The organism is Sungkyunkwania multivorans (assembly GCF_042675645.1).
In the GTDB taxonomy this organism is placed as follows: Bacteria; Bacteroidota; Bacteroidia; order Flavobacteriales; family Flavobacteriaceae; genus Sungkyunkwania; species Sungkyunkwania multivorans.
This window is the reverse complement of the sequence record NZ_JBHTJH010000017.1, coordinates 1,038,174-1,095,844: the sequence shown is the minus strand read 5'-3', so window position 1 is coordinate 1,095,844 and position 57,671 is coordinate 1,038,174. Positions and strand designations below refer to the sequence as shown.

General features: G+C 41.5%; 50 protein-coding genes (1 of these 50 only partly in view). 21 read left to right on the top strand and 29 right to left on the bottom strand.

Features of this window, described 5'->3' with window-relative positions; all coding sequences use genetic code 11:
* Positions 1–895, bottom strand: the 5' end (the start) of a protein-coding gene (abc-f, locus tag ACFQ1M_RS16230; RefSeq protein WP_386410106.1) for a ribosomal protection-like ABC-F family protein. The gene continues 1,007 nt to the left of window position 1, outside the view; 895 of the gene's 1,902 nt are visible here — the first part of the coding sequence; the start codon lies at positions 893–895; its stop codon lies off the left edge, out of view.
* A gap of 76 nt (positions 896–971) precedes the next feature.
* On the opposite strand from abc-f, the gene ACFQ1M_RS16225 reads away from it, so the two are divergent.
* Positions 972–1,355, top strand: a complete 384-nt coding sequence (locus ACFQ1M_RS16225) for a DUF983 domain-containing protein (protein WP_386410103.1) — start codon at positions 972–974, stop codon at positions 1,353–1,355.
* A gap of 16 nt (positions 1,356–1,371) precedes the next feature.
* On the opposite strand, the gene ACFQ1M_RS16220 is transcribed toward ACFQ1M_RS16225, so the two are convergent.
* From ACFQ1M_RS16220 to ACFQ1M_RS16180, 9 genes are all read right to left on the bottom strand, one after another.
* The gene (locus ACFQ1M_RS16220) at positions 1,372–2,427 is read right to left on the bottom strand and encodes an NAD(P)/FAD-dependent oxidoreductase (protein ID WP_386410101.1); all 1,056 of its coding nucleotides are present in this window, start codon (positions 2,425–2,427) and stop codon (positions 1,372–1,374) included.
* A gap of 97 nt (positions 2,428–2,524) precedes the next feature.
* Positions 2,525–3,418 carry a type IX secretion system ring subunit PorN/GldN gene (gene porN / locus ACFQ1M_RS16215; RefSeq protein ID WP_386410098.1) on the bottom strand — a complete coding sequence of 298 codons (894 nt, stop codon included), beginning with the start codon at positions 3,416–3,418 and terminating at the stop codon, positions 2,525–2,527.
* Positions 3,419–3,437: 19 nt separating this feature from the next.
* Positions 3,438–5,009, bottom strand: coding sequence for a type IX secretion system motor protein PorM/GldM (gene porM, locus ACFQ1M_RS16210; protein WP_386410095.1), 1,572 nt, complete (start codon positions 5,007–5,009; stop codon positions 3,438–3,440).
* Between the two features lie 46 nt (positions 5,010–5,055).
* Positions 5,056–5,712, bottom strand: a complete 657-nt coding sequence (porL, locus tag ACFQ1M_RS16205; RefSeq protein ID WP_386410092.1) for a type IX secretion system motor protein PorL/GldL — start codon at positions 5,710–5,712, stop codon at positions 5,056–5,058.
* A 55-nt stretch (positions 5,713–5,767) separates the two neighbouring features.
* A complete protein-coding gene (porK, locus tag ACFQ1M_RS16200; RefSeq protein ID WP_386410089.1) occupies positions 5,768–7,123 on the bottom strand; it encodes a T9SS ring complex lipoprotein PorK/GldK in 1,356 nt (451 codons plus the stop codon).
* Positions 7,124–7,284: 161 nt separating this feature from the next.
* The gene (locus tag ACFQ1M_RS16195) at positions 7,285–8,442 is read right to left on the bottom strand and encodes a formimidoylglutamase (protein ID WP_386410086.1); all 1,158 of its coding nucleotides are present in this window, start codon (positions 8,440–8,442) and stop codon (positions 7,285–7,287) included.
* Between the two features lie 8 nt (positions 8,443–8,450).
* Complete coding sequence (gene topA / locus ACFQ1M_RS16190) at positions 8,451–10,943, bottom strand: type I DNA topoisomerase (RefSeq protein WP_386410083.1); 2,493 nt, start codon at positions 10,941–10,943, stop codon at positions 8,451–8,453.
* A 123-nt stretch (positions 10,944–11,066) separates the two neighbouring features.
* A complete protein-coding gene (locus ACFQ1M_RS16185) occupies positions 11,067–11,840 on the bottom strand; it encodes a hypothetical protein (protein WP_386410079.1) in 774 nt (257 codons plus the stop codon).
* A 111-nt stretch (positions 11,841–11,951) separates the two neighbouring features.
* Positions 11,952–13,178, bottom strand: coding sequence for an LVIVD repeat-containing protein (locus ACFQ1M_RS16180; RefSeq protein ID WP_386410076.1), 1,227 nt, complete (start codon positions 13,176–13,178; stop codon positions 11,952–11,954).
* 148 nt (positions 13,179–13,326) lie between these two features.
* Between ACFQ1M_RS16180 and miaB the strand changes: the two genes are divergently transcribed.
* The 8 genes from miaB (at position 13,327) to groL (ending at position 20,600) form a co-directional block, all read left to right on the top strand.
* On the top strand, positions 13,327–14,772 hold the full coding sequence (miaB, locus tag ACFQ1M_RS16175) for a tRNA (N6-isopentenyl adenosine(37)-C2)-methylthiotransferase MiaB (protein WP_386410074.1): 1,446 nt from the start codon (positions 13,327–13,329) through the stop codon (positions 14,770–14,772).
* Positions 14,773–14,883: 111 nt separating this feature from the next.
* Positions 14,884–16,158 (top strand): sigma-54 interaction domain-containing protein, encoded by a 1,275-nt coding sequence (locus ACFQ1M_RS16170; protein ID WP_386410072.1) that lies wholly within the window; start codon positions 14,884–14,886, stop codon positions 16,156–16,158.
* A 95-nt stretch (positions 16,159–16,253) separates the two neighbouring features.
* Positions 16,254–16,775: an LptE family protein gene (locus tag ACFQ1M_RS16165; protein WP_386410070.1), complete on the top strand. Its 522-nt coding sequence runs from the start codon at positions 16,254–16,256 to the stop codon at positions 16,773–16,775.
* Positions 16,776–17,759 carry a hypothetical protein gene (locus ACFQ1M_RS16160; RefSeq protein WP_386410068.1) on the top strand — a complete coding sequence of 328 codons (984 nt, stop codon included), beginning with the start codon at positions 16,776–16,778 and terminating at the stop codon, positions 17,757–17,759.
* A 6-nt stretch (positions 17,760–17,765) separates the two neighbouring features.
* A complete protein-coding gene (gene secG, locus ACFQ1M_RS16155; RefSeq protein ID WP_386410066.1) occupies positions 17,766–18,107 on the top strand; it encodes a preprotein translocase subunit SecG in 342 nt (113 codons plus the stop codon).
* Positions 18,108–18,252: 145 nt separating this feature from the next.
* Positions 18,253–18,531 carry a co-chaperone GroES gene (locus ACFQ1M_RS16150; RefSeq protein WP_386410064.1) on the top strand — a complete coding sequence of 93 codons (279 nt, stop codon included), beginning with the start codon at positions 18,253–18,255 and terminating at the stop codon, positions 18,529–18,531.
* A gap of 33 nt (positions 18,532–18,564) precedes the next feature.
* On the top strand, positions 18,565–18,915 hold the full coding sequence (locus ACFQ1M_RS16145) for a four helix bundle protein (protein WP_386410062.1): 351 nt from the start codon (positions 18,565–18,567) through the stop codon (positions 18,913–18,915).
* A gap of 56 nt (positions 18,916–18,971) precedes the next feature.
* Positions 18,972–20,600 carry a chaperonin GroEL gene (groL, locus tag ACFQ1M_RS16140; protein WP_386410060.1) on the top strand — a complete coding sequence of 543 codons (1,629 nt, stop codon included), beginning with the start codon at positions 18,972–18,974 and terminating at the stop codon, positions 20,598–20,600.
* Positions 20,601–20,704: 104 nt separating this feature from the next.
* Here the strand turns inward: groL and ACFQ1M_RS16135 are convergent, their stop codons facing one another.
* Genes ACFQ1M_RS16135 through ACFQ1M_RS16110 form a run of 6 tightly spaced genes read right to left on the bottom strand, consistent with a single transcriptional unit; the run spans position 20,705 to position 27,052 of the window.
* Entirely contained in the window at positions 20,705–21,253 is a 549-nt protein-coding gene (locus ACFQ1M_RS16135; RefSeq protein ID WP_386410058.1) for a hypothetical protein, read from the bottom strand.
* Positions 21,254–21,262: 9 nt separating this feature from the next.
* Positions 21,263–21,808: a DUF6630 family protein gene (locus ACFQ1M_RS16130; protein WP_386410056.1), complete on the bottom strand. Its 546-nt coding sequence runs from the start codon at positions 21,806–21,808 to the stop codon at positions 21,263–21,265.
* A 24-nt stretch (positions 21,809–21,832) separates the two neighbouring features.
* Positions 21,833–22,573, bottom strand: coding sequence for a PoNe immunity protein domain-containing protein (locus ACFQ1M_RS16125; protein WP_386410054.1), 741 nt, complete (start codon positions 22,571–22,573; stop codon positions 21,833–21,835).
* Between the two features lie 21 nt (positions 22,574–22,594).
* Positions 22,595–24,334, bottom strand: a complete 1,740-nt coding sequence (locus ACFQ1M_RS16120; RefSeq protein ID WP_386410052.1) for a PAAR-like protein — start codon at positions 24,332–24,334, stop codon at positions 22,595–22,597.
* The gene (locus ACFQ1M_RS16115; RefSeq protein ID WP_386410050.1) at positions 24,331–25,206 is read right to left on the bottom strand and encodes a hypothetical protein; all 876 of its coding nucleotides are present in this window, start codon (positions 25,204–25,206) and stop codon (positions 24,331–24,333) included. Before ACFQ1M_RS16115 ends, ACFQ1M_RS16120 begins: the two co-directional genes overlap by 4 nt.
* The gene (locus ACFQ1M_RS16110) at positions 25,190–27,052 is read right to left on the bottom strand and encodes a type VI secretion system Vgr family protein (RefSeq protein WP_386410048.1); all 1,863 of its coding nucleotides are present in this window, start codon (positions 27,050–27,052) and stop codon (positions 25,190–25,192) included. Before ACFQ1M_RS16110 ends, ACFQ1M_RS16115 begins: the two co-directional genes overlap by 17 nt.
* A gap of 234 nt (positions 27,053–27,286) precedes the next feature.
* Here ACFQ1M_RS16110 and ACFQ1M_RS16105 point away from each other — a divergent pair, with 234 nt between their 5' ends.
* The 3 genes from ACFQ1M_RS16105 to ACFQ1M_RS16095 all read left to right on the top strand — a co-directional run bounded on the left by ACFQ1M_RS16105 (position 27,287) and on the right by ACFQ1M_RS16095 (position 29,936).
* Complete coding sequence (locus ACFQ1M_RS16105) at positions 27,287–27,949, top strand: DUF6090 family protein (RefSeq protein ID WP_386410046.1); 663 nt, start codon at positions 27,287–27,289, stop codon at positions 27,947–27,949.
* A 64-nt stretch (positions 27,950–28,013) separates the two neighbouring features.
* Positions 28,014–28,976 (top strand): hypothetical protein, encoded by a 963-nt coding sequence (locus ACFQ1M_RS16100; RefSeq protein WP_386410044.1) that lies wholly within the window; start codon positions 28,014–28,016, stop codon positions 28,974–28,976.
* 6 nt (positions 28,977–28,982) lie between these two features.
* Complete coding sequence (locus ACFQ1M_RS16095) at positions 28,983–29,936, top strand: hypothetical protein (protein WP_386410042.1); 954 nt, start codon at positions 28,983–28,985, stop codon at positions 29,934–29,936.
* A gap of 151 nt (positions 29,937–30,087) precedes the next feature.
* Here ACFQ1M_RS16095 and ACFQ1M_RS16090 read toward each other — a convergent pair whose 3' ends face one another.
* The 7 genes from ACFQ1M_RS16090 to xrtF form a co-directional block, all read right to left on the bottom strand.
* A complete protein-coding gene (locus ACFQ1M_RS16090; protein ID WP_386410040.1) occupies positions 30,088–30,459 on the bottom strand; it encodes a heavy-metal-associated domain-containing protein in 372 nt (123 codons plus the stop codon).
* A gap of 19 nt (positions 30,460–30,478) precedes the next feature.
* A complete protein-coding gene (locus ACFQ1M_RS16085) occupies positions 30,479–32,722 on the bottom strand; it encodes a TonB-dependent receptor (protein WP_386410038.1) in 2,244 nt (747 codons plus the stop codon).
* Between the two features lie 93 nt (positions 32,723–32,815).
* A complete protein-coding gene (locus ACFQ1M_RS16080) occupies positions 32,816–33,241 on the bottom strand; it encodes an HYC_CC_PP family protein (RefSeq protein WP_386410036.1) in 426 nt (141 codons plus the stop codon).
* A 59-nt stretch (positions 33,242–33,300) separates the two neighbouring features.
* The gene (locus ACFQ1M_RS16075) at positions 33,301–34,566 is read right to left on the bottom strand and encodes an OmpA family protein (RefSeq protein ID WP_386410034.1); all 1,266 of its coding nucleotides are present in this window, start codon (positions 34,564–34,566) and stop codon (positions 33,301–33,303) included.
* Between the two features lie 103 nt (positions 34,567–34,669).
* Positions 34,670–35,401, bottom strand: coding sequence for a heavy metal translocating P-type ATPase (locus ACFQ1M_RS16070; protein WP_386410909.1), 732 nt, complete (start codon positions 35,399–35,401; stop codon positions 34,670–34,672).
* A gap of 12 nt (positions 35,402–35,413) precedes the next feature.
* A complete protein-coding gene (locus ACFQ1M_RS16065) occupies positions 35,414–35,854 on the bottom strand; it encodes an exosortase F system-associated membrane protein (protein WP_386410032.1) in 441 nt (146 codons plus the stop codon).
* Positions 35,851–36,378 carry an exosortase family protein XrtF gene (xrtF, locus tag ACFQ1M_RS16060; RefSeq protein ID WP_386410030.1) on the bottom strand — a complete coding sequence of 176 codons (528 nt, stop codon included), beginning with the start codon at positions 36,376–36,378 and terminating at the stop codon, positions 35,851–35,853. Before xrtF ends, ACFQ1M_RS16065 begins: the two co-directional genes overlap by 4 nt.
* A 97-nt stretch (positions 36,379–36,475) precedes the next feature.
* Here xrtF and ACFQ1M_RS16055 point away from each other — a divergent pair, with 97 nt between their 5' ends.
* From ACFQ1M_RS16055 to rodA, 7 genes are all read left to right on the top strand, one after another.
* Positions 36,476–36,934, top strand: coding sequence for a GAF domain-containing protein (locus tag ACFQ1M_RS16055; RefSeq protein ID WP_386410028.1), 459 nt, complete (start codon positions 36,476–36,478; stop codon positions 36,932–36,934).
* 140 nt (positions 36,935–37,074) lie between these two features.
* Entirely contained in the window at positions 37,075–38,607 is a 1,533-nt protein-coding gene (gene purH / locus ACFQ1M_RS16050; RefSeq protein ID WP_386410026.1) for a bifunctional phosphoribosylaminoimidazolecarboxamide formyltransferase/IMP cyclohydrolase, read from the top strand.
* A gap of 218 nt (positions 38,608–38,825) precedes the next feature.
* On the top strand, positions 38,826–39,854 hold the full coding sequence (locus tag ACFQ1M_RS16045) for a rod shape-determining protein (protein ID WP_386410024.1): 1,029 nt from the start codon (positions 38,826–38,828) through the stop codon (positions 39,852–39,854).
* Positions 39,855–39,869: 15 nt separating this feature from the next.
* A complete protein-coding gene (gene mreC, locus ACFQ1M_RS16040; RefSeq protein WP_386410022.1) occupies positions 39,870–40,694 on the top strand; it encodes a rod shape-determining protein MreC in 825 nt (274 codons plus the stop codon).
* Entirely contained in the window at positions 40,687–41,193 is a 507-nt protein-coding gene (locus ACFQ1M_RS16035) for a rod shape-determining protein MreD (RefSeq protein ID WP_386410020.1), read from the top strand. Before mreC ends, ACFQ1M_RS16035 begins: the two co-directional genes overlap by 8 nt.
* On the top strand, positions 41,190–43,052 hold the full coding sequence (mrdA, locus tag ACFQ1M_RS16030) for a penicillin-binding protein 2 (RefSeq protein WP_386410018.1): 1,863 nt from the start codon (positions 41,190–41,192) through the stop codon (positions 43,050–43,052). Before ACFQ1M_RS16035 ends, mrdA begins: the two co-directional genes overlap by 4 nt.
* Positions 43,045–44,310 carry a rod shape-determining protein RodA gene (rodA, locus tag ACFQ1M_RS16025; RefSeq protein ID WP_386410017.1) on the top strand — a complete coding sequence of 422 codons (1,266 nt, stop codon included), beginning with the start codon at positions 43,045–43,047 and terminating at the stop codon, positions 44,308–44,310. The genes mrdA and rodA overlap by 8 nt, the downstream gene beginning before the upstream one ends.
* A gap of 124 nt (positions 44,311–44,434) precedes the next feature.
* Here rodA and ACFQ1M_RS16020 read toward each other — a convergent pair whose 3' ends face one another.
* The 6 genes from ACFQ1M_RS16020 to ACFQ1M_RS15995 form a co-directional block, all read right to left on the bottom strand.
* Positions 44,435–45,016, bottom strand: a complete 582-nt coding sequence (locus tag ACFQ1M_RS16020; protein WP_386410015.1) for a hypothetical protein — start codon at positions 45,014–45,016, stop codon at positions 44,435–44,437.
* Positions 45,017–45,280: 264 nt separating this feature from the next.
* The gene (locus ACFQ1M_RS16015) at positions 45,281–45,754 is read right to left on the bottom strand and encodes a hypothetical protein (protein ID WP_386410013.1); all 474 of its coding nucleotides are present in this window, start codon (positions 45,752–45,754) and stop codon (positions 45,281–45,283) included.
* Between the two features lie 246 nt (positions 45,755–46,000).
* Positions 46,001–46,588 (bottom strand): hypothetical protein, encoded by a 588-nt coding sequence (locus tag ACFQ1M_RS16010; RefSeq protein WP_386410011.1) that lies wholly within the window; start codon positions 46,586–46,588, stop codon positions 46,001–46,003.
* Complete coding sequence (locus ACFQ1M_RS16005) at positions 46,585–53,061, bottom strand: RHS repeat-associated core domain-containing protein (protein ID WP_386410009.1); 6,477 nt, start codon at positions 53,059–53,061, stop codon at positions 46,585–46,587. The genes ACFQ1M_RS16010 and ACFQ1M_RS16005 overlap by 4 nt, the downstream gene beginning before the upstream one ends.
* 9 nt (positions 53,062–53,070) lie before the next feature.
* Positions 53,071–54,192: a T9SS type A sorting domain-containing protein gene (locus ACFQ1M_RS16000; protein ID WP_386410007.1), complete on the bottom strand. Its 1,122-nt coding sequence runs from the start codon at positions 54,190–54,192 to the stop codon at positions 53,071–53,073.
* A gap of 496 nt (positions 54,193–54,688) precedes the next feature.
* A complete protein-coding gene (locus tag ACFQ1M_RS15995) occupies positions 54,689–55,333 on the bottom strand; it encodes a hypothetical protein (protein ID WP_386410005.1) in 645 nt (214 codons plus the stop codon).
* 554 nt (positions 55,334–55,887) lie between these two features.
* On the opposite strand from ACFQ1M_RS15995, the gene ACFQ1M_RS15990 reads away from it, so the two are divergent.
* Positions 55,888–57,354: a helix-turn-helix domain-containing protein gene (locus ACFQ1M_RS15990; RefSeq protein WP_386410003.1), complete on the top strand. Its 1,467-nt coding sequence runs from the start codon at positions 55,888–55,890 to the stop codon at positions 57,352–57,354.
* Between the two features lie 117 nt (positions 57,355–57,471).
* Positions 57,472–57,633, top strand: coding sequence for a hypothetical protein (locus tag ACFQ1M_RS15985; RefSeq protein WP_386410001.1), 162 nt, complete (start codon positions 57,472–57,474; stop codon positions 57,631–57,633).
* Positions 57,634–57,671: the final 38 nt, after the last annotated feature.

The following is a 57,671-nucleotide window of genomic DNA, read 5'->3' as shown; positions in this document are numbered from 1 at the left end:
GGTCTAACTTTTTTATCAGCGATTGTGCCATGGTCGCTTTGCTCGCTTTGGCACGAAATTTTTCTATCAGTTTTTCGGTTTGTTGAATATGCTTTTCTTGATTTTTTTGAGCTGCGAGTTGTTGTTCTCTGATCTCTTGACGGAGCACTAAATATTTTGAATACGGCTTGTTATAATCGTAAATTCTACCCAAAGAGATCTCGATAGTTCTATTGGTCACGTTATCCAAGAACATTTTATCGTGAGAAACGATCACCACAACTCCTGAGAAATTCTTTAAAAATTGCTCTAACCAGATGATCGATTCTATGTCCAAATGGTTGGTAGGCTCATCGAGCAGCAGAATATCATTCTTTTGAAGCAGTAACTTTGCCAGTTCGATCCGCATGCGCCAACCTCCCGAAAAGGTGTCCGTTAATTTATCGAATTCCTCTCGTTTAAATCCCAGGCCTTGCAAAACACGCTCTGCTTCCCCTTGGTAATTATAGCCTCCCAAGATCTCATAACGATGGGTAATATCATTGAGATCGACCATCAATTGGTGATAAGATTCGCTTTCGTAATCGGAACGTTCGGAAAGTTTTTGATTGATGTCTTCCATTTGTAGCTCTAGCGATTTTATCTCTTCAAACGCCTCATAGGCCTCCTCTAGCACAGTTCTTCCATGGACAAAATCGATGTCTTGCTTTAGAAAACCGATATCCACTCCTTTCTCAAAGGCGATGTCTCCTGTATCTGCCTCCATTTCTTTGGCCAATATCTTCAACATGGTCGATTTGCCTGCACCATTTTTGCCAACCAGGCCCACGCGATCTCCAGCTCCCAATCGAAAAGAGATTTCTTCAAACAGATATTCGCCTCCGAAGGAGACCGAAAGATTATGGATATTCAACATAAAGTGTGACTAATGTTACTAGATGATCCTTGTCTAAGACATATCTTTGCAAGGTCGTACTTCAAATTCATTGCAAATGTTAAAAAAAGGAACGAAACTGTATAGTATTTTAACTGGAAGTTGTCCAAAGTGTCATCAAGAATCGATGTATCAAACTAAAAATCCTTACATCTTTTCCGAAACGCTAAAGATGAACGAAACTTGCAGTCACTGTGGTACTCGATATAAGATAGAGCCCTCCTTCTTCTACGGTGCCATGTATGTTAGTTATGCTGTAGGAATCGCTTTTGGGGTAGCTGCCTTTGTGATCTCCTATTTGTTATTTAAAACCTCTTTGAAAGTTGCCTTTTTAGCCATTATTGGCACTTTGGTCGTATTTCTACCGGTGATCGTAAGGCTTTCCAGAAATATTTGGATCAATCTATTTATGCATTTCGATAAATCACTTGTGGATGAATGAGAATTGTGTTTAACGACTAATCCACGAAATATTTTTCTTCAAATCGCGTAATGGCCACCTCCTTCTCTAGAGGCTTTCCATTTTCTAAATGTTGGAATAGCTGCGCAGCAATAGTGGGAGCGATCATCACCCCTCGACTACCCATCCCATTAAGTACTGCCAACTGATCGTATTTGGGATGCTTACCTACCAACGGCCGCCGATCCACCACCGTTGGACGTACGCCCGCTACCTGTTCCACCACTTCAAAATCACACTTGAGAAATGTCTTTAGCTTTGCCAGCAATTCTTCTCGTGCCTCTTTGGTAGGCGTATTGGTCTTGTCTTTCCATTTATAGGTGGCTCCGACCCTAAAAAGATCATCTCCGATTGGGATGATGAATACCGAGGACTTGATCACGCTATCCAGCTTCAATTGTGGTGCGCGTATCGTAAGCAACTCTCCTTTGGTGCCGTTTAAGGGCAAATAGTTGAAGAATGGATTTCTCTTGAGACCATATCCTTCACAAAAAACAATTCGTCTTGCCTTGATATCACCATAGAAAACTCCATTCTCTTGAAGCCTCAGTTTGGAATGATTGAAAGAATCTGTTTTTAAGATACCCTTATCTCGCAAATAGGAGCGGTAGGCCATCAATAGTTTTTTTGTGTCCACTCTTCCTGTATGTAGCACTTCACCAAAGCCGTTTTCGGCCGCGATAGTCGTATGTGAATTAGGAACGATCTTAGAGGAAAGAAAAGGTGCCAACGCAGCTTTATCGGTAGCTTCAAACCACATATTCTGTTCTGCCAACGACGCAAATCTGCGGTGTATAGGCACTTTATGGTCTAATTTTTCTGATAGATCTTTTTCAAGCCTCTTGTAAAAAGGCATCGCTTGTTGCAGTTGTTCTTCGGCATTCCAAACAGCTGTGAAGCGCTTTAAAATAACTGGATTGTACATTCCTCCAGCGACCGTTGACGAACTTTGGGATCCGTCCTCATAGACGAGGAATTCCTTTCTATGCTTTATCAATTGCTCGCAAAAGGCGATACCTGCCAGACCGAGGCCAACAACTACATAATCTTTCATACGGCACAAAGGTACTAAGGAATTCTGTAGATAAGGGCATAAATAAAAAGCGCCTGTCTTAATTGACAGGCGCTTTCAGATCATTGTGACACTTTTATTAATACGTCCACATATCTTGCTCAAAGTCATGAATACGAGTACGAATACGATCGGATTCTAAGAGTTGCATCAAAGCATTCTCTTGTATGTATTCTACGATATCGCGGTCTCCATAAACGTTGTCCTCTTTGTATATCAATCCGTTGAATCGTCGTGAATTCAACAGGTGATCATACGTAAGCGGCATTGAGGTATTGCGGTTGTTGAATACTTTAGACTCGTGCAATATGTCTCTAACGCTTGGGAACCATACCCAGAACAATTCGACCAGGTCGTAGTTGCTCTCATCATCGATAAAGTTGACATCGGGTGCCACTGGCGCAATACCCAAAAGTCTATACTTCATCTCTCCTTGTTTCTTATCGAAGTACCACACTCCTTTGATACGAATCTCTTCGATATCGGCTGCGGTAAGGTCGCGAATATTGATATATTCGGGAGAAATGGTCTCTCCGGCATTCAATTGTTCGTAACCAAGATCTAAAGTATCCACTTTACGCAAGGTTGCTTTGATATCATCGTACGTTCTCTTCTCAGTAAAATAAGAATCGACATAGACGTTTTCTATACGTCCGTTTTTGATATTCTTGAGCAACACGTCGTAGAGCGACCGTCGATCTGCGGCGATATCTACTGTATCTGTTGGATAATAATATGGAAAGTTGATTCGCTCATCTAGATCGATCTTTTCCCATACAGTTTTAGACCACAATACATCTCGGTCATTTACATAACCATATTCTAGCGGATAATCGTTGTCTTCAGCGATCTGCTCAGCGGTACGTACCCCGACTGCGTCTGGGGTCTTGGCATTAAGCAAATTGGCTTGAGCCATGATACCTGATGAGGCCACCATTGCTGTAATTGTGAATATAAAACCTTTAAACTTCATAACTTTTAAATGCATTTTTTTAGTTTGTAAGCTCTATCGCTACAGGAGATACTTTCTTAAGCCTGTATCCAGAGTTACCAGAGATCGATGCCTTCACATCATAGATCTGAACAATATCTCCTCTTTTAGCTCTCTTAAGAGCACTTTTAGCCCTAGAATCTAATTTTCTACCTCTAACAACAACTGTAGGCTGTCCAGGTACCTTGAATTTAAATTCTCCAACGGCCAATTTGATATCGAAATCAAAATCCTCCAAGATTGCTCCAACTGTAGCAATTTCTAAGTTCTTTCTAGGCATCTTCACATTACCTGGCTCTCCACGGATGGTCGCCACTGGTCTTGGAATATCCTTGATACGGAATTTAGATGAAGTACTGATTCGCTGACCATCTGGTAAGGTTCCAGAGGCAGTAATGGTAACTTCACGACCTGTTTTAGGTCTCATGATGTACTTACTACCTGATGCTCTGCTTAGACCAGAAGCACTTGCAGATACTCTATTATCTGGAATACCAGGAATAGAGATCGTCATCGGGTTAGAAACACCACGATATACAACATTCATTTTATCTGCAGAAATTACCGCCGCATTTGGCTTTGTGATCACCGCAAATTTGTTGTCTACCAATACTTCGATAGGTTCACCATCTCCTTGGTTGAAGATCAATTTACCTTCTAACTTGTGGTCTCCAGGTCGACCTGTAGGGAATTTGAATTTCACCTGACCACCTTGCAATTCGTAGTCTTTTCCTTCTTCTAGCTTACGCCCGTCGAGGGTTAGCTCTACTTCATTAGGTTTGGTAGAGTTATCTGTTCTACCTAGTACGACACTTCCATCGAAGGTCTCTCCAGGATAGTAGGCAGATTTTGGTTGTTGTAAAAGTGTAGAGTAGTTCTTCATAGAAACCTCTTCCTCTAACTTTCCACCAAGCATTGCGTTCAACACTTCATCTTCAGTAGACTTAACGTCTGATTGAAGCGCCGTAAGTTTGGTTAGGGAAGCGATCATTGGATATCCCTTGTAGTTATAGTCTAACCAATCGATAGGACGTCCATCTCTGTTCTTCACTTTACCTTTATCATCTCCTGTGCTGAAACGATCGATCACCGTATTTTTCAACTGTGGAAAGCTATCGAGTACAGCCGAAACCTTCTGGCGATAGTTTTGAATCTTGTTAACAAACTCCTGACCTTCTTTGGTGTAGTTATCACCCTTAAAGAATCTCTGGTCTAGATAGTCCGCTTGATCCATTACTTGATAGTCCGTTCTCTCTTCCGCTGGTATCTTTGCTACCATTCCGTTTTTAACTTCTTCAATATAGCTTACCAAATCTGCTGAAAGCGATTTGATCTCAGCTGCTTTTTGATTAAGCTCACCATATTTTTCTGGGCTATCTGATGCCTTTTTGCTAAGGCCATCGTAAGCAAGTTCGTTCTTTGCTTCTAGTTGCGTATTTGATCTTTCGAATTTCTCATTCATGATACCAAATGCGCCAAGCACTTCTTTACTCATGTTTAATGCCAACATGGCGATGAAAACCAGATACATCAGGTTAATCATCTTCTGCCTTGGGCTTTGTCCTCCTGCCATTCTAATTAGATTTTGGGTTAATAATAATTAATAGACTAATTAGAAATTAGTTACGATTCATAGCAGAAAGCATTCCTCCGTATACACCGTTCAATGAAGAAAGGTTCGAAGTCAACGATTCCATTTGCTCTTTAAGTTTGTTAGCATTGTCAGCGATTGCAGCATTCGCTTCGGCTTGCTTAGCACTGCTTTCCAATTGTACTTTATAAAGGCTATTCAATGATTCTAGCTGTGCTGCAGCGTGCGACATTTCTTGTCCGTACTTCTTAGTTGAAGCGATCGCATCTACTGTAGGAGAAATACTTTTTGCAGCGCCCTCGAAGTTACGGATGCTATCACCAAGGCTAGACATTAGACCGGCATCGATCTTAGCTTCTTTAAGCAAGTTATCTAACTTCTGAGATAAGATACCTTCAGGGTCTTTAGTTTCTTTCTTCTTTCCTGATGAAGTTAATCCACCAGCTAATTCTGGATACACCAATGTCCAATCCAAATCGTCATCTACAGGTTCGAATGCAGAGATAGCGAAGATGATCGCTTCTGTGATAAGACCGATAGCAAGTAATACTCCACCGTTAAGGTTTACGGGGCCTAGGTTAATTTCCCAGTGAAGAATCTTAAAAAGCGCTCCGAGAATTACAATAGATGCTCCAAGGCCGTAGGCCATGTTAAAAAGTTTCTTAGTTGACTTTGACTGTGCCATAATAATCTAATTTTAAGTTAAGTTAAGTTTAATTTGAGTTTATTAATATTGTCTCTTACTGTACTGTAAGGTCTGTTCCCATGTAATCTTGTACCGTTCTGAAGCCAATGTAACTTCTCGCAGAATCCGCATATTCGAAATCTCTGGTACTTACTTGTAAGAAATAAGCAACATCTTTCCAAGAACCTCCTCTGATCACCTTACGGTTGTTGTCATTGAATGAGGTATTTGGGTTCATAGATGATACATATTCATAGGCGGTCATATCATATGAAGAGTTTGTCCATTCAGATACGTTACCAGCCATATTGTAAAGGCTATAGTCGTTCGGCTCAAATGATTTTGCCTCTACCGTATATAGCGCCTCATCAGCCGCGTAGTCACCTCTAAGTGGTTTAAAGTTGGCCAGGAAGCAACCTCTATCATTCATCAGGTATGGTCCACCCCATGGGTAAGTACCTGACTCCAATCCGCCACGTGCAGCATACTCCCATTCTGCTTCACTAGGAAGACGGTAGTTGTTTACATTAGGCTGTTTCTTACCTCTCATAAATTGATTGTGCTTCCATGTTCTCCAAGCACAGAATGCTTTGGCCTGTTTCCAAGAAACACCAACAACTGGATATTCGCTATAGGCATCATGAGAGAAATAATCGTTGTGCATAGGCTCGTTGTACGAATAAGAGAAATCTCTGATCCATGCAGTCGTATCAGGATAGATCTCTAACTCCTCTTTTTTCAAGAAATTCTTTCTATCCGTTCCTTTTTTAGCTCTGGCCGCTGCCTCGACATCCATCCATATATATTGGTACTTGATCTTTTTGACATCGATGGAGCGTACTCCATTGTACCATTCCTCCATAGGGAGATACATGGAATCCATGACTTCGGTATAATATTCGTCCGGATAGTCTTCTGTATCCCAAATAAGGTCTTCGTCCCAATTAAGATAACGCCCTTCATAGCCGGTCTCACCCAGCCCGGTGTAGTTATCTAACATGTACTTTTGATAAACGCTAAGACCAGCAGTATCAGCATCCTTGAATGCATATTCTCCAATACCACCATTACCTGGAATCTCTCCCAGCTCATCGGCCAAGATAGCCAAGCGGGTGCGGACTACAGAATCTGTAACGTACTGAACGAATTCGCGATATTCACTATTGGTAATTTCTGTATCGTCCATGTAGAAAGAACGAACTGTAACTGTTTTTGTAGGTGCGTTGAACACCTGGGCTCTGTCATCGTCAGATTTACCCATAATAAATGATCCTCCAGGGATCAATGCCATACCATAAGGCTTTTCAGGGTACCACTTTTTACCTTTAACACCGACCAGTTGGCCCCTGTCCTTACTACCACAGCTGTATAACAACAACACAGTAACAGCAAAAACTATTAGCTTCTTCATAGAAATTGAGGTTAAATATGCACTTATAAAATTTGAGGTCGTAAACCTATCCATTTATTTTTAAAAAAACAATTTTTTTTTCAAATTACTTCTTATCTGAATCACGCAGTATCAGATGGATAGTCGATAAACTGCACGATTCTTTTTGTTTTTCCACCAACTCAATTAATGGTTTTCCTGTAGGCTTTCCACCATCTTTCAGGAATTTTCTGGTTACAAGCATCCAAATAATCTTGATGCGTGCATGGTAATAACGCAGTCCTTTTTAAATTATTATCTAAAGTTGAAATAATTGGCACTTCTACCCACCAACGATGACTTACAGGGCTCTTAAAAAACACAAGTGCCTCGTCTTCAACCAAGACCGTATATTTGATAAAGTTCTTTTTTGAACCAAATGGATATTCTCCAAAACGATAATTCACACCTTCGATGAAATACCATATCATTTGCGACACCAAGCTCGCGAATTGCTCGCTCTGTTGTATGTCAAATATTCCAAAAGATGAAACTCTGTCGCTTATACCCGCATACCGCGCAATGGCACACATATCCATTCCAGAAAGCCCGTTGGGCGAATGCCCCTCGGCATTGGCGACATCAGAAGCTTTGACCACCGACATATCCAAGCTCACCAGATCGGCATCTCTCAAAGAGGGTTCGACCACGGTGATATCATCGACCACTTCCCCCAACCGATGGGCTTCGAAAAAAAGATTGTCCATAAGGTCGATCTCTTCTTGAGCATTATAAAAGGTCTGAAAACCGATGTTGCAAAAATTATACAATCTATTTGGCTTTTCAATAATGATCCTACTCATATAAGATTGAGAAGATATCAACTCTTCGGAGTTCCCAAAGTCAAAGCGGTTATCAACGGATACAATGTTCACCAATTGCTCCATAGAATCATAGGCCCTATACATGGCATAGGTAATATCTTGACTGCCTCCTATTATTATTGGTGTCACTTTCTTCTTAAGAAGTGCTGTGACCATTTCCTTTACAGCGAAGTAACTGTCCTCTACTTCAGCACCATTGGAGATATTACCCAGGTCTGCTATCTTAAAGTTCCAGTTTCCGTTAAACAGTCGATATAATTGGTATCTAATGGCAGTTAGGTCTGCAGGTTTTTTAAATTGAATCCCGGCATTCCTATATTCGCTCACTCCTACAATGGCAAGTTTTACGCCTGTAAGCTCAGGCATACCCGACTTGGTGGTGTGTATCGCAATATTTCTCCCAAAGGATTGCCTTGGCAACAGATTATTGTGGGCTATGAGAACATCGTCTACGGGGGAAAGAAAATCGAAGTCCATTATCTAGCCTATTTCTTTTTTGCTGAAGTTTTCTTTTTCTCTGTTGTCTTTTTCTTTGGAGCTTTTGCTTCCAAGTACTCTTTTGCCTTATCCAAAGTGATCTTGGTAGCGTCCACATCCTTCCCTAGCTCCACTTTGGTCTTTCCTTTGATGATCACGGACCTCCCCCAACGCGCCTTTTCCACTCTAATGCCTTCGTCTTCCCAATGATGGATAAGTTTCTCACGCTCTTTCTGAAGTTTATCTTCGATGAGGGATTCTATATCACTTTGAGAAAGGTTGTCAAAATCGTATTTTTTATTCACGTTGATGAACATTCCGTTCCATTTAATAAATGGCCCGAATCTTCCCTTTCCCTTGGTGACGTCCATATTTTTATAGCTCGCTATTGGGGCATCGGCCTTTTGCTTCTCTTTGATCAATTCGACAGCCTGGTCCATTTCTACACTTAACGGGTCTACTCCTTTTGGTAGGGACACAAAACTTTTACCGAATTTCACGTAAGGCCCAAACCGCCCATTGTTTACTTCCACGGCTTGCCCTTCGTATGTGCCGAGTGCTTTTGGAAGTTTAAAAAGGTCCATCGCCTCCTCAAAGGTGATCGTATTTAATTGCTGTTCTGGGCCTAAGCTTGCGAACTGCGGTTTTTCCTCATCATCTACAGTGCCCAACTGCACCATTGGTCCAAACTTGCCGAGACGTACACTTACCTGTTTACCGGTTGCGCTATCTGTTCCAAGAATACGTTCGCCTGTTTCTCGATCGGCATTTTCCTGCACATCTTCGACCTGCGGATGAAACTTCTTATAGAAGTCCTTCATCATTTTGGTCCAGTCCTCTTCTCCCGAGGCGATCTCATCGAAATCCTGCTCTACTTTAGCAGTGAAATTATAATCGAGAATGTTCTCAAAGTTACTCACAAGGAAATCGTTGACGATCATCCCAATATCTGTCGGCACCAATTTCCCTTTATCAGAACCTATCTTTTCTGAAAGTGTCTTGTCCACGACACCACCTTCTTCTAAGATAAGTTGTGTATATTTTCGCTCCACACCTTCGATAACACCTTTTTCAACATAGCCTCTATTCTGAATAGTCGAGATTGTTGGCGCATAGGTGGAAGGTCTGCCAATGCCAAGTTCTTCCAATTTCTTCACCAATGAAGCTTCTGTATAGCGATACGGAGGTCGAGTAAAACGTTCCGTTGCAGTGATAAAATTGTTGGTCAAGGCCTCACCGACCTTTAGAGCGGGCAGCATTCCTTCTTGCTCCTCTTCTTCGTCGTCCGTTCCTTCTAGATACACTTTAAGGAAGCCTTCGAATTTTAACACTTCGCCATTCGCAGTAAATTGCTCATCATGTTTCGAAGCATTGATCTTCACGGTCGTTTTCTCTAATTGTGCCTCGCTCATCTGCGACGCAATCGTCCGCTTCCAGATCATTTCATATAGACGTGCTTGATCTCGTTCTACAGCAACGGTTTGGCGAGACATGTCTGTTGGTCGAATCGCTTCGTGCGCTTCTTGGGCACCCTTGCTTTTGTTGCTGAAATTTCTCGGTTTGCTGTAGGCTTGCCCGTAGGCATCAACAATTACCGCCTTGGCCGCGTTCTTTGCCTCCTCAGAAAGATTAACGCTGTCGGTACGCATATAGGTTATAAGACCCGCTTCGTACAAACGTTGCGCTAGCATCATGGTACGACTTACATTATAATATAACTTTCTCGAAGCTTCCTGCTGTAAGGTAGAGGTGGTAAAGGGAGCTGCAGGTGATTTTTTTGCAGGTTTTTTCGTTAGATCCGCAACTTCAAAAGCTGCTCCGATATTTTTTTCGAGAAATGTTTGGGCCTCTTCCTTTGAGGAAAAGGTTTTCCCTAAAGAAGCCTTAAATACCTTGCCATCAACATTGGCGAATTCTGCCGCTACCTTATAAGCAGCAACTGGCGTAAAATCTTGGATCTCTCGCTCGCGCTCAACTATCAAACGAACCGAAACCGACTGAACACGTCCAGCTGAAAGTCCTCCTTTCACCTTTCTCCATAAAACAGGGGAAAGCTCATATCCTACCAATCGATCCAAAACCCGACGGGCTTGCTGGGCATTCACCAAATTGTAATCGATACCCCTAGGATTTTCGATCGCCTTTTGAATGGCCGACTTGGTAATTTCGTGGAAAACGATCCTCTTGGTACGTTCCTTGTCTAATTTCAGCGTTTCGGCCAAATGCCATGCGATGGCCTCTCCTTCTCGGTCCTCATCACTTGCTAACCAGACCATTTCTGCATCCTTGGCAAGATCCTTTAGTTTTTTCACTACCGCCTTTTTATCGCTCGAAACGATATATTTCGGCTTGAAGTCCCCATCGACATTCACTCCCAACTCTTTGGAAGGTAAGTCTGCAATATGGCCAAAACTAGATGCTACCTTGAAATCTTTTCCAAGAAATTTCTCAATAGTCTTTGCCTTAGCCGGCGACTCCACAATCACTAAATTCTTTGCCATAAAGCAGTTTTTTGAGGTACAAAAGTATGCAGAATTTTTAATTTGAAATTAACAAATGCCATAATGCTAAGAGAAACGACAGGTCTTCAAGTCATTTTATAGCCCATTAAAACCAGTAGCAAGTCAAAAAGACTCTCCGATCTGATCGATCTCACTTTCGTCCTCAAAACCACATACCTGCTTGTAAATAACATAGGTGGGGAGATATCCAAAACATCCAAGGAAAATACCTCCAAGACCACAAGTAATTTGACTTATTAATCCAACCCCTACTCCAATGATAAAAAGCAATCCGAAAGCGACCAACCAAAATTTATTCCCCAACCGAAAAGCAAGCGTAACGATTTCTGAAATACGAAATTGAGGATTAAATGCAAATATTGGCACTATGAAAGACAAAGGAACAAACGCATAGATAAAAGGGATGAGGCATAGAGCCATCGCCACAATCGAGATCAACAAGGTGAGAAGTGATAGTCCCAATATCTTTCCAAAGTATTCTTTCTTTAAGAACGTGAAGAAATGTCCAGAATTGACCTCTTTTCCATGATCGATGTCTTTACAGATGCGATAAAAACCCGCTATCAAACCTGTTTGCACGACAGACACGACAATGATCAGGGCCAGCACCAATATGACCAACCCGATGGATAATGTTCCTGAGGCAAAGGCATCATTTTCAAAATCGATCGTGCCAGACTCTTGCGCATAGACGAATGCCAATAAAGGTGCGTAAACAATGATAAAGATCGGAATGAGCAAGATGATACTGAAAATCAATAACAATACACCTTGAAGCCACACCTTTTTGAACAATTCGATGGATTCACTAAAAATATGACCAAAGTCCAGCTTTGGTGCAACATCAATTTTTGATTCCAATGTTTCTGAATTCATGATGGGTCGGTTTGTTTTTCGGTGATGAATATAGCACTTTTTTGATCTTCTTGCCACGAAAAAACCCACTCGGAAAGGGAGTGGGTCTCAATTCGTCATAATTTCCCTTTGCTAATTGAGGGAAAACTGGCTAAGCAACTCCAAGCCATTGTTCGCATAATTATATTGATACAAGACGTTGTTCCCTATCATTACCAATTGATGCTCCAGAGGAATTACATCAAATGTATTTACATTCGGAAAATGATCGATCAACGTCAAGTCATCCACATCGGTCTTATCATATACTTTCAGACCAGAATTACCATCACAAATAAATAGTTTCTCATCCTTTATTCCTAAACCATAAGGCTCGTCCAGAAAATATGTGGCACGTAAGGTGGGGGTTTCAATAGTAGCGATATCGATGATATTCAACTGACTCTCTAATTGAGGACCTAAGTTGATCAATCCCGGACATTCGTTCCCAGCCCTCAAGGTCACATAGGCATAATCCCCATCGACCACGACAGGATCGCAAAAAGTGGCATGGTCAAATTGCGAAACGTAGGTTGGCGATGCAGCGTTGGAAATATCGTAAACGAACATACCCGTAGTGCTACCAATAAAAAGGTGATTATTCGCTTCGAATATTGTTTCGGCATTCCAAGTCACATACTGATCCCCCACTTTGACCGGGGATTCTAGTGTAGAAATATCAAAAACATTCAACAAAGAATTGTCAACCGCATAAAGATGATCGCCTGTAATTTTAAATCTGGCCAAAGACCCTCCTTGTCCGGTTGCATTTGCAAAATCTTCTTGAAACAACATGATGTCATCCTCTTCTTTTGGGACCAAGCGAGATTCGATATCCCAACCAACGATGATATGGTCGTAATTATAATTTTCAAAATTGTAACGGTCCACTGTCGGATACTCTATATAATTATTTAGAACATCGTTGATTCGGTCCAATTGTACGATCCGCTCGATATCTGAAAGGTCAAAAACCACAAGGTCCCTTCCACTGTCTGCATAGAGAATGTTATTTTTAACAGACATATCGTTATTAAGTGGGATCTTGATAAAGTTCTTTTTTTGGGGATTGGAAGGGTCTTGATTATCGATCACGTGGATACCGCGATTCTTATCTCCCACCAAAATATAGTTCCCATACGAATATATCTTCCCTGATTCCTGAATGGACTGCGCGTCCATCATTTGGACCGATGCTCTAAAATCTTCCAAAGATTGAGTGATCGGGGTTGCTATGGTCACCATCTCGTAGTCGCCATTATCACAGCTGTAAAGAAATATGGCGGTAACACAAAATAGAAATACTTTGATCGCTTTCATCAGTTTATTGGTTTGGTTTGTTATAAAAGTTAGATGATCCGGCCCACTAAAGGTTGCGTTAAAATAATACTGACAATATGTCACATATACACTAAAAAAACTATCTTTGCACCCTAATTGATTAAGCAGTTTCATTCACAAAGAGCGCATGGAGAAGGTAATTGATGAAAACAAACAGGGCGAAACCCTGATCACTCAGCATAAGAAAGACAATGGCCGTAAGCTTTACATCGAGAGTTATGGTTGCCAGATGAACTTTTCGGACAGCGAGATCGTTGCCTCGATCCTTGCCAAAGAGGGCTTTAACACTACCCAACAACTAGAAGAAGCAGACCTGGTCTTGGTAAATACTTGTTCTATCCGCGAAAAGGCCGAGCAAACCGTACGCAAGCGTTTAGAGAAATTCAATGCTGTAAAGCGCATCAATCCTAGGATGAAAGTCGGTGTTTTGGGCTGTATGGCGGAACGCCTAAAAAACAAATTCCTAGAAGAAGAAAAGATCGTTGATATGGTCGTAGGACCAGATGCTTACAAGGACCTTCCAAATTTGGTACAAGAGATCGACGAGGGTCGCAATGCAGTAAATGTTATACTATCCAAGGAAGAGACCTATGGAGATGTTGCCCCAGTACGATTGAACAGCAATGGCGTCACCGCTTTTGTTTCTATCACCCGAGGATGCGACAACATGTGCACCTTTTGTGTCGTTCCATTTACTAGAGGACGCGAGCGTAGCAGAGACCCACAATCGATCATCGAAGAAGTGAACGACCTCTGGGACCGTGGATTTAAAGAAGTAACCTTGCTCGGGCAAAATGTAGACAGTTATTTATGGTATGGCGGCGGATTGAAAAAGGATTTTGAAAAGGCGTCGGAAATGCAAAAGGCCACCGCGGTAAACTTCGCAAAATTGCTAAGTATGGTTGCAGAAGCCCAACCTAAAATGCGCATTCGATTCTCGACATCGAACCCGCAAGACATGACATTGGACGTCATAGAAACGATGGCTGCGTATCGAAATATCTGCAAATACATTCACTTACCAGTACAAAGCGGAAGCGATCGAATTCTAAAGAAAATGAATCGCCTGCATACTCGAGAAGAGTATTTTGAATTGATAGACAACATTCGCGAGATACTTCCAGAATGTGCAATTTCTCAGGATATGATCACTGGTTTCCCCACAGAGACCGAGGAGGACCATCAAGATACGCTCTCTTTGATGGAGTATGTAAAATACGATTTTGGATTTATGTTTGCCTATTCTGAGCGACCTGGAACTTTGGCCGAACGAAAGATGGAAGATGACATTCCAGAAGAAGTCAAGAAAAGAAGGCTCACAGAGATCATTAACTTACAGCAAAAGCACGGACTTTATAGAACGCAGCAACATCTTGGAAACGTCGAGGAGGTCTTGATCGAAGGTCACTCCAAGAAATCTGACGAACATTGGATGGGAAGAAACACTCAGAACACCGTGGTCGTTTTTCCAAAGGAGAATTATAAGGTAGGAGAATTTGTCAATGTAAAGATCAACGACTGTACTGCGGCCACACTTATTGGAGAGGCAGTAGGGTATTCAGATAACAATTAGCATGTATGTTGTTATTCCGTACCAGATGCGGAATCCAAATCAGCAAACAATAAATTCCTGCGAACCTGTCTGCCGACAGACAGGTTCGCAGGAATGACAAGAAAAAGAAACATGGAAAGCATTCAAGCCATAAAGCAACGTTTTGGAATCATCGGTAATGATGTGAAGCTCAACCGTGCCATAGAGAAGGCCATACAAGTGGCTCCTACAGACATTTCGGTATTGGTTACGGGCGAAAGCGGGGTAGGTAAAGAAAGTATTCCAAAGATCATACATTCACTATCGCATCGTAAGCATGGAAAATTTATCGCTGTTAACTGCGGCGCCATCCCCGAGGGCACGATCGACTCCGAGCTTTTCGGACATGAAAAAGGAGCCTTTACAGGCGCGACCGCTACTCGTAGTGGCTATTTTGAAGAGGCCAATGGCGGAACCATCTTTTTGGACGAGGTAGGCGAGTTGCCGCTGACCACGCAGGTACGTTTGCTTCGTGTCTTAGAAAATGGTGAATTCTTGAAGGTAGGTTCTTCCAAAGTACAAAAAACAGATGTTCGCATCGTGGCAGCGACCAATGTGGAGATGTTCGAGGCCATCAAAAAGGAAAAGTTTCGAGAAGATCTCTATTATCGTCTCAGTACGGTAGAGATACATCTTCCACCATTGAGAGAACGGAAGGAAGACATTCACCTTCTCTTTAGAAAATTCGCGTCAGACTTTGCCCAAAAATATAAGATGCCAACGATCCGATTGGACGAAAATGCCGTACAGCTGTTGCTAAAATATCGCTGGAGTGGCAATATTAGGCAGTTGCGCAATGTTGCAGAACAGATCTCCGTTTTAGAACAGGATCGAAATATCGACCTTGCCACCTTGTCTGGCTATCTTCCAAACGCTGGAAGCCATCTTCCTGCGGTGATAGAGAACAAAAAAAGGGATAGTGACTTTAGTAATGAACGAGAAATTCTCTACAAGGTGCTCTTTGATATGAAAAGCGACCTCAACGACCTTAAAAAATTGACCAGAGAATTGATGCAAAGTGGAAATATGCAGAAGGTGCGAGAAGAGAATGAGGGCTTGATAGAGAAAATATATGGCGAAGGAAACAATGGTTACGAAACGGCAGAAGAGGCTTTGGAGGTATTGCACATTCCCGAGCAAAGCAGCGTACAAACTGTGGTAAGTCATCCACCTGCGGTCGTAAAAGATGACAAATACGATTTTGCCGAGGAGATCGTTGAAGAAGAGACCTTGTCGCTTCATGACAAAGAATTAGAGCTTATCAAAAAAGCGCTAGAACGAAATCGCGGCAAGCGAAAAGCCGCTGCCAAAGAATTGGGCATCTCAGAACGCACACTATACAGAAAGATAAAACAATTCGACCTCTAACATTCAAATACGCTTAACAAAAGATTGGCAGGTGATAACGACCATTTTGCTTTATATTTGGGACCTGTCTTCAAAAAACCGACAGCTCGTTCTTAATGAAAAGATTTTTTTACCACATCGTATTCTTGAGTAGTTGTGTTTTGGTCATGGCTTGCGGCGCTTATTCCTTTACAGGCGCCTCCATTCCGGCAGATGTAGAATCGTTTCAGGTGAACTTCTTCCAGAATAATGCTGGAAGCAGCCCTGGGTCTATATTTGAACCCGGTCTGGATCGCGATTTCACCATTGCATTACAAGACCTGCTTCAAAATCAGACCAACCTCGAATTTGCTGACAGTAATGGCGACATCATTTACGAAGGGGAGATCACCGAGTACCGTGTTTCACCAATGACGGCAACTGCACAGCAGACAGCGGCACAAAACCGTCTGACCATCAGTGTAAATGTAAGATATTACAATACCAAAAGACCAGAAGATGATTTCGAACAGCGTTTCTCATTCTTCTTCGACTTTCGGGCGGATCAACAATTACAAACAGTGAAAGCCGAAGCCCATGAGGTGATCTTTGAGCGCATCACTCAGGATATATTTAATAAATCACTCGCTAATTGGTAAATGAACATCTCAGATTTCACATATCTTTTGCAAAAGCCAGAAGCCTGCAGTAGCGAGCAGGTGGAGGAATTAGAGATGATCCTTAAAGAGTATCCCTATTTTCAGTCTGCAAGAGCCGTTCACCTAAAAGGTTTGCAACTTACCGATAGTTTTAAATACAATGACGCTTTAAAAAAAACAGCTGCGTTCACCAACGACCGTAGTGTACTCTTCGACTTTATTACCAAAAAGAAATTCAAGCAGCACAAAACAGCTGAGAAAATAAAAAAACAGGATTTCGACATCAACAAGATCAAGGTAATTGCAGAAGAGGTCACCTTGTCGCAACAACAACGAATGGAGGTCTCGCTAAAAACAAAGATCGAAGAGGCGGCCGCAGTTTTGGACCCACAGCTCTTTCAACCAAAAGGAGAAGAGGAAGCACTGGAATTTGAACATCCATTGATCGTTGAGGAAGAGTCTCAAAAAAGAGCGTTGACAGAAGCTACCGAAAAAGCTATTCATAGTTTAAAATATGTTCCGCTAGAGGAGAAGTTGAAACTTGGAAAGCCCTTGGATTTTGATCTTTCGGAGCCTCATTCGTTCAATGAGTGGTTAAAACTATCCACCTTTAAGCCCATAAACAGGGATGATGAGCGCGCAGATAAGGAGAAATCGGATGATTCGAGCGAGGATTTCGATAACGCCGTACCGGAAGAAGATAGTCGCGCTGAAAAATTTGCGATGATCGACAAGTTCATCTCTAACAATCCCAAGATCGTTCCAACAAAACAGCCGAGTGCCAAAACCAATCTTGCCGAAGAATATAGCGTCGAAAAAAATGCCTTGATGACAGAGACGTTGGCACGGGTATATTTAGAGCAAAAAAAGTATAAAAAAGCCATTCAAGCTTACGAAATTTTAAGTTTGAAATATCCAGAAAAAAGTGGTTTCTTTGCAGACCAAATTCGAGCGATCAAAAAATTACAACAATATAATTCTTAATTCACAATGAGTACGTTCACAATATTTTTAGCACTGATCATCATCGTATCCTTTTTGTTGGTGTTAGTGATCATGGTACAGAACCCTAAAGGAGGAGGTCTTTCTTCATCTTTTGGCGGAAGTGGATCTCAGCAGATTGGAGGAGTGCAAAAGACAGGAGATTTCTTAGATAAAAGTACTTGGGTCTTGGCTACACTTTTAATCGTACTGATCCTTTTGGCAAATGTGACCAACAGTTCTGGTGGAAACAATCCAGAGTCTGTGTTCTCTGGACAGGAGACCGAGCAAACGACCCCTGCGGAGGACACTCCTGCACCGACCGGGAATGACAATCAAGACCAAGAGTAATTTTGATACAAATAAAACTCATAGAAAATGCCAGCATGTCATAATGCTGGCATTTTTATTTACAATATGTCAGTATCCTAGGATTGGCATACTTTATGCCTAAAGTGAACACAGAAAATTCTAATTAAAACCAAAAACATAAAAAATGGCTAACGTAAACATCAAACCACTTGCAGATAGGGTACTCGTCGAGCCCATGGAGGCTGAAACCACCACTGCATCTGGAATCATTATTCCTGATACCGCAAAAGAAAAACCACAAAAAGGGACTGTTGTAGCGGTAGGTCCAGGTAAGAAAGATGAACCGATGACCGTAAGTAAAGGTGATACTGTACTTTATGGAAAGTATTCTGGTACTGAATTGAAGCTAGAAGGGGTGGATTACCTCATTATGCGCGAGAGCGATATTTTGGCGATTGTATAGTTGCCAAGGGCTTTAGGCCGTAAGCTATAAGAAATGAGGGATTTCAAGAAATATGAGATTTGGCAATTAAGTCATCAGTTCACATTGAACATATACAGCCTTACCAATTCATTTCCAAAAGATGAACAGTACGGCATTATCTCTCAATTAAGAAGAGCCTCTAGTTCTATCCCAACCAATATTAGTGAAGGGTGTGGCAGAGACAGTGAAGCTGATTTTAATCGCTTTTTAACGATAGCTTTGGGGTCGGCCTCTGAATCAGAGTATCTTATAATACTATCGAAGGATTTGAATTTAATCGATGAAAATTCTTTCGAAGAATTCAATGAGAAAATAAATACGATAAAGAGAAAAATTTATCAACTCAAGAGAAAATTAAAATAACCACATTATTTGGCTTAAAGCTTATAGCCGAGAGCCAAAAGCAAAATAATTAAAAAATGGCAAAAGACATAAAATTTGATATCGAAGCACGCGACGGTCTAAAACGTGGCGTAGATAAACTGGCAGACGCTGTAAAAGTGACACTTGGACCAAAAGGAAGAAATGTGATCATTAGCAAATCATTTGGGGCACCGACTGTAACCAAGGATGGAGTTTCTGTTGCTAAAGAGATAGAATTAGAGGACGCACTTGAGAACATGGGTGCGCAAATGGTGAAGGAAGTGGCCTCTAAGACCAACGACCTTGCAGGAGACGGAACGACCACAGCGACCGTTTTGGCACAGGCCATCGTAAAAGAAGGACTTAAGAATGTGGCTGCAGGAGCGAATCCAATGGACTTGAAAAGAGGAATCGACAAGGCCGTAGAAACCTTAGTGGCAGATCTTAAAAAGCAAAGCAAAGAAGTGGGTGACTCTTCTGAAAAGATAAAGCAGGTTGCCGCGATTTCCGCCAACAATGATGATACCATTGGAGAATTGATCGCCGAAGCCTTTGGAAAGGTTGGTAAGGAAGGTGTGATCACCGTTGAAGAAGCAAAGGGAACGGATACCTACGTAGACGTTGTAGAGGGAATGCAGTTTGATCGTGGATATCTTTCCCCTTACTTTGTGACTGACACGGACAAGATGATCGCCGAATTAGAGAATCCATATATCCTTCTTTTCGACAAGAAGATCGCGAACCTGCAGGAAATACTTCCCGTATTGGAACCAGTAGCACAATCTGGACGACCATTATTGATCGTAGCCGAAGACGTTGAAGGACAAGCATTGGCCACCTTGGTAGTGAACAAACTACGCGGAGGCTTGAAGATCGCTGCCGTTAAGGCGCCTGGTTTTGGTGACAGAAGAAAGGCAATGCTAGAAGATATCGCTATTCTTACAGGTGGTACGGTGATCTCTGAAGAAAGAGGTTTCTCCTTGGAAAACGCGGACCTCAGCATGCTGGGAACTGCGGAGACCGTGACCATCGATAAAGACAACACCACTATTGTAAACGGAAGTGGTGATGCAGACAATATCAAAGGTCGCGTCAACCAAATCAAGGCACAAATCGAAACCACTACCTCTGACTATGACAAGGAGAAACTTCAAGAGCGTCTGGCAAAACTTGCAGGTGGCGTAGCTGTATTGTATGCTGGTGCTGCTTCTGAAGTGGAAATGAAAGAGAAGAAAGACCGTATCGATGATGCCTTGCATGCAACGCGTGCAGCGGTAGAAGAAGGCATCGTAGCCGGTGGTGGCGTTGCCTTGGTAAGAGCAAAGAATGTGCTTGACAAGATAAAGACCGAAAATGCAGATGAAATCACTGGAGTACAGATCATCGCAAGAGCGATTGAAGAGCCTTTACGTACCATCGTAGAAAATGCAGGTGGTGAAGGATCGGTGGTCGTTGCCAAAGTGATCGACGGGAAAGCCGACTTTGGTTTCGACGCCAAAGGTGGATCTTATGTAAATATGCTAGAAGCTGGAATCATCGACCCAACGAAAGTTACACGTATCGCACTGGAAAATGCAGCATCGGTAGCTGGAATGATCCTTACTACAGAGTGCTCATTGACTGACATCAAGGAAGATGCACCACCAATGCCTCCAATGGGCGGCGGTATGCCAGGCATGATGTAGTGGCGAGCCGCCACAGGCAATAATTAGCTTGTTTGCGGTTATACTAATTTATTTGACCTGTCAGGTTTTAAAAACCTGACAGGTCTTTTTTTACCCTTATTTTGCTATAATTGAAAAAAGTCCCTCTCCGATTGGTCGTTTGCCCTTGGAATTGACGTTGATCTCGAAGCAGTGTTGTCTTTCTGGGAAGCGGACGTGCCCATACTGAGAATCCCTTTTTTTTTAGACCCTTGATGTTTCAATAGTTTTTTAGGTGCAGGTGCGTCTGGATCCTCTCCTCGCAAGAGCATTTCGTCTTCTCTTTGAAATGCTAGCATTTCGTCGAGGGTGAATTCTTCAACGGGGACGTCCAAGAAACCCTCAAAGCTAGCGATATCGTATTCTTGATATATTTTCTTTATGAAGTTAAGACAATCGGCATCTGTTGCATAACGCTGTTGATGCAATTTGTGAAGAACTACGGGATGCTCTACCAACCATTGGTCCTTCACCTTCCATGTAAACATGAGGACCTGATCAGAGCTGTCTAAAAAGCCGATGTACACACCTTGGTGTCTCGAAAGTGAATCAAAGGCAGTCTTGGCTTTGAGGTAACTAAAGTCCTCTCCTTGTATTTCGATGACCTTTAATGGGTCTTTGAGGTAGGTTTTCATTTACTATTATTATGATTCAAAGGAATTGTGAAAACTGCCTTTAGAGTACAATTTTAGTGCGCCATAGCCAGCGCTATTTGCTAAACTCATGGCTTCTTCAATCCTATAAATTGGGAGTAACATTAATGGTAAGCTGTCGCTATTCAAATCAATAACAACAACTTGAACCCCATAGAGAATCAAAATGCCATTAATGAATAGAAGTGACTCCTCAGCGTCTTCTATAATATTGTAATCCTCTAATAAAGATAGGTCCTCAAGTATTTCGTCGTACTCTGGATGTTCTTTCAAGAGCTCGAAACATGTATCAAGGATATCATCTAAATTTGCCTTCCAATCCAATTCAAACAATAGACTTCGCTTACGTAAACCATCAACCAACGCTATCCAGGGAAGATTCGCCGCAGGTTTTTCAATTCCACGATTGGCCAAATCATTTTCGAAAGAAAGAACGTACTCTTCAGGTTCGTTAATGGACAGCAAGACTTCTTGATGTACAAAGAGGTCCTCTGTCATTAATTTGGCCAGTTCAACAATAGATTTATTTCGTTTCATTTGTGTAGTTCGAAGAAGTTTTAATTAAGACATCGCTTCTTCTCGATGAACAAGATCATAGGGATAATAATGCTCCCCTTTTAATTGGCTATCATCCAGTTCTAGTATCTTAGCCAATGCCCCTGCTTCCCAACACCAATAACCGGTATGTATATTCCATTTGCTTTCGTGCGTCTTGATCTCGATCGCTTTATACCACTTCTTTAAGTAGTCTTTCAATTTCCTTAAGGCCTCTTCCTTATCAGATTTTGACATTTCTACGATTCCTTCAATGCTGGCATAAGGGTTTCTCCAGAGAAAGTTTGTGCTCAGCATTCTTCTTTTATTATAGGACTTTATCAGAAGGTCGATGAGGTAATCTTCCAATCTAGCCTCATCGATCAGCGCTTGAAGTTTTTCAAACTGCTTTCTATCGATATCTAACAATATCCCTATAGATAACATATTTACCATTTGTATATAGCCACTTTCTTTATTCCAAGCATGTCCAATGAATTCCAATAGGGTATGATACTGCTTATTAATGGCTGTAACATTTGCTCCTAAAGAATATTTAGCAACTAAATTGCTGAATTGATATCTAAAGAGGGTGTCGTAAGTAGAACAAATGATTTCCTCATTGCTTTTAGGGTAATTCTGAACTCCCCTTTGCTCATCCTCTTGAAGCTTTTTGATCTTATCTATACGTTTGCTGATAAAACCATCGTTCTTTTCGATGATCTCTAAATAGCCCTCGTAGGTATTTAATTGGTCTCTTACTTTCATGTTTTTAAACTTGTCATAAAGTTATGGGAAATCTCCGATAATATTTCCAGCTGCATCAAGTCTCTTAGTAGTAACAATTCCATTCGAATCTACCCGGCTAATAATTTTGTCAACAGTTCCATTATCTAAAGCATCCATAATATCATCTGCCATATCAGGCCCGACCTGGTCTGCCAGTCTATCACTCCCTTTCACCCACGTATCGCTCATTTGCTTACCGTCTAAAGTTTTTCCCAATCGAGCAGTATTAAACTTGGCCTCATCGATCACATAATCGGGTGGGGGTGTTCTATTGATATATATTCCATCAATTCCTTTATTTATTTTGTCGTCTAGGCTTGTCGGTGCCGGATTTCCGATTCTTTCCAAATCATATCCAGCATCTTTGAGGTCTGGATTATCCACTAAATTTTCAGTGGCCCTTATTTCACCATAGTTACCCCTTTCCTTATTAGTTGCGTTCTCTGCGTCAAAATCATCGATTTCCTGTTCCTTCTTTCTTTTCTCTTCCTCCTCTTTTCTTTTTTGCTCTTCCTCTTCCTGTTTCTTCTTTCTGGCTTGCTGTTCGTCCACAGAGGCCGCTTTTCCCTGCTTAGGTTTGATGATCTCATTGATCGTCTTGACCGGTCTTTTTAACCCTTCTGGAATGATCTTTTGCACATTTGTAGAAAGAATAGATCCATTGAGTGCGGATGGGTCTGCGGCAAAGTCTTTGGTCGATCCCCAGGCATTCTTCACATCTTGCCATTTTTCTTTTGCCCATCCTTTTGCCGCCTCACCTACTGTATCTCCAATTTTTCCAGGAAGTTCTTTGAGATTTTCTAGCATGGCATTACCCATTTCCTTATAATCCTCATAACTCGCCTTAGAAAGGTTCTCATAGACCTCTGGTGCTACTTCAATGGCTTCTCCCGTCTTTTCAAGACCTATTTTACCTAGATCAATTAGCGTTACCCCCAGATCATACAGGTCGGTGGTTACAGATGCTACGGCGTCTTGCCCTCTACTGATGACAAAATCTCTTGGAATAGCTATTAGCCCATCTACCACTTTTGGAGGAGGAAAACAACCTCTCATAAAGTCTACGCCAGGCATCAAATGCGTGGGATTGTCTGCCAAACACTCAAAACCAACATCTGCAAAGGTTCTATCATTATTATCTCTTAAATAATCCTGATTCTTTGCCACGTCGCGGCGTAATTCTTCATCGACAAGATATCGAAGTCCTTTTTCATCGGTCTTATTAAGAATGGTAATCGGCAAATTTGAAAGGTCTTCCTCTGAATGTACACTTTCTTCACCTCTTCTTCCATCCTCCAAACCCGAATCACCGGTGCCGTTATTTCCAGAATTGTTAGACTCCGTGGAGTTGGAACTCAAACCGGCAGCACTTGAGTCATCATCGACAATTGCACTATCTTTCCCTTTGGTGAAGGTCACGGCCAAATCCACCTCAACCTTACCACCTTGCCCACACATAAAATAACTATCACTTAATAGATAACTATTCCCTGAAACGGTTGTTAAGGAAGATACATTTTCCCATTTCGTTGGAACAGGCACACATTTTTTAAGCCCATTCTTACATTGACCAAAACAAGGAATATTTACTTCTGGCACAATATCTGCCATAGAAGCCATTTTTTCTCCATAGAGCTTCACATTCCTGTTGTTCGTCACCTTGATCTCTGCAGGAACACAAGAAAGGGCAAAATTGCATTTTAAAGGAGTTCCATCGGGCACATACTCAAGCACACTCATAGTTCCGTTTTTCTAAGGCTGGTCTTAATTACATGCCGATGCAGATATTCTGGACCTATTTGTATTTCCTGGCATCTTGTCTTTTCTAACATCTTGAAAGAAGTATCCAATTCGCAAGTTTCAAAGACATTCAGATCTATCTCCACCGGTAGATGCGGGATCTCATATATTTTCCTTAAAGTTCTTGTCAATGGTTGTCCATCAAAACGTTCTTTATCAAGTTTCCCTATTTGAAGTATTTCGATCGTACTCCTCTTTTCATCTAAAGTCGGTGTGCCTATCATAAAAATGGGCATTTCGATACCGGTACCAGGCTCTCTAACATTGCTCGTTTTGACAAGTTGCTTGCCTACCTCTAAATGATAAATATCTGGAAACAGTGCTTTTATTAAAGAATGATTCCTTATGTATTCCAGAAAATGATCTTTATCAGAGAGCATTTGTTGCACATTGGTCACATACTTTATGGTATTGGGATCTTTTTTGTATTTGGAATACAGCTTTGGGCTAATAGTTTCCCATTCTTCCTTGATGGCTCTTCGATTTACGACATCGGTGATTTGCCCGGTGCTATTGGTATATACCACTAAGTTATGGTGTAAGATTGAAAGCTCTTCTACATATCGGATGTTTGAATCACTATTCTTATAGATATCTTCCTTAACCTTTATGTGGTATAGATGGCCTATTTCGTCAACTTTTAATAATTCCTTTTTCGCCAGAAGAGAAAAGACTTCGCTTGTGGTCTTTTCACCAATAATTGTTTGATGCGCAATATCTATCTCATAATCCATTGAGATAAGACCTTCATTGAGAAAAATACATGGTGTTTCTACCGCTTGCATAAATGGTCTTCTAATTAATTTCAACATTCCCTCCCTTAACTTTGACACTGCCTCCAAAAATTTTCGCAGCAGCGCCCGCCATAATACCAATACCCAAGGATGCGATACTCATGGCCACACCTGCCTGAATATTTGCCATTACCGAAGCGGTAATCGAAATCCTTTTGCCAGAGATCGAGGTGGTCTTTCCTTTGATGCTCGTTTTTGAAGTTCCCGTGGCACTTAAGTTACTCCCTGCATCAATACTCACATTAGAGGCTGCACTTGCCGCTAGATCGCTCCCCGCATTGGCTGCGATATTACTTCCCGCTCCCATGTTTAGGTTGTTGCTGGCCTGAATTTCGATATCCGTAGAAGAAAAAGTGATCTTATTCGGTGCAGAGATCGTGATCTCACCATTGCCTCCCATAACAATGGTATTGCCGCTGGGATCCGCAATGGTGACACTGCCGTCGGCGTCGTTCAAGGTCACTTGATTGCCGCTTCGCGTCTTTATCGCCTTTAGATGATTGTTACCGCTCTTAAAGGCCGACGGTACCGAAGAGGCATTGTACAAACTTCCTTGAACGAAGGGAATCTCGGCATTACCACCCTCATGCCCGACAATGACCTCATCTCCCATCTCTGGAATAAAAAAGAACCCTTGTCCGGTGCCACCAGCGGTGCTGCTAAGTCTGATCCAAGGCGTGGTCTCTCCAAGTGGTTTTTGCCATGGGTACTGCACTTTCACCCTGCCCAAACCGTCTGGATCAACATTATCCACCACCACTGCTGTCTGCGAGGCACTTTTAGGAAAGGCGCTTACCGAGGTCTTTGGATAGATGTTTCCGTTCGCGGATATCGCTTCAAAAGTGTTCTCATAGCGGTCATTATTAGCACATGTATGCACAATTTTGGTAACTCTATAGGACCCATAAAATGATGATTCCCCCTCAATATTGATGACTTGACCAATTCGAACACTGGGATTGCTACTGATTCCTTTAATGATCACCTGGTTTGCTTCTCTTGCCAGCTTTTGTTTTTGTATCTGCTGATCAAATCGGGACTGCATTTGAGGGTCGTCATACGCATTGACAAACACCTGGGTCTCCTTTGCATAAAGTCGGTCTGCCTTTTTGCTAACAAATCCATTTTGACCGTTGAGCGAGGCGGAAATACCTTTTGTTTTTGTATGATGAGCATTATCTGAGAGGTAATCGTTGGTGATATAATTAAAGTTGTTTGGCTGTGGTTCGAGATGCATCGATAATTCGTGAAGGTCATACCCGTATATCAAAGATATTTCCTCTTGATCATCCGGTTTTCCAAATACGAGCTTGGTACCATCATAGTAAAACCACTCCCCATACTGTGCCGCTAGCCTACTCGCATATTCAAAAGCGCTCTCATCATGCTGAACACTGTAATGGATGGTGTCGGAATTCTCTGGTCTAACTTTTAGATGTAGAATGGAGGCAGAATAGCCAGCGAATGTCCTTTCTATTATATCTGCGAGTGAAGCATCTAAATGAGAGGCGTAATGCGGCCCGTCATCTGTAATGATACTACTGCTTTTTCCCGTAATTTTTATCAGGTCTCCAGACTTGTGATAAAACCCTCGAACAATATTCACCGCTGTGACCACTCCCTTGAATTGAAGTGTTTCCGTATCCGAAAAACCATTGAGCGACTTTATCTCCAATAGCAGATCTTCTCCTAAAAAGTCACGACTCTCTCCGATAATTTCTGAGTCCATAGACTCGATGACATCCTTGCGGCATACCAGCTCTATATAATGATGCTCATCGATCTCTTGCGCTAAGGAAATATTCAGAAATGCTGGAATGAATTGTTCACCTATGTGAATCCGAACTTGTGTCTCTGTGGCCATGGATGGTATTGATTATACTATTTTTAAGGAATCCTATATATCTGAATTACAATAGTTTGGTAGGTCCCTGAAAAAATTCGGAATAAATATAGCCAAATCGAAAACCGCCTCAATGTCATAGTTCCCCAAATTGAACAAATTGGGGTGGTAACAACACGAGGATCTTCGGACTACTCCTTGTTTGATATTGCACGGCCCGTATCTGTTTCATATTTTTATGGAAATCGACCAAATATGAAAAAAATCAATTGGCGCTATGCCTTAGGTGAGATTCTAATTGTGATCATCGGTATCTCTATTGCCTTCAGTTTGAATAAATGTTCGGAAGACAAAAAAGATGCAGCTCTGAGAAATAATTATATAAAGAACCTTAGGAGCGACATCGCCGCTGACCGCCAGAATTTACAGGAAAACATTACGGCTCTTGAAAAATTCCAGCAAACTTCTAGAGAGATCACCCCACACTTGACAACAAATTCTAACCAGAAAATGGGAATACTCGGTAAGATCTTTGAAGTTTCGCAGTCCATAGAATTCCTTCCGCAAGATTTTACGTTTCAGACCTTGGTGAATTCTGGAGACTTTAAGCTCATCGGTGATTTCGAGCTCAAAACCGATATCCAAAAATACTATTCCTATGATATCCCCGAAATACTCAGGGCCTATAAGCGACAAGAGACCATACACAAAGAGTATCTAGGCCGCTATTATATCTACAATGCCGACTTTGACAAGATGAGCAAAGGCGAATTTCCTTTTGATGACGAACAGTTGTTGAAGCGTATCATTCAAAGCCTATCTGCCTCCTGCGGAATCCAGCAGAAGGCATCGGAGAAAGGTGTCGCCGTATGTGATAGTCTCATCACAAAATTGGATGACACGTTAAATAAATACTAATTGTTGATCTTTTATGTAACGAGTTTTTGATTTTCAAGTCTCTTTGTTATCAACCAATCAGTTCTTGAAACCAATCTATCTCATAGTATTCTTGTTCATTCTTCTATCTAGCCTATGCCATGGATCAGATACGCTCTTGGAGACTGATGCCGTCTCTTTTCCAAAAGCAGAATACATCACAGAGAATACAACGAGACTGCCTTTTAAGCTCGTGGACCATCTAATCGTAGTTGAGGCTGAGATCTATGGAAAGAAGGGCAATTTTATCATAGATACGGGCTCCGAGGGGTTTCTTTTCAATAGCGTACATTTCAAATCGTTGAGTGGTATTCATCGTGGACGCGTAGGGGCCGGTGTGAACGGCTCTATCGGAGCGGTCGATGAAAAAAGTATCCACAAATTTACTTTACAAGATTTTGACATAAAAAATCGAAAGGCACAGATCATCGACCTATCGCATTTAGAAAGGTCAAAAAAAGCTCGGATACTGGGAATTATCGGCTTTCAAGTACTTAAGGATTTTGAGGTGTTCATAGATTTTTATCTCAAGCAGATCACTCTCTTCAAATTGGATAAGGCCGGAGAACGCATCGATGCGTACATGCTATTGGAAAAAGTGAACGATAGTATTGATTTCAAATTGAAGAAACACAGTATCATTGTAGAATGTTTCGTCAATGGTGAGCGGTTGAAATTTGCCTTGGACACTGGTGCAGAGGTCAATCAATTGAATAAATCGGTCTCGGAAAAGGTGTTGGAAAAATTTAGACCTATTCGGCGTATCATGATGACCGGGATGCATAGACGGAAAATAGAAGTGCTCGCAGGAAAATTATACGAGGCAAAATTAAAAGAAGGGTTACCTTGCGGTATGATGCGGACCATCGTCACGGACCTAAGAAAGATGAATGAAGCTTATGGCACAAAATTGGATGGTGTACTCGGGTATGATTTTATTGCCATGCGCAGAATCATCATCAATTATAAAAAGAAAAAATTATATTTCGTAAAATTACCTTATAACTAGAATATCTTGAAATTACGAATCTTCATATTGCTTTTTGCTATCATCCCCCTTACGATGACCGCACAGGATAACTCCCTTGGCTATCGTATCGAGGGAAAGGAAGTGATCTTTACTTTTGATGTGAGGGATTACGAAAAGGTCACCAAGGACGATACCGACGATAAATTGGATTTTGGAGATCTTGAAATCTATGATGTAGCTGTTTCGGGCGAGTTCAACGATTGGTCGAAAAAAGGATGGCGCATGAAGAAGACCGGTGCATATACCTATGAGCTACGTAAGAATATCGAAAGTTTTAACGACGCTTTTTCATGGGAGTTCAAATTTATTATCAATAACAAATACTGGGCGGAACCTGACGAAAATGCACCTAATAGGGTGGATGCCAAAAAGAATGGTTTTTGGTTGCATGTATATAATCTGAAGATGTACAAGGCAGCGATAGATGAGGATGGCAATGCAAAATTTCATCTACCAGGATATCTAGATGCACAAGAGGTCATTCTCGCGGGTAGTTTTAACAAATGGGACGAGTATGCCTTTAAAATGAACAAAAACGCAGATGGTTGGACACTCACCCTTCAACTTCTACCAGATAGTTATCAATACAAATTTATCGTGGATGGTGAATGGATGGAGGATCCCCACAATCCGGAGAAAGTCCCGAACGAATATGGTGGCTACAATTCTGTGATGAATATTACAAAAGAAGTGATCTTTACGCTAGAAGACTATCGTAATGCAAAGAAGGTCATTTTGTCTGGTACGTTCAATAACTGGGATGAACATGCCATTGACATGAGAAAAAGCAATGAGAAGTGGCGTTGCACCCTTGACCTTGCAGGAGGAAAACATCACTATAAATTTATCGTGGATGGGAAATGGATCATCGACCCAAAAAACCCCATCCGAGAATATGATAAATATGGCAATATCAACTCTGTGAAAATGGTTGAATAGCGAAGAGCGTGTCTTAGAGTCATCGAATTAGGTCACTGTGACCGCGAGAACTCGTGCGGAACGATCTGTTTGTAAATGGCTTAAATTAAGCAGATTCCTTCTGCCGAAGTCTCGGCCTCGGAATGACGGTCTTAAGACACCCTATTCTGCTTTACTGCCCGTCATCGTTGGTATTATCCTCTCGGTACTTACAACAAGGATGTATCTCGGCGTAGACCTCATCTTTAGCCTTTACCTCTTTGGTATCATGACCAACGGCAGCAACGCTATTTTTCACAAGCATAGGATTCGTCTTTCGCTCGTCGATGATCACTGAGAGTAAATGCGTATTCACATCCCAGTTTGCATATTTCACGCCTTTGGTCTTAATGGCCGCTGTTTCGATACGCTTCTTGCACATACCACATTTTCCGTTCACTTCTATGGTATATTTCGCGTTCTTGTTAAGCGAATTCTTCTCTTGCGCATTGGCAGAGAAGCCAATGGTGAATAGTGCGATGGCGATAGTCAATATATTTTTCATGATGTTATTTTTTTATAATCTATAATTTAAATCTAAGTCCGGCATAGTACATGTCTCCCAAGATAGGGGCAAACACAATACTCGTATCAAAATTTGGACCAAAAGGGTCTTCATTTCCCAAAACGGGATTCTCTTGCTTAAAGTTAGTCAAATTTTCACCACCCACATAAACTTCAAACTTCTTTGAAAATACCTTGGTCACTTGTGCATTGAGCATGCTATAGGAGGGTGAAAATGTTCCTAGCTGAAATTGTACTGGATTGGTCGAGGTATCAGGCAAACGCTGTGCTCCCAGCCAGTTGTAGGTCGCATCAAATTTCCAGCGCGCGCCGTTATCCTTTCCGATTGTTTCATAGGAAAGATTCCCGAATACCCGATGTCTAGCCTGAAGCGGCTTTTGAAGCTTACCAGCATTCTGGTATTCGGTCTTCACATCATAATATTTATAGGCCGAACGTAACTCTAAACGTTTTGTCAAACTATAATTTAGCTCTATCTGCAGGCTGTTGGCATAGCTGTCCCCTTCTAAATTATAAAATGAGATGGCGCGCGGGTCTTCCCAATCAACAACCACCTGATCGGTAAAATCTGTTCTGTAGAAGTCGACAGTGATGTCCCCTTCTCGCTCCAAAAGCGTGAAGCCCTGAAGGAAGCTGATACCATAATTCCAAGCGATCTCTGGGTTAAACCCGTAGACAGGGCCACCGTTTTGTTGCAGGTCGATCTGCCGAGCAGATCCAAATAATTGTTGATTCTCAGCAAATATGTTGGCACTTCTTTTTCCTCTACCGATCGAGGTTCTCAACACGCCCTTTTCCCATGGAACATAGCGCAAGTGCAATCGCGGCGTAACAAAGGTTTCCAGCAAATTGTGATGGTCGATCCGCAAACCAGCTGTGAGGCTAAAATTATCCAAATTGTCAAAACTGTACTCGAAGAACGCCCCGATATTGTTTTCTGTTCTTTTGAAGTTGGAAGCGTTCACCAATTCGACATAGCCATCGTGGGTAAAATTCAAGCCCGTCTTATACTTATGACGCGTATCGCCAAGAATAGAATTGAAAATAAGGTTTGAATACACGCTGCGATGATCGATATCGTAACGATTGAATCCGAAATAGGAATCCTGTCGATGATCGCTATAAGACATTTGAAACCCAAAGCTATTGTAAGGTGTCTCTGGAAATACGTAACCCAACTTGGCAGAGGCATCAACACGTTGCGTTTTGATCTCACTTCCCCAGGCATTCGTTGTAAACTTGTCATCTTCCGGGTCAAAAGCCTCCTGTCCTACTTGTTTTTCATCGTTCATATACCGAAAATTGAGAAAGCTCACCCAGCCCTTTTCTACATCCTGGTACTGCCAGCGATTTAAGATATTGATCTGTTGCGCCAAGGGCACATCTAGAAAACCATCCTCATTGTTGTCCACTTTTTGGGTTCTGGTATTTCCATGCAGATACAATCCCGTACTCCATTTATCATTCAACTTTTTATTCAAATGAGTATTTAACTCATAGCGCCCATTCCTATTGGCATAGGCATTGACGAACAGCGGGTAATCGCTAAATGGCTTTTGAAGCTCGGCATTGATCTGCCCGGCAATACTTTCAAAGCCATTGACCACACTTCCAGCACCTTTGGTGATCTGAATGCTCTCTACCCAGGTTCCTGGGGTGAAGGTGAGTCCGTAAGCCTGCGAAGCTCCTCGTACCATCGGGATATTCTCTTGGGTGATCATCAAATACGGACTTGTCAACCCTAACATTCGTATTTGTCGCGTACCGGTCAAGGCATCCGAAAAATTCACATCGATAGACGGATTGGTCTCAAAGCTTTCAGATAGGTTACAACAGGCGGCTTTAAGTAATTCGGCAGAGTTGACCGTGACGATATTCTGTGTTTGGAAATAGGTCTTTTGGAGTGCCTCCCGTTCCTTTTCGAGTACCACCTCGTCCAACTGTCCTTCAGCGGGTTGCAGCCAGTGATGGATATCCTTGGGTGTTGTTATGGCCAAGGTATCTGACTTAAAACCAACATAACTGATCACTAATTTTTGATAGTCCGGGGTATATGGAAGCGCAAAAAGCCCGTCTTTATCGGTCATGGCGCCTATTTGGGTGTCCAACCAATAAACGCTGGCACCGGGAAGGGGAATATGTTTGTTTTCAGGATTGGCTTCCATGACCATTCCTTGGATCTTTTCTTGCGAAAAAGATAAAAATGATAGCATCGTTAAAATGCTGAATATGATTGTTTTCATGAAATTTTGAATAATTAATTAAACATTAGATTCCTGCCGAGGTCTATCATGAGCGATAGTTGAAGGGCAAGAATGACAAAAATGTGTAACTAATTATCCGTAGAAAGTATAGGAGCAATACAATGCGTAGAGCGGCGGCGCGTGAGAATCATAATGATAATGAGGAGGTTGATTGTTCCACGATTCACTTTCAACCGAAAATAGATCAAATACGAGAGCAGTCGTTAGCACCGCCATCAACTGGTCTTGAGAAAGACTTAATACATCTGAGATCGGGTTCTCATCCTGATTTTGGACCAGCAATACCTCATCCGAACAACAACTGGGCTTGGAGAGCTGTTCACTTTCGCATGATGGTTTCGCTTCAGCGGCCATTTCCATGCCACAGCCATTGCTTTCAAACATGGTAGTGACACTTGCCAGTTGTTCTCCACAAAAATGCAGATTGAAGGCAACTCCAACCTTGGTCATCAAAAAAAAGATGGCGACAAGGGCATATATGGATCTATGAAACTTCACGCTACAAAAGTAGTGCTTTTTCTCATTGAGATTCTAAAGGAATTCTTAAAACCTCACTTCTATTTCTTTAGGATAAATTCGACCCGCCGATTATTGGCCTTTTCTTCTGAAGTACTATTGGTGTTCAATGGTTTGCTTTCCCCTTTTCCGGAGGATGTAAGCCGCTGCGCGTCGATTCCTCTATCAACGAGCGCCTCTTTTACCGCTTCGGCTCTTTTTATAGAGAGTTGAAGGTTGGTATCATTATCTCCATCGGAATCGGTATGACCGATGATTTCGAACTTCCATTCGGGATTGTCTATCAACATGTCGGTCACTCGTTTCAGCACTCCTGCCGATTGCGGCTTTAAAGTGGCCTTCCCACTATCGAATAAGATACCGTGGGTTACATATTTGCCATCACTTATGACCTGCTTATATGGTTTTCCTCCACCTTTAGAGATCTTAAAATTCTTGATACTCACCACCCTTTTCTTATCTGCTCCGTACGCTTCTGCGTAGGCAATTCTTATATGATCAAGGTAGGTCGGTTGAAAACCAAATCGCGGAATGTTCAATACTTTTTGCTCGTCGAAATAGAGCTTTAGATAGCCCTCATTATAACTGATAGCGATATGGTGCCATCCATTGAAATCTCTGATCTGCTTGTAATTATGTAACGTATAGTTGAATTTCTTGTAGTGAACATCAAAGGGATAGTAAGAGGCAATTTCTATAGCTTCCGGATTGCGACCATTGGCATCGCCGAACACCACATCGAAATCCGTTCTGTTCTTTTGGGCGAACTCGTCGTAATAGATATCGAATTCGATGGTAAATTCTTTGGGAAGGTAGTCTTTCCCTTTAAAGAATGGGGTGATCGTGGTGCCGCCCTTTCCGTAGATCAACAACACCTTTTCTTTGCCGTATCTACCAATTTCAGCGGCTCCCGACATGATATCCCATCTTCTAGGAAAATCGCCGTAATCGTCCTCGGTCATCGGGTCGTAGAAGATGACCTCTTTGCCTGGGACGAAATCGTAACTCATCCAAAAACTTAGCGTCTCCTTTTCCTCATTGGTTTCGTTAGTCTCAGAATCTTTGGCATCATCAGGAGCTTCACTCCTTTTGGGTTCTTCACCTTCCTGCTGCTCTTGTTCTTTTCTTTCTTGCTCCTCTCTTTTCTTTTTCTCCTCGGGGCTTAGAACGTCATCCACTTTTTTGTCCACCTCATCTTCGACCTTTTTCTCCACCTTTCTCTTGATCTTCTTCCAAATTTGAGCCTCTGCTGTTGGGGCACTCCCTACAAAAAAAATGATTGCTAATACGAATGTGATTCTTTTCATTTCTGAATGGTTATTTTACTTTGATCATTGATTGGCCCGAAATTAATACATACATCTTTGAAATCCTATATACGTGAAAAAGGAGTAACCGGTGCATCCGTTCCTAATACATACGAAATAGCATAAGGATCGCCATGACGATCATCACCGAATTTTCGATAAAGGTCGCCTTTGTCATCGGCAATTTTAATGCTGTTCCCAAACATGCGCATTGGATGCTCTTCTTCTGAAATAACGTCCTAGTCACTCCAATAGTTGTAATTCCCAATATGATGAGTGTTAGATACAGCGCAATCGTTACTTCAAATCGAAAAAGAAACATTAGTCCAAGTACTGTTTCAATAAAAGGATAGACCCAACCATAGAAGGGAAACACCTTTGCCAACGGGTCATACATGCTGAAGGACGCTGGAAAACCCTTAAGGTCTAAAAACTTGAAAAAACTGAAAATTATGTAAAATAGTCCCATAAAATCTAGCATAAAATCACCGCCACTCCATGGATCGATATTCATCAATGCGGAAGCAGCAATGATATAAAAGAAGATCAAAAAGAGTGGAAACAGTTGTTTTAGCTCGCTCTCTTCAGCATGAGTTGAATCTGGTAGCATCGAAGTATTGGTATCGAAAATATTCTTTTCGCTGATACCGTATTTTGAAGGTAGCGCCTGCTCCAGCAGGTCCAATGGCACCATATGAGACATGACAAGGGTGGCCTCTCCTTTTTCCAGGTCGACCGCAACATTGGAGACATCCTGAATTGCCCCTAATTGCTCTTCAACGGAATTCTTACAATTGTTACAGGTCATCCCGCTTATTTGGTAGGTTTTCGTGATCATATCACAAAATTACGATTCTTTGCCTTGAATTTTTCGTTGATAATAGAATGCAGGAAGTAGAATGATCACAAAGATCGGTTGAATGAGGAAACGACGCACATAAAAAGTAAGCAAGTAATCGCGCTGCAAGTCGTGTTCGATCAAATAAAAATAACCGATTATCAAAATCACAAATGCGATCGCATATAGCAAGCTTGCAAACCGGATCACTTGGCGATTCTCAAAAGCCACATAGATAATGGTGAGAGAAACTGCCATATTCAATCCATATCTGAATAGGTGATTGAAGAATAATTTTACATTATCATAGGCGGGTATGTTCGCCGTTAGATAGTCATATTTAAAAAAGTTCAAGAAGGGATCATAGAACAAATTGTATTCAAATGCTCTGATCGCTATAAGCACCAAAAAAAGGAGCCCAGCCAGTAGGTATTTGACATATATGCTCACAGCTTCGAAAATTTATTCACCCAAAGCATCCAAAGCAAGAAGACCATCCCATAGATCATCGATGGAAAGATGATCTGATGCAGCAAATACTCTTTTTCCGGGAATTTATACAATCCTATGGCAATCACGGCTATTCTTATAAGATTGGCGCTATATATCAACGATCCGCCAAGTAAAAGAAATAGGACCGACCGCTTCCATCGCCCTGTAAAGGCCAGCACGAACGTAGCAAATAGAATAAGTACGCTCACCGAATTACAACCTTCCAAGATACGACCGACGTATTTCTCGTTGACTATCAATTTCATCGTAGGTTCGCTCTCGTGTGCCTCGACGGCGCCATGGAACCCGAACAGATTGATCAGCGCATTGCTCTGCTTGGCAACAGCAACGGTGAGGGTGTCAGGTTGGTCATCAAATGCGTCCAAGTATTGGTTATATACAAAGGTCAATATCGCATAAACGACGAAGAACTTGACGATAAAGCCTATAGCTGCTTTGTATTTCTTAAAAAGTTGAAGCATTGACCAACAAATATAGAAGAAAAATAAGCAGAACTTTTCCAAAGTCGCAAAGTTTGAAAAAGTTCTTTTTAAATTCGCAATCTCAAAAAATCACATTATGTCTTTTGATCATTTAAAACCAGAAATAACAACCATTTTGCATAATAACGAGGCGACCTTGAACGAACGCTTATATGCGCTTTGCAATTTTCTGCGAGAAAGTATCCCTCATTATGATTGGGTAGGCTATTATTTTAGAAATGGAGACAAAGAGGAATTGAAGCTGGGACCTTATGTTGGCGCACCCACCGAACACACCATAATTCCTTTTGGAAAAGGAATTTGCGGACAGGTGGCGGTAAGCAACGAGAATTTTGTGGTCCCCGATGTAACGGCTCAAGACAATTATATCGCCTGTAGCATTCATGTAAAGGCAGAGATCGTTATACCATTGTTTGTCAACGGGGAGAATATTGGACAAATAGACATCGATTCGGCCACACCAGACCCCTTTACCAAAGCCGACGAAGCATTGCTTGAGTTCGTCAATGAAAAGGTCGCCGGTCTCATGGCATGATCCGACCAAAACAAATTTGAAAAAACGACTTGTCGATAGAACCTATCCACAGGTCGTTTTTTGTTCAAATCATTGTGTAAATTTTACTCAAAATTCTATCAAAAAAAGTTACTTTTGCAGCTTTAAACAACACAACACAAATGAATTCCATAAAAACTGCAAAATCTGCATTAGTTTCTGTATTTAGTAAAGACGGATTAGCGCCGATCGTTAAGAAACTGGACGATCTAGGAGTCACTATATATTCCACTGGAGGCACAGAAAAATTCATCAAAGAATTAGGTATCGAGGTCGTGCCTGTCGAGGATGTCACCTCCTATCCTTCAATTTTAGGTGGTAGAGTTAAAACACTTCACCCGAAGGTCTTTGGCGGCATCTTGAATCGACAGGAGGTTGAAAGCGACGTGGCAGAGCTACAGCAGTATGAAATTCCGCAGATCGATATCGTCATTGTTGACCTATATCCATTTGAGAAAACAGTGGCTTCTGGAGCTTCGGAACAAGACATCATCGAAAAGATCGATATCGGTGGCATCTCCTTGATCAGAGCCGCTGCCAAGAATTTTAAAGATGTTATTTGTGTGTCCTCCGTTGATGACTATGCCGAATTCTTATCGCTATTGAATGAGAAAAACGGAGCAACCTCAATTGCCGACCGCAAGCGATTTGCGGCGAAGGCATTCAATGTTTCTTCGCATTACGATACGGCCATCTTCAACTATTTCAATAAAGATGAAGAAGAAATCGTTTACAAAGCCAGCATCAACGAAGGTAAAAAACTACGTTATGGAGAGAACCCACATCAAGAGGGCTTCTTCTTTGGGGAATTTGATGCCATGTTCGACAAGCTTCACGGAAAGGAGCTATCCTATAACAATCTGCTGGACGTTGATGCCGCGGTAAATTTGATGGGGGAATTCAAAAACGATGCGCCCACTTTCGCCATATTAAAGCACAATAACGCTTGTGGTATTGCAACGCGTCCTACCATCCATGAAGCTTATGTGGATGCCTTGGCTGGCGACCCAGTATCGGCATTTGGTGGAATTCTGATTGCCAATACCGCCATCGACAAAGCCACGGCCGAAGAGATTCACAAACTTTTCTGTGAGGTCGTAATCGCACCGGCTTTTGATGCCGATGCCCTAGACATCCTAAAAGGAAAGAAGAATAGGATCATGCTCGTTCAGAAAGAGGTGGCACTTCCGAAGAAGCAAGTACGCACCTGTTTGAATGGCGTGCTGGTACAAGACAAAGATTTGAAGACCGACGCCAAAGATGCGTTGGAAGCCAAAACGAATACGGCACCCAGCTCAGAAGAGATCGCAGACCTCATCTTTGCTTCGAAAATATGCAAGCATACCAAGTCCAACACCATTGTCTTGGCTAAAAATGGGCAGTTATGTGCTTCGGGTACAGGTCAGACATCGAGAGTGGATGCTTTGAGACAGGCCATTGAGAAGGCACGATCATTCAAGTTCGACCTCCAAGGTGCGGTGATGGCCAGCGATGCCTTCTTTCCGTTTCCAGATTGTGTAGAGATCGCAGGCAATGCAGGTATCCGTTCGGTCATTCAACCAGGAGGCTCTATTAAGGACCAATTATCTATCGATTATTGCAACGAAAATGGAATTTCGATGGTATTCACCGGTACGCGCCATTTTAAGCATTGATTTCGGCACAAGCCTCTTTTAAAGATTGTAATTTTTGACAACGAATCATTGAATCTGCCTTACATCCACAGACAAGTTGACCCTGTTGAAGGAGAGGGCCAATCAAAATAAAATCGTAACTCAAATCGGTTCTTGTGGCTAAATCAAAGTTTCTTAGTACTTTTACGTGATTTGACGTATTTTAATCGACATAGAACCCTCTAAACTTAACTTAGCCCATGGGATTTTTTGACTTCTTAACCGAAGAGGTTGCCATCGACCTTGGCACCGCAAACACCTTAATTATTCACAATGACAAGGTTGTTGTGGACAGTCCTTCTATCGTAGCGAGAGACCGTGTAACTGGGAAGATCATTGCCGTTGGCAAGGAGGCTAATATGATGCAAGGTAAAACCCATGAGAACATCAAGACCATCAGACCCTTGAAAGATGGTGTGATCGCGGATTTTGATGCTTCCGAGAAGATGATCAGCATGTTCATCAAAAATATTCCCTCTTTAAAGAAAAAGCTCTTTACCCCTTCGCTGCGAATGGTGATCTGTATTCCTTCGGGAATCACCGAGGTGGAGATGCGAGCTGTAAAGGAGTCCGCAGAACGTGTAAACGGTAAAGAGGTATATCTCATCCACGAGCCTATGGCAGCAGCCATCGGTATTGGCGTGGATATTATGCAGCCAAAAGGAAATATGATCGTGGATATCGGTGGTGGTACTACCGAAATCGCTGTGATCGCCTTAGCAGGAATCGTCTGTGACAAGTCGGTCAAAGTTGCTGGAGATGTCTTCACCAATGATATTATCTATTATATGCGTACGCAGCATAACCTTTATGTGGGAGAGCGTACGGCGGAAAAGATAAAGATCCAGATCGGTGCAGCTACCGAGGATCTAGAATTGCCACCAGAGGACATGTCCGTACAAGGTAGGGACCTGCTTACCGGAAAACCTAAGCAAGTGAGCATCTCCTATAGAGAAATCGCCAAGGCCCTTGACAAATCCATTTTAAGGATTGAAGATGCCGTGATGGAGACACTTTCACAGACCCCACCAGAATTAGCTGCCGATATCTATAATACGGGTATTTACCTAGCAGGTGGCGGATCGATGCTACGCGGATTGGATAAGCGTCTTTCACAAAAGACCGACCTTCCTGTTTATATTGCCGAAGACCCACTAAGAGCAGTGGTTAGAGGTACGGGTATCACACTAAAAAACCTAGAGCGTTATAAGAGTGTATTGATCAAGTAAGCAAAAGTCCCCCTCATGCAGCAAATCATTAATTTCTTTATTCGCAACAAGAATTTTCTTTTGTTTCTATTGCTGCTTGTGTTTTCGTTATCGCTTACCATCCAGTCGCATTCCTACCACAGAAGTAAGTTTATCAAGTCTGCCAATTGGTTAAGCGGCGGCGTATACGAATCCGTGAACAATATCGATAGCTATTTCAATCTGAAAGGAGAAAATGAACGTCTCATCCAAGAGAATAAAAGGCTACGACAATTGTTGTTCAATCAAGAGGATTCGTTAGCTAGCGGAAGTTTTATCGATAGCACTTCATTTAAAGATAAGTACATCTTCAGAGCTGCGAAGGTGATCAAAAACAGTTATAACAAACCCAACAATTATCTCACTATCAACAAAGGAAGTAAGGATGGTATCCGAGAGGACATGGGCGTTATCACCTCAGAGGGAATTATCGGTGTTGTGGACCGGGTCTCGGGTAATTACGCTAGGGTGATATCGGTGCTCAACGAACTATCGACCATCAATGCGAAGCATAAAATTTCGGGGGAGATCGGTTCTTTGATCTGGAATGCAGAAGACCATCGATTGGTACAGTTGATCGATATTCCAAAGTTGGCCAATGTGAAAAAGGGAGATACCATTATCACCGGAGGCGAATCCACTATTTTCCCTCAAGGAATTATGATCGGGGTGATCGAGAACTTCTCATTGGATGTGGCACAAAGTTACTACAATCTAGATATTTCACTTTTCAACTCCATGACACATGTCGGTTATGTGTATGTCATAGAAAATATCGATGCTTCAGAAATAAGAACACTTCAATCTGGCACTAATGAATAGGGAGTTGTTTTTAAACATAGGAAGGTTTGTCGTCTTGCTTTTGGCACAAGTAAGCATCTTTAACAATATCGACTTTTTGGGCTATGTCAATCCTTATGTTTACTTTCTTTTCGTTATTTCGTATCCTTTTGGCAGCAATCGCAGTGTTTTCTTGTTGGCGGCCTTTTTTATGGGTTTGACGATCGATATCTTTACAGATGCCGGAGGAATCAACGCTGCTGCATGCCTTATCGCGGCCTTTGCCAGACCTGTTGTTTTGAGGTCCTCGTTTGGTGTTAGTTATGAGTTTCACACCTTAAAATTGAGTAGGACCGCATTGGGCGAGCGGATCACCTATGTGTTCATCATGGTGGTCATTCATCATTTGGTATTGTTTTCACTAGAGATCTTTAACGTTTCTAACATACTTTTGATCCTAAAAAAGACGTTATTCTCTAGTATCTTTACAGTATTGCTCTGTTTACTTTTTATCATTCTTTTCAGCAATAAGAAACAATGAGAAAACTACTACTCTATGTAACCGTATTACTTATTGGGCTTATCTATATAGGTCGACTCTCTTATCTGCAACTTTTTGACACTTCTGCCAGGCAGCTATCGGACAACAATGCCATCAAAAAATTATATGATTATCCAAAACGCGGGTATATCTACGATCGCAATGGAAAGTTGTTGGTAGCAAATCAACCAGCCTATGATATCATGGTCATTCCCAGAGAGGTAAAACCGCTCGACACCACGGAGTTTTGTCGCTTGCTGAAGATAAATAAGAAGGACTTTATAAAACGCTACAAAAAGGCACGCACCTATTCGCCATGGATCCCTTCGGTCTTTTTGGCGCAACTTTCCAAAGAAGATTATGCTTCCCTTCAGGAGAAGATGCGGAAGTTTGATGGATTTTATATTCAGAAAAGACAATTAAGAGATTACCAGACCGAGGTAGCCTCGAATGTCCTGGGATATATCAGTGAGGTGAACGAGGGTGACCTCAAAAAGTACACTTACTACCAACAAGGAGAGCTCATCGGAAGACAAGGCGTTGAAAAGGCCTATGAGGATATCTTAAGAGGAAAGAAAGGTGTAAAACGTCTTCAAAAGGACAAACACAATAGGATCATTGGCCCTTATAAAGAAGGGCGATTTGATACGCTCCCAGTTTCTGGAAAGGATATCCGTATTACGTTGGATATCGAACTTCAGGAATATGGTGAGATGTTGATGAAAAATAAACGTGGCGGCATCGTTGCGATAGAGCCTTCCACGGGAGAGATCTTATCGCTGGTGACAGCTCCCAGCTACGATCCTGCCATATTGGTCGGCCGGGTACGTTCAAAGAACTTTACCAAGCTTTATAACGATTCTATCAATATTCCGCTTTTCGACCGCGGGTTAAAGGCCCAGTATGCCCCTGGATCCCCCTTTAAGACCATCAACGCTTTGATCGCCCTTGAGGAAGGTGTGATCGGCACGAATGATAAGATCACCTGTTTTCACGGACATTATTTTGCAAAAGGCCAATGGATGGGTTGCCACTGTCCATCCGGTACACGAAATAATATGAACCGGGCGGTATACGAATCGTGCAACACTTATTTCGCCAATGTGTACCGTCGCATTATTGATAAGGACGAAGACCATAAAAAAGGCCTTGAAAATTGGAAGCGGCATGTCAACAGCTTTGGACTGGGAAAATTTTTAGGGAATGATCTACCCGTCGGCAGCAAGGGACACGTTCCGGGGGAAGCATTTTACAACAAATGGTATGGTGAAAGAGGATGGAGAGCAGTGACCACCGTATCCAATGCCATCGGCCAGGGAGAGGTATTGGCAACACCCATCCAGTTAGCAAATATGACCGCTGCCATCGCCAACCGAGGTTATTATTACACTCCGCACGTTATCAAAGATGTGGAAGGACAGACGATCGACCCGAAATTTACCACAAAAAATGTGACCACTATTTCGCCTGAGAATTTTACACCAGTAATTCAAGGGATGCATGATGTGGTAGAAAAGGGAACGGCCAAAATCGCAAGAATCCCAGGTATCGAAGTTTGCGGAAAAACTGGAACTGCAGAGAATTTTACGACCATTAATGGAGAAAAGACCCAACTTACAGACCACTCTATATTCGTAGCTTTTGCCCCCAAAGAAAACCCAAAGATCGCTATTGCAGTATTCATAGAAAATGGATATTGGGGCAGCAGATGGGCGGCGCCGATCGCCAGCCTTATGATCGAGAAGCACCTCACCGGTGAGGTGAGTAGGGGTTGGTTAGAAGAGCGTATGCTTCTTGGAAGTCTTCAAGAAGAATATGCTAAGCCATTGAGTGGAGAACCTTTTGAGATCAATGAATAGCAACAGAGCAGCCCTTAATATAGACTGGTTTTCTACTCTGCTTTACCTCGCCTTGGTAGGAATAGGGTGGATGAACATTTATTCGGCCTCTTTACCGGATGAAACTACCAGTTTTCTGGACCTCAACCATGCGTATGGCAAACAACTCTTCTTTATAGGAGCGAGTTTGGTGCTGGTGGTCTTCATCGTATCACTAGAGGCCAAATTCTATGAACGCTTTGCCAGTATCATCTATCTAATTTCGTTGGTGTCGCTATTGGGCCTGTTCGTCTTTGGAAAAAATATCAATGGGGCCACGTCTTGGTATAGCATCGGCTCTTTTACCTTGCAACCTTCTGAATTTGCCAAGGCGGCGACGGCCTTGGCCTTGGCGAAATATCTCACCGACTTACAGGTGAACATCAAACAGTTGAGTCACCAGCTGAGAGCGTTTTTGATCGTTGTGTTACCTGCGCTCTTCATCATACCACAACCGGATCCTGGTAGTGCTTTGGTCTTTGCCTCTTTTTTCTTTGTATTGCATCGCGAGGGACTTTCGGGAGTGTATATCGCCGTTGGGTTTATCGCGGTTAGCCTTTTTATCACCACCTTGCTCTTTACTCCTGTCTATGTTTCCGTCGCTGTGACTGGTCTTCTCATTCTTACATTTATCTTTAAAAAGCGAAAGAACAAACGGACTTCGCTCTGGCCCTACTTAGGTACTATCCTTATCGCCGTGGCGTTTTCCTACTCGGTGAACTATATCTTTAACAATGTCTTCGAACAGCGACATAGGGACCGTTTCAATATTGTCTTGGGAAAAAGTGTAGATACCAAAAGCATTGGATACAACACTAATCAGTCGCAAATTGCTATCGGTTCGGGTGGTTTTTCGGGTAAGGGCTGGTTAGAGGGTACCCAGACAAAAGGGGGGTTTGTCCCTGAGCAGCATACCGACTATATCTTTAGCACGGTGGGCGAAGAATGGGGCTTTGTGGGGGCAGCGGGTGTCGTTCTGCTCTTTATGCTTCTGATCTTACGGATCCTTCATTTAGCGGAACGTCAAAAATCTAAATTTAGTCGTATTTACGGCTATGGGGTGGCGTCCATCCTTTTCTTTCATTTTGTGATCAATGTTGGGATGGTGATCGGTTTGCTGCCTACCATTGGTATTCCTTTGCCATTCTTTAGCTATGGCGGGTCTAGCCTTCTCGGTTTTACCACCTTACTCTTTATCTTTTTGAAGCTCGATGCCAATAGGGTAAATGAGTGGATGTAGTGTGATCGTTTATAGTTTATGGTTTATGGTTTATGGTTTATGGTTGCTTATTTCAAGTTCTCCGATTTAGATTTGCGCGAATGGAGTGGTGTTTTGACATTGAAGTATCCTGCTCCATCAACCATCAATCCTTCAACGGAATTGAAATTCCGAAAGCAAATGCCCCTGCAACCTGTTCCGCTTGTCTATGATAATAGTAGGTGAAAGCAAGGTCGAAATTATGCTTACGGCCCAGCTCGAGACCTATTGAAAATGGTATATGATAGAGCAGTCCGCTCTTATCGATATTAGTCGCTGGCGTGACGGTCTCAAAGGACCTGATGGACGCTCCAATACCCAACTCGATATACGGTGCCACGAATGGAATCGGTGCTCTAAGTCGCGCCTTGCCGCCCAATAGGAAGGCATTCGTGTTTGATTGGAAACCAGTCCCAGATGGTCGGCCATCATCGTCTGTCTTTGTAAAGACAAAGCCAGCGTACGGCCTTAGGTCGATCCACCTAGACAAGGGAAGGACATATTCCCCTTGGAGATAGAGGCCTTCTCCATAAATGTCAACATCGTCGTCGTAAAAGCTTAATCCATAACCCACTGAGATATCGATCGTTCTGTTCTTTACAAATTGGTCTTTCGCACTTTTGGAATCGTCTTGCGAAAATCCCGAAACGGCGCTCAGAAATGCTATGGCCAGTAGTGTTTTTTTCATGTGGTTATTTGTTATTTGATGTTGGTTTTTATTGTTTTCTATATAATTGTCAACCAGCAACTGGTGTTAATTTAGTGAATTATATTTTGAATCGGCATCGCTATTCAGTGCTTTGAGAATCCGCCAAGATTGAAATTCTGGTCGGGAGGATTCGCTTGGAAATTTACATTCACCGCTTATAGGCACCCATGCTGCCACAGGATTCAATCGTGCGGTAGCGGTGTATTGAACTGCTGCGAAGAGTGACTCTTTGCAGATCGAGGCTTAAAAATTGATAGAAATTCCTAAACCATTTCTATCAGCAATAATGCTAAATTCAGGTTTCATCACAGACTTCGATGTTGATCTCAAGGAAAGGTTATACTTGTCAATTCCCTTATTGACTTTGTTAAATGCACTGAAGGTAAAAGGAACACTAATCACCGCTACTCCTCCTCCAATATAGGCCAAAATCCAATTGGGCTCTTGGTCCGTTATCGATTGACCAATGGGGATTCCAATAAGTCCACCCCCAATTAAACTTAACACACTTGAAATCGTATTGTGCGACTTGGCTTTCTTTATCAACATATTAGCTTCTACATGCGATTCGGTTACGGTCGCCAATTCTTTCCAATTCAATCTTTGTCCGTTTTGGGAGAAATTATACCCTAACAGACTTAGCTTTAACTCAATTTCTTGACCGAATGAGTTATTGAGAAATAATATTCCAGTTATTAAAATGAGTACTTTTTTCATGTGGTTATTTGGTTATGTGGTGTTGGTTATGATTCTTATTTTCTTGACTGTTAATTGAAGGTTGACGCTCTTAAAGAAAGGACCTCAGAAACTTTATCTTTGATGGCTTAACTAAATATGGTAATTACCGCTGCTACGAGAAAGTCGCTTCATTTCTTCCCCTACGAAGTTGAAAACCTGCTTGTGGGAGCTTGGACATTTGGCACTTTACCACACGATGAAATCGTGCGGTAGCGAGGCTTTACTTTATTTAAGTGCAGCAAGCACCCTTTCATCATTTATATTTTTAATCTCTAAATCTTCAATTTTTGCTTTATCAATAACATGCATCACCCCGTCATTCAAATCGCTGTAATAAACCCCAATGCTCCCTGTATGATGAAAATAAAATACCAATTGGCAATTAGGGGCATATATCATAATACTGTAAGGAGCGATATGATTAAATATACAATCAAGAATTATTGGTAAAAACCTATTCCAATTTAATGATTTACAAAAACCAGTATACTCTGGTTCTATTTCATTCGCAGTAAGCATATTTAAGTAGGTAGAAGTTGATTTACTCTTACCTTCTAGAGAATAATCACATCTATCATTATGTAAGTCCCAGGTATCAATACAGAAATCACCCCATTTATTATTTCTACCAAATTGTCCTATTTGTAATTCATCGATAAACTTTTCGAAAATAGAATAAAATAAAATGACAAATCCGTCAATATTTAATTCTGATTTTGGATAAAGCTCAAATTTATATCCATGACTATCTGGTAAACTTTCAAAGTTCAGCCAACTATAAGCATTAAATTCTGTTTTTTCTAATAGTTTCATTTTACTGTCTTTAGCTGTCCCCAAGGTATAAATGTTCCTGTAGGCCCTTTGTGTTTATTTATTATAAAGTCGCCAAATTCATCGGCATCTTTATACCATTCCAATCCTTTATTTGTTTCTTTAAACACTTTAAACTTACTGCCTCCATGCCCTGCTCGGTCAACTGCCCACCACAAATTATCTGATTTACTTTTATATAAAGTTCCAAAAGTTTTATGGTATTTAATTCGGGAGGCACCTGTTTTTGTAAGCCTCCAAAGGGCCCTACCTGCCTTAACACCTCTCCTAACAGCATTGATTTCCCCCGCAGGCGACGGCTCTGCCAAAGCAAAAGCGATCACTCCCGCCCAGTAACCGGCCTGCTGGCCATTTTCTACTTCAAAACGAGGCAAGAGGGTAAGCTCATCATTTCCTGAAATCAAACGTGCCCAGCTTTGTGCACCTTCTTCCCATCCAAAACCAAAGAGATCCACCAAAGAGTTTGCAACTCCTTTGCTAAAACCAATGGATTGTTCTAACACAACATCAAAACTTGTAGTCGTATCCCCGCTCCCACTCAGCGATTCGGGAACATTGGGATTGGACCTGGCCAAAGGATCCATACTTACGGATTGCGAGTTGGCAACGGATATGATGGTGTCTCTCTTTTTTCTACCGATACCAAAAAAGCGTCTAAATCCCCGCCCAATGGCACGAATACCATTACCAATAGCATTTTTAACTGCGTTAAACGTTTTATTAATGACGTGGCCTATAGAACGAAAGTTGATCGATGAAAAAAGAGAGGCTATCGCGGACCCCAATCCAATCTGTTGCGAATCGGAAAGGCCAGGGTTTTCTTCTGTCATCTCCCCACTTGGATCCCAATACTTTAACGGATTATTGAGTACATATCCATATCGATTAAAGTTTTGAGTATTCGTTGGGTCTTGGATATAATTATCAGGCGATAGAAAACGTCGCAAGTTGGGATCATATAAGCGCCCATTCATATGAATCAATCCCACACCTTGTAAATGTTCGTGGCCCGTATATCCCCTGTCTAAAATTTCAAAGCTCGATAGTGCGTTACCATCTCCGTCCGCTAATTTAATGATATTGCCCCAAGCATCAAAGTGTCGTTTTTCTTCGACCCCACCATCAGTATTAGTGATCATCAGTATGCTGTTCATATGGTCACGGTGTAAATAATAATAATCCTCTGCCGAAGTCTCAGCCTGCTCCGAACGCCATATCGCTGGCGCACTGTAGGCATCCCCTCCAATATAAGTGACAAAGGTGGTCCTATCTTCCGAAGCATCATAGCTGATCTCCATACTCCCATCGTGGGAATAGTGCTTACGTTTGGTCCGTTGGGAAATATCTTCTTCAATACCCCCATAGAACATATGCGATCGCCCCATAAAAGCATTGTATTGGAATCCTATTCGCTCCTTACCCACTTGCTGAATTTCAAAAGGTTTTTTAAAAGCATTGTAGGAAACCTGATGTACACTGTTGTTTTGGTAATGGAGATCTCCAAGGGTGTTGAGGCTTATCTTATCTATTTGAAATGATGAGCCTGCATAGTTGTAGTCCCCGACAATGCTATTCGAGATAATTCGACCCATCTCATCATAGTCATGGCTCTTTGGGCTGTCGTTATCGTTAAAGGAGATAAGACGGTCCAAATTGTCATACTCAAAGGTCTCGGACCAAGAGAACAAACTATTGCTTCGAGTTTTGAGGAGACCTCGTTGTGCGTCGAATTCATACCCCAGCGTCATCAATTCCTCGTCGGTCTCTTTTACCTTTACTTTTTGCTCTGTGAGGTATCCGAAAGCATCGTATGTATTCAGCGAATTGGTGGAGCCATAATCCACATCGGTAATTTGTCCACGCGCATTGATATCTTTAAGATTCCAGATGATGTCGCCAGTCCCATGGTCCATCAGCTGTTTAAGACTTCCATTTTGATAGCCATAAACAACTTTTTTATCAGTGGTCTTTCCATTAGAAAGTAGTTTGGCATGATAATGCTCCGTTCCTATTCTATCAAAATTATCATAGGTAAATTCCTTTTTAAATTCGGCATATGGATTGGTCTCGGAGGAACTGATCAATCGATGTTGTCCATCATAGGTATAGTCATAGCTGCTGTTATTTCCATCCCTGCTGGTCATCAGGATATTGCTGATATTCTTATTCACAGGATGATACGCATACTGAATGGTCATATCTGTATGTTCCCCAGTTATTTTTTCTTGTATAAGCCTACCGATTGACGAATAGTCGTATTGGGTAGTGCCATTGGGTGTAATCGCCTTGGTAAGCTCTCCATAACCATTGTACTCATATTCGTAGATCCCCGCGGAAGGATCGATCATCTTGGTACGCCGGCCCCATCCATCCTGTTCTATCGAGATGACAACATCGTTATAATTCGTGCTCTTCAAATTTCCATTTCCATAGTAGTTATAATTGATGATTCCGCCAGGGTCTTCCACTTTGGTCGTGTTTCCCATGGCATCGGCAGTACGACTTACCGTCTTTGTTCCATCATTGACAGTGGTGGTAAGTCCATCGTAACTGATATCGAAGACTCGGCCTGTGTAGAGCGTCTGTCTTTTAGGTCTTCCGTAGAAATCATATGCTACCGAATTCCACTGAGTTGGTGCACCGCCCATATATGGCTCGCTTACTTGGGACACTCTATCGAACTTATCGTAGATATATTTAACGTTCAACCATTGCCCAAGGACATTCTTGTTCCTCGACTCGCTAAGACGCTTCAAACGGTCATAGATCCTAATCTCCTCACTTCCATCATCTGCAGCTCTACTTACTGTATAACTATGGTCGGATGATTCTTCATAGGTTGTAGAAATCGCATTGCCGAGATAATCGGTAACCGCAATCACCCTTTCCCAATGATCATAGGTATATTCTGTTTGTTGCCCGTAAGGATTCGTAGCTTTTAGGAGCGTGCCTTCATTGGTATTGTACTCAAAGGTGGTGTTCAACCCCTCCACATCGATCGTCTTCGTTAGAAACCGACCAGAAAGGTCATATGCAAAACTTGTTATTCTAGGAGATTCTCCATCAGGAATCAGCGTCCTTTTGATTATATTCCCAAAACTATCATACTCGTAGCGTTCTGTATCGAAAGGTGTTCCATTGCCCCTGAATTTCCGCTCTACTAGGTCATATCCCGCATAGATGAATTGTTGTTCGGAGCTGAAGGAATCTCCTCCAATAGTCATGGTCTCGGTCTGACGCTCAGGACGACCTATATAATACTCAGTTCCAAGGCTATTTAAATACGTCGTTTCAGAGACACGGCTGCCATGCCCAAAATAGTCTGTGCTGACTCGCGTAGGGTTATTATAGGCATCATATTCATAGGTAGTGTGATAGTTGACGCCTTGCAACGCATTCTGAGTGAGACTTGAATTGACCCAAGATTTGAACACCTTATTTTCAGCTATAGAATGACTCACCTCGTATGTGGTCTTCGAAATATAGTTGGAGGTCGGTATATTGAAATTGAAATCATAGGATTGCGCATAGGTTGCGGTCATAGCACCTCTTAGATGAGGGTCGTACTTGGAAGTGACAAAGATCCTATCGGAGTTTCCTGTATGCCAATTACTTTGTGCTATGCTTTTAAAGCCTAAAAACCCTCTGCCCTCTAAATTAAAAACGCCACCGTGATATGCAAAATGTTGCTTAAGTGTCGGGGTATTCCCAGCTATTCTTTTTAGCGTGGCCACTACTTTTGTCCCAGGGGCTATTCGCAAATCTATATTTGGATATGTTTCTTCGTAGGCTGAGCTATAGACAGCTGCATAATCTTCATTCAACGAATCAGGATCTATATTTCGATAGTCTATTGTTTGTGTGACTCCGTTATTCGTAATAGAGCGAATCAACACATCCTCTCTATGGTCCATATTAAAAGAAAAGGACGTTACCCACTGGTTGCTTATGGTAGCAAAATCTAAATTTTTATTCTGTTTATCAGAATTTAGAAATATTGGAATGGGGTAATGTTTAAGCTTACCTATCTTCGTGGCCCTACCCCTGTGGGCAAAAGCCACGTTATGAATACTTTGCTCCCCCCTATTCCCTATATTATCGTATACATTGACAACCTGTTCCCCATTGGAACTTGAATTGTACGTAGTTGTATTATACTCTAAAATATCTGTCTTTCCATCTCCATTGGCATCCAAAGGAATGAGCCTGAAACTAGAAAGAGTCCCATTCGTTGCATTCCAAAAGTCAGTCCTATACTCGAACGCCTTATCAAAAGCGAAGGAAGTGAAACCTATTCCAGTTGAAAAATGATGCATGAATTCTCTTGAATTGTTTCTTCGGGGATAGATGAAGTCCGTTTTTCCATCACCATTATAATCTCCTAATAAAATTGGTCTGAAGATATCGAAAGACGAATCCAACTCCTCCGCCCAAATTAACTTCATCTGGTTATTAGAACTCAAAGAATACACATAAGCCTTCTTCATTTCTGTCAGATGTAGAATATCGGTCTTTCCATCCCCATCAAAATCACCCGTTAAAACCTGGTCATTCTCTCCGATATGTTCTTGAAGAAATCCAATATTCCTCACGTAGTTGTTCGTTAGGTTACGATTTAGATCAATTAAATAGGCCCCTTTGAAGTTTACATTGGTAGAATAACACGTATAGTAACAATCACTTGTACGAGAGGTTGCAATATCAATAACCTCATCAACTGTTGTTTCATTTTGTTCACGATAATCCTCCGATATATTTTCTTGACGGTTAGCGCTTTCCATATTTTGATTTCTTAAACGATTAAAGCACTCAATAGGTTCGACAAAGGTGTCATTGTCACATGGATCTGCATCATCACATTCCCCATGGTAATAGCAAGTCCTATTTGTGTACGGTTTGCCTAATGCCACCACATCCGTCAAGCCATCACCATTGAAATCACCAGAAAGGTAATTGAATGGTTTTTGTCTGTCGACATAACTGGTCGGTGATGAGTAGTACCTGTAAGTTGGAGCGTTCCAAGTTTTGGTATATTGATAATAAATTGGATTTGTCGTGCCATTTGCATAGGCCTTAATGTTGACCGTATTGTCAGGGCCATTCTGAACAATTCCTAATCCCTGACCGATCAATATCTTATTATGGTGATTGAGTATTGTTGCTGGAAAAACTGTCTCAAAATCCATGGTGATCTCAGACGGATAGTTGTAAGCACCATTCTGTATATCCTTAAAAATCCAGAACTTATCCCTCTCTTTAGGATACACGATAAAGTCCATCTTCCCGTTGCCGGTCAAATCAAGGGAAACGGTCTCGGCATTTCGTTGTTCAATATTTTGTAATCCAAGGTCCGTAGTTACTTCTGAATATTCTATTCCATGCTGAGAATCATTGTAATCAAAAAAGATAGGGCTATGCTTTAGGCCTCCTCGACCACTAGATTCAATAATGTTTCTCAGTCTGACATATTTGAGATGTGTCTTATCGTAATTTAACTCGTAGAATCTAAAGCGTTCCTCTGCACTATGTACAGCAATTGCTCGCAAAAAATCTTCTCTTATTAGACTTATGCCAGCAACATAACCGTTGGCGTTTTGTTTGTAAAAGCCGTCTTTAGGAGAATCGTAGGTGAAATAGATGGCATTAATAGGGGCCTCCGTCCCTCGACTTCCATATTTCACACTTTTAACATAAAGACTATTATACCTTATCATATACTCATAACTTATCCTTATTTTATGAGGATTTTCCCAGTAGGTGATGGCATAAGTGGTAAGAGATTTAGAATCATCATTGCTACCATAATGGGCCACAGAACCATCGGGGTAATGAACAACAAAGTAGGCTGGACCATAATCTTCACCGTATGACGAAATGCCGTAAGAAACAATCTTCAGATTAGAATAGTTTTCAGTTTGATATTCAGCACCATCACCACCATAGGTTCCACTTTTTAGAATGAGTCGTTGTCCATCTAATGCAAATCGGTCCATCGTATCAAAGTCAACCGGATCTGCCTGATTGTCGTGATATTTGGTCGAAGGAATCCTAGTGATGGTGGACAAACCTGCGATGTTCCATCCATAGCCAGCAATGCCGTTTCCACTTTGACTGTTATAATGAATGGATAGTTCTGGCGCAACACCATTGATCCCTGGAGGAACGGCTACCGGAACATCATACGTAGCCGCTCCTGTGAGAGACACTGAGAGCACTCCCATGGTCTCTCCAATACCAGAGTCAGCGTCTCTACTAAACTTAGAGTCGCTATTGGAGGAGGCGGTGTTGGTTTCCCCTTCCAACACCAGCGTTCCTTCCTCTTTATCTAAAATGTTTACTTTCCTAAAGTTCAATTCGTCTTCCCCAGCATCCTGTTGAGGCAGCCCTTTTGCTTGCTGACCATATATTGAAATTGCTAAGAAAAGCGCTATGATTGTAGTTATCTTATTTTTCATATCCGTCATTTACTTTTTGATGATCCTTTCTGTGATCGCTTGACCATTACTCAGATGTGCGTGAATGAAATACACTCCAGAAGGGAGATCACTCAAGTCTAGTGCTAACCTACCCGAAGGCTTACTAATGTGTTCTTTTTTAACCAAGGTTCCATTTATGTTGTAGATATTTACAGAACCTGTAGGTGTTAGGTTTTCATCCGATAGCGCTAGTGAAAGAACTCCTTCCGTAGGATTCGGATAGATCTTGTGTAGAACTTCCTCAGAATTTCCTTTAATCTCTGTACTAACCTCGCTTATTTCAGTTTCAAGGACATCTTCTAATAAATTTGTTGAATCTTCAACCACAGGAATGCTTGGTGAACATAATCCTTCCTCTGCACAGTAGAAGCGCTGTGTACGATTGCCAGCCACATCATAGTTAAATACGAGCTCTGAATTTTCATTTATTCGTAATAACTCGTTGATAGTAGGCTCGTTTCCATTGATCTGATCGATCCTTGGCGCATAAAAATATTGACGGTCTTCGGTATTCGTATCGTAATACAGATAAGATCGGTGTCGAATATTTGTTGCAGCGCTACTGAACTTGAAATCTGTGATTGTCACAACAGCTTCTCCAGTAACTCCATCATAAATTCGCCCTAAGTTTACATTTGAGTTATAAGAACTATGATGAACATAGCCAACGATCAAATACCAACGGTCTAGTTTTGGAAGATCCCCCACCCAAAAATAGGGACTGTTAGCAGTGGTCTCATCTAGAGTTAATGATTGGTGAGCACCATTTGCATAGCTATTGAATCCTAAAGATGAATTTCCTTCATGGGAATTTGTTTTCTTTAACCATACCGAAAGGCGATAGGTCTTGCTAGCATCGATATTAAAATAATTGGTGTTCCAACCACCGCTAGCATTATATTCACCATCTGGGGATGCCTTCCAAATAATGACCTCTTCGCCAATATGATTCTTCCCAAGCTCTCGGCTATTTTCGGATGCCGTACCATTCCGCGCAAAACCTGTGATCAAGTCGTTACCTAAGGTCCACGCGGATGCATCCAAGAGATTTTGACCTCTTGTAGTTATGGTAAGGCCTATCAGAAATGAAAAAAATAAACGTTGTTTCATAATTGTTTGGTTACTGCTTGTTGTTATTTGTTTTTATGGGCATCAAGATGACTCTTCGATCTGGAACTCCATTCTAACAGTTTGCTTCCCCCGATGCTACGGGGTCGCAAAGACGATATCATTTTAACTTTCAACTCATCATCAATCATCCCTCACACGTCATTCCTGTTCAAAAAAAGGGTTGCAGATCTACAGCTGCAGTAATGATGCTAACTATGAACCAACAACACGAAGATGCTGCAACCCTATGGCCCCATTCGCTCTCATTACTCAAATGGGTGTCACCGGTCCCGTCTCCGACACCTCGGGAGGAACCATGTGATATCTCTAACTCTTGATGGTCTAAGACCATTCGCCTCGATCACTATCCTTTTAAAGGCGTTTCTTTTTAGTTTGCACTTTTGTCTCAACCTATTTTATATATTATGATTTGAGATGACTCCTCAAACCTGTTCAAATCCCTTACAAAGGATCGCTAGAAAATCTCAAAGATTCACTATCTCGTTTCCTCACAATACTCCTTGACAGCGATTTGTGCATTTACTCCCAACACGATCGCCAGACCACAGGACACGACGGTATCGCACGAAATGCTACTTGCCAATGCTGCAGTCAGTGATATCATGGCAAGTCGACATCGCCGGTCGGTTTTATCATTCCTGTCTGGGTCAAATAGCGATGGATTCTTATCATTCAATATTTTCATCGCACTTGCAAAATTTTTATATCGCTCAAATTCATCTTCTGATATTCTAGCCTTGGCCATATAATTTTCGAGATCGGACATGGCAACGTCAAAGCCATTCTCTTCAATACTCGCAATGAACTCTTGAAATACTTTTAATTGTTTTTCATTCATGGATCCATTTTTACGACTCATCGCTAAAACCTCCTCCGAATTCATCTCTGTACTCTCCAGCAGCTCTTTTATAAGCTTAGCATTCATTTCAAAGCCCTGAATGTTCTTCTTTCTATCATTTGGATATACATTTTCGGAAGGAGCAGTGCGCTCATCAGATGAGTTGTAGTTTGGCTCTCTTTTTTCCTTGACTGAATCATCGCATCCACAGGAAAAAAACAATAGTATCACAGATAGTAATATTGATGTACATGATCTCCCTGACCGTCTGAAGATTTCCATGATTGATTGGTTATGGTTGCCACCTACTCTCTCAAAGCCTTTTCGGTTTCCGGCTGAATTTTAGTTTGAAATGCTGTCACAAAGAAATGTGGGAAATAAGGGGTTTGCAAGGGGTTATGCTGACCATTTATAAATGACGAGCTGTCAATTTATAAATGAAGACTACTATATCGAATGCTGTTTGGCGAATAATCTTGCATCGTCAATGGCATTATGGTATATTTCGCTTTCTAAACTCCCTAATTGATCGAATTGTTTTGACTTCTATTGCGCCAATAGTGTCTTTTCTCCTTTTATTCTTTCGAAAGAAAGATTCGTTTTCGTTTCGTTATACCCTAAACAAAATACTTGTTCTCAGCTTGCCATTCTTTTTTTCTATTGCTAGTCATGCGCAAGATGAAGATATAGTGGTGCCGGATTCGCTACTCAGTAAGGATTTTGAAACTCTTAAGAACCTATGTGTAAAAAATAAAGACTCAAAGCAAATAGGGCTTACTTATGCTTTAGCGTACTACAAAAAAGCATTTAGGGATGGTAATTATAAAAATAAAAGTATGGCATTTCATTTGATGTCTCAAATGTCTAATGAAGAGAATGCACAGAAGTATTATGATAGCATAATCGCCTCAGCCAATAAATATTATTCTCCTAACAAATTCTTTCCAGCAGCTGCCTACTTGAAAAAAGGTAACTACTACAATAAAAAGAGAAAATTTAAAGAAGCAATTGATAATTATATAATAGGCTATAATTGGGCGCAAGAAAATTATAACTCAGATTTTATTTTTGCCTCCTCCAATAGTATCGGAAGACTGAAACGAAGATCTGGTAATTACAAAGAAGCGCTCAACATACATCTTAATAACTTAGATTACGCAAAAAAGAACAAAGAGACCTTAGGAATTGATAATTATTTAATAGCAATTTTTTCGGCTGCAAACTCATACCGAAATCTAAGAAACTTGGACTCGACTTCATTTTTGAATCATAAAGGATTGAGAGAATCCTATCTTCACAAGAGTGAAAGAAGAATAAATCTTTTTATTCTTAATGAAGCTGCAGTCCTTTGCGCGCGAAAGAAATACCAAGCTTCCCTAGATAGCATCAATAAATCTCTTCCTTATTTCATTAGGGCAGATGATAAGCCCAACTTAGCCGTGGGGTATTATTTTATGGGTAAAAATCAGATGTCAATCGGGAATTCAGAAATGGCCATCGAATCATTTAAAAAAGTAGATACCGTTTTTTTACAAACCAATGATATTTTACCAGAGACGACCGAAGCATATAATATGTTAATCGATTATTACAGAGATAAAAACGATATTCAAAACCAGTTGGTCTATATCGAAAGACTATTAAAGGTAGATAGTGTGATTGACGGTTATTCCGATTATTTGAACTATAAGATCACCAAACAATACGACATCCCAAAGCTGATAAAAGAGAAGGAAACGTTGATCGCTTCATTAGAAAAAAATAACTCCTACACTACAATAGCATTTATCGCAGCCGTGGTGATTGGAATAATTTTGATCATTTATTTCTATCAAAGGCAATTGGTCTTTAAAAAACGCTTTAAATCATTGATAAATGATGCTACCGATGAATCAATTGACCTTTCTATTGAAATTGACGCTGATAAAGACATTGGTATTCCCAAAGAACTTTTGGAAAGCATCATAACGAAACTCGATGAATTTGAGTCAGACCAACGCTTTACGGATAAAAAAATAAATCTAAATGTGTTGGCAGAAGAATTTGACACCAACTCCACGTATCTCTCCAAAGTGGTAAATTTCACCAAAAAGAAGAACTTTCCCGCTTACTTAAACGATCTAAGAATTGATTATGCCATGGAAAAACTCAAAAGCGATAGATCCTTTAAAAACTTCACGATTAAGGCCATCGCCCACGAATGCGGGTTTAAAAGTGCTGAGACCTTTTCCAAGATCTTTTATAAGCGGAATGGTATTTATCCTTCCTATTTTATTAAACAATTAAATAAAATAATTGATTGAAAATCAATTAATTGAAGGTCTTGCTTTATAAAATAAGACTAACAACTATGATATTCCTTATTGGCAAAGATTATTTTTTTTAGCTTTGGTTATCGTAATAATCAATAATTCAAAACCATGAAAAAAAAGAGCGATTTCATCAATTTGAGTCTAAAAAAATTTAGAATCAGCAAAATTGATAGTCCAAATTACATTTTTGGGGGAAGCCAAGATAATGGAGATGATCAAACGGACGGAGACGACCCTCCTATTGAAATTCCTTTGACTATTGGATGCTGAGTTGGTAAATTTAGTAATATCTTTTTTTTCCAAAATTC

Bases quoted from the DNA above. Each gene is read 5' to 3' on its own strand.
- ACFQ1M_RS16225 (WP_386410103.1), top strand. From the start codon at position 972: ATGTTAAAAAAAGGAACGAAACTGTATAGTATTTTAACTGGAAGTTGT.
- ACFQ1M_RS16220 (WP_386410101.1), bottom strand. From the start codon at position 2,427: ATGAAAGATTATGTAGTTGTTGGCCTCGGTCTGGCAGGTATCGCCTTT.
- porN (WP_386410098.1), bottom strand. From the start codon at position 3,418: ATGAAGTTTAAAGGTTTTATATTCACAATTACAGCAATGGTGGCCTCA.
- porM (WP_386410095.1), bottom strand. From the start codon at position 5,009: ATGGCAGGAGGACAAAGCCCAAGGCAGAAGATGATTAACCTGATGTAT.
- porL (WP_386410092.1), bottom strand. From the start codon at position 5,712: ATGGCACAGTCAAAGTCAACTAAGAAACTTTTTAACATGGCCTACGGC.
- porK (WP_386410089.1), bottom strand. From the start codon at position 7,123: ATGAAGAAGCTAATAGTTTTTGCTGTTACTGTGTTGTTGTTATACAGC.
- ACFQ1M_RS16195 (WP_386410086.1), bottom strand. From the start codon at position 8,442: ATGGACTTCGATTTTCTTTCCCCCGTAGACGATGTTCTCATAGCCCAC.
- topA (WP_386410083.1), bottom strand. From the start codon at position 10,943: ATGGCAAAGAATTTAGTGATTGTGGAGTCGCCGGCTAAGGCAAAGACT.
- ACFQ1M_RS16185 (WP_386410079.1), bottom strand. From the start codon at position 11,840: ATGAATTCAGAAACATTGGAATCAAAAATTGATGTTGCACCAAAGCTG.
- ACFQ1M_RS16180 (WP_386410076.1), bottom strand. From the start codon at position 13,178: ATGAAAGCGATCAAAGTATTTCTATTTTGTGTTACCGCCATATTTCTT.
- miaB (WP_386410074.1), top strand. From the start codon at position 13,327: ATGGAGAAGGTAATTGATGAAAACAAACAGGGCGAAACCCTGATCACT.
- ACFQ1M_RS16170 (WP_386410072.1), top strand. From the start codon at position 14,884: ATGGAAAGCATTCAAGCCATAAAGCAACGTTTTGGAATCATCGGTAAT.
- ACFQ1M_RS16165 (WP_386410070.1), top strand. From the start codon at position 16,254: ATGAAAAGATTTTTTTACCACATCGTATTCTTGAGTAGTTGTGTTTTG.
- ACFQ1M_RS16160 (WP_386410068.1), top strand. From the start codon at position 16,776: ATGAACATCTCAGATTTCACATATCTTTTGCAAAAGCCAGAAGCCTGC.
- secG (WP_386410066.1), top strand. From the start codon at position 17,766: ATGAGTACGTTCACAATATTTTTAGCACTGATCATCATCGTATCCTTT.
- ACFQ1M_RS16150 (WP_386410064.1), top strand. From the start codon at position 18,253: ATGGCTAACGTAAACATCAAACCACTTGCAGATAGGGTACTCGTCGAG.
- ACFQ1M_RS16145 (WP_386410062.1), top strand. From the start codon at position 18,565: ATGAGGGATTTCAAGAAATATGAGATTTGGCAATTAAGTCATCAGTTC.
- groL (WP_386410060.1), top strand. From the start codon at position 18,972: ATGGCAAAAGACATAAAATTTGATATCGAAGCACGCGACGGTCTAAAA.
- ACFQ1M_RS16135 (WP_386410058.1), bottom strand. From the start codon at position 21,253: ATGAAAACCTACCTCAAAGACCCATTAAAGGTCATCGAAATACAAGGA.
- ACFQ1M_RS16130 (WP_386410056.1), bottom strand. From the start codon at position 21,808: ATGAAACGAAATAAATCTATTGTTGAACTGGCCAAATTAATGACAGAG.
- ACFQ1M_RS16125 (WP_386410054.1), bottom strand. From the start codon at position 22,573: ATGAAAGTAAGAGACCAATTAAATACCTACGAGGGCTATTTAGAGATC.
- ACFQ1M_RS16120 (WP_386410052.1), bottom strand. From the start codon at position 24,334: ATGAGTGTGCTTGAGTATGTGCCCGATGGAACTCCTTTAAAATGCAAT.
- ACFQ1M_RS16115 (WP_386410050.1), bottom strand. From the start codon at position 25,206: ATGTTGAAATTAATTAGAAGACCATTTATGCAAGCGGTAGAAACACCA.
- ACFQ1M_RS16110 (WP_386410048.1), bottom strand. From the start codon at position 27,052: ATGGCCACAGAGACACAAGTTCGGATTCACATAGGTGAACAATTCATT.
- ACFQ1M_RS16105 (WP_386410046.1), top strand. From the start codon at position 27,287: ATGAAAAAAATCAATTGGCGCTATGCCTTAGGTGAGATTCTAATTGTG.
- ACFQ1M_RS16090 (WP_386410040.1), bottom strand. From the start codon at position 30,459: ATGAAAAATATATTGACTATCGCCATCGCACTATTCACCATTGGCTTC.
- ACFQ1M_RS16085 (WP_386410038.1), bottom strand. From the start codon at position 32,722: ATGAAAACAATCATATTCAGCATTTTAACGATGCTATCATTTTTATCT.
- ACFQ1M_RS16075 (WP_386410034.1), bottom strand. From the start codon at position 34,566: ATGAAAAGAATCACATTCGTATTAGCAATCATTTTTTTTGTAGGGAGT.
- xrtF (WP_386410030.1), bottom strand. From the start codon at position 36,378: ATGCTTCAACTTTTTAAGAAATACAAAGCAGCTATAGGCTTTATCGTC.
- ACFQ1M_RS16055 (WP_386410028.1), top strand. From the start codon at position 36,476: ATGTCTTTTGATCATTTAAAACCAGAAATAACAACCATTTTGCATAAT.
- purH (WP_386410026.1), top strand. From the start codon at position 37,075: ATGAATTCCATAAAAACTGCAAAATCTGCATTAGTTTCTGTATTTAGT.
- ACFQ1M_RS16045 (WP_386410024.1), top strand. From the start codon at position 38,826: ATGGGATTTTTTGACTTCTTAACCGAAGAGGTTGCCATCGACCTTGGC.
- mreC (WP_386410022.1), top strand. From the start codon at position 39,870: ATGCAGCAAATCATTAATTTCTTTATTCGCAACAAGAATTTTCTTTTG.
- ACFQ1M_RS16035 (WP_386410020.1), top strand. From the start codon at position 40,687: ATGAATAGGGAGTTGTTTTTAAACATAGGAAGGTTTGTCGTCTTGCTT.
- mrdA (WP_386410018.1), top strand. From the start codon at position 41,190: ATGAGAAAACTACTACTCTATGTAACCGTATTACTTATTGGGCTTATC.
- rodA (WP_386410017.1), top strand. From the start codon at position 43,045: ATGAATAGCAACAGAGCAGCCCTTAATATAGACTGGTTTTCTACTCTG.
- ACFQ1M_RS16020 (WP_386410015.1), bottom strand. From the start codon at position 45,016: ATGAAAAAAACACTACTGGCCATAGCATTTCTGAGCGCCGTTTCGGGA.
- ACFQ1M_RS16015 (WP_386410013.1), bottom strand. From the start codon at position 45,754: ATGAAAAAAGTACTCATTTTAATAACTGGAATATTATTTCTCAATAAC.
- ACFQ1M_RS16010 (WP_386410011.1), bottom strand. From the start codon at position 46,588: ATGAAACTATTAGAAAAAACAGAATTTAATGCTTATAGTTGGCTGAAC.
- ACFQ1M_RS16005 (WP_386410009.1), bottom strand. From the start codon at position 53,061: ATGAAAAATAAGATAACTACAATCATAGCGCTTTTCTTAGCAATTTCA.
- ACFQ1M_RS16000 (WP_386410007.1), bottom strand. From the start codon at position 54,192: ATGAAACAACGTTTATTTTTTTCATTTCTGATAGGCCTTACCATAACT.
- ACFQ1M_RS15995 (WP_386410005.1), bottom strand. From the start codon at position 55,333: ATGGAAATCTTCAGACGGTCAGGGAGATCATGTACATCAATATTACTA.
- ACFQ1M_RS15990 (WP_386410003.1), top strand. From the start codon at position 55,888: ATGGCATTTCATTTGATGTCTCAAATGTCTAATGAAGAGAATGCACAG.
- ACFQ1M_RS15985 (WP_386410001.1), top strand. From the start codon at position 57,472: ATGAAAAAAAAGAGCGATTTCATCAATTTGAGTCTAAAAAAATTTAGA.